General features: G+C 64.3%; 51 protein-coding genes, 1 tRNA gene and 1 pseudogene (2 of these 53 only partly in view). 30 read left to right on the top strand and 23 right to left on the bottom strand.

The window, feature by feature from the left end; all coding sequences use genetic code 11:
• On the top strand, positions 1-262 hold the end of the coding sequence (locus A3AS_RS0120885; RefSeq protein WP_018319513.1) for an MBL fold metallo-hydrolase. 419 nt of this gene lie to the left of the window's left edge; 262 of the gene's 681 nt are visible here — the last part of the coding sequence; its start codon lies beyond the left edge, outside the window; the stop codon is at positions 260-262.
• 3 nt (positions 263-265) lie between these two features.
• Here the strand turns inward: A3AS_RS0120885 and A3AS_RS0120880 are convergent, their stop codons facing one another.
• Positions 266-634, bottom strand: a complete 369-nt coding sequence (locus tag A3AS_RS0120880; protein ID WP_018319512.1) for a helix-turn-helix domain-containing protein — start codon at positions 632-634, stop codon at positions 266-268.
• 137 nt (positions 635-771) lie between these two features.
• Here A3AS_RS0120880 and A3AS_RS0120875 point away from each other — a divergent pair, with 137 nt between their 5' ends.
• The gene (locus A3AS_RS0120875; protein WP_157644339.1) at positions 772-1,074 is read left to right on the top strand and encodes a hypothetical protein; all 303 of its coding nucleotides are present in this window, start codon (positions 772-774) and stop codon (positions 1,072-1,074) included.
• 1 nt (position 1,075) lies between these two features.
• Here the strand turns inward: A3AS_RS0120875 and A3AS_RS0120870 are convergent, their stop codons facing one another.
• Together A3AS_RS0120870 and A3AS_RS0120865 are read right to left on the bottom strand one after the other, a co-directional pair.
• Positions 1,076-2,281 carry a PHB depolymerase family esterase gene (locus tag A3AS_RS0120870; RefSeq protein WP_026202196.1) on the bottom strand — a complete coding sequence of 402 codons (1,206 nt, stop codon included), beginning with the start codon at positions 2,279-2,281 and terminating at the stop codon, positions 1,076-1,078.
• 146 nt (positions 2,282-2,427) lie between these two features.
• Positions 2,428-3,834: an MFS transporter gene (locus tag A3AS_RS0120865; protein ID WP_018319509.1), complete on the bottom strand. Its 1,407-nt coding sequence runs from the start codon at positions 3,832-3,834 to the stop codon at positions 2,428-2,430.
• Between the two features lie 374 nt (positions 3,835-4,208).
• Between A3AS_RS0120865 and A3AS_RS0120860 the strand changes: the two genes are divergently transcribed.
• On the top strand, positions 4,209-5,444 hold the full coding sequence (locus tag A3AS_RS0120860; protein ID WP_018319508.1) for an LLM class flavin-dependent oxidoreductase: 1,236 nt from the start codon (positions 4,209-4,211) through the stop codon (positions 5,442-5,444).
• A gap of 149 nt (positions 5,445-5,593) precedes the next feature.
• Complete coding sequence (locus A3AS_RS0120855; RefSeq protein WP_026202195.1) at positions 5,594-6,970, top strand: cytochrome P450; 1,377 nt, start codon at positions 5,594-5,596, stop codon at positions 6,968-6,970.
• 269 nt (positions 6,971-7,239) lie between these two features.
• Here the strand turns inward: A3AS_RS0120855 and A3AS_RS0120850 are convergent, their stop codons facing one another.
• Positions 7,240-8,079 carry an SDR family NAD(P)-dependent oxidoreductase gene (locus tag A3AS_RS0120850; protein WP_018319506.1) on the bottom strand — a complete coding sequence of 280 codons (840 nt, stop codon included), beginning with the start codon at positions 8,077-8,079 and terminating at the stop codon, positions 7,240-7,242.
• Positions 8,080-8,258: 179 nt separating this feature from the next.
• Here A3AS_RS0120850 and A3AS_RS0120845 point away from each other — a divergent pair, with 179 nt between their 5' ends.
• The 13 genes from A3AS_RS0120845 (at position 8,259) to A3AS_RS0120785 (ending at position 26,138) form a co-directional block, all read left to right on the top strand.
• A complete protein-coding gene (locus tag A3AS_RS0120845) occupies positions 8,259-9,224 on the top strand; it encodes a sensor histidine kinase (RefSeq protein ID WP_018319505.1) in 966 nt (321 codons plus the stop codon).
• A 220-nt stretch (positions 9,225-9,444) separates the two neighbouring features.
• Positions 9,445-11,181 (top strand): bifunctional diguanylate cyclase/phosphodiesterase, encoded by a 1,737-nt coding sequence (locus A3AS_RS0120840; protein WP_026202194.1) that lies wholly within the window; start codon positions 9,445-9,447, stop codon positions 11,179-11,181.
• Between the two features lie 263 nt (positions 11,182-11,444).
• Complete coding sequence (locus tag A3AS_RS0120835; RefSeq protein ID WP_018319503.1) at positions 11,445-12,887, top strand: sigma-54-dependent Fis family transcriptional regulator; 1,443 nt, start codon at positions 11,445-11,447, stop codon at positions 12,885-12,887.
• A 198-nt stretch (positions 12,888-13,085) separates the two neighbouring features.
• Entirely contained in the window at positions 13,086-14,396 is a 1,311-nt protein-coding gene (locus A3AS_RS0120830) for an MFS transporter (RefSeq protein ID WP_018319502.1), read from the top strand.
• 122 nt (positions 14,397-14,518) lie between these two features.
• Positions 14,519-16,546: an acyl CoA:acetate/3-ketoacid CoA transferase gene (locus A3AS_RS0120825; RefSeq protein WP_018319501.1), complete on the top strand. Its 2,028-nt coding sequence runs from the start codon at positions 14,519-14,521 to the stop codon at positions 16,544-16,546.
• A gap of 106 nt (positions 16,547-16,652) precedes the next feature.
• The gene (locus A3AS_RS0120820) at positions 16,653-17,837 is read left to right on the top strand and encodes a substrate-binding domain-containing protein (RefSeq protein ID WP_026202193.1); all 1,185 of its coding nucleotides are present in this window, start codon (positions 16,653-16,655) and stop codon (positions 17,835-17,837) included.
• 166 nt (positions 17,838-18,003) lie between these two features.
• The gene (locus A3AS_RS0120815) at positions 18,004-18,780 is read left to right on the top strand and encodes an ABC transporter ATP-binding protein (RefSeq protein ID WP_018319499.1); all 777 of its coding nucleotides are present in this window, start codon (positions 18,004-18,006) and stop codon (positions 18,778-18,780) included.
• Entirely contained in the window at positions 18,777-19,499 is a 723-nt protein-coding gene (locus A3AS_RS0120810; protein WP_018319498.1) for an ABC transporter ATP-binding protein, read from the top strand. Before A3AS_RS0120815 ends, A3AS_RS0120810 begins: the two co-directional genes overlap by 4 nt.
• Positions 19,496-20,506: a branched-chain amino acid ABC transporter permease gene (locus tag A3AS_RS0120805; RefSeq protein WP_018319497.1), complete on the top strand. Its 1,011-nt coding sequence runs from the start codon at positions 19,496-19,498 to the stop codon at positions 20,504-20,506. Before A3AS_RS0120810 ends, A3AS_RS0120805 begins: the two co-directional genes overlap by 4 nt.
• Positions 20,503-21,588: a branched-chain amino acid ABC transporter permease gene (locus A3AS_RS0120800; RefSeq protein WP_026202192.1), complete on the top strand. Its 1,086-nt coding sequence runs from the start codon at positions 20,503-20,505 to the stop codon at positions 21,586-21,588. The genes A3AS_RS0120805 and A3AS_RS0120800 overlap by 4 nt, the downstream gene beginning before the upstream one ends.
• A 174-nt stretch (positions 21,589-21,762) precedes the next feature.
• On the top strand, positions 21,763-24,885 hold the full coding sequence (locus A3AS_RS0120795) for an EAL domain-containing protein (RefSeq protein WP_026202191.1): 3,123 nt from the start codon (positions 21,763-21,765) through the stop codon (positions 24,883-24,885).
• Positions 24,885-26,000 carry a diguanylate cyclase gene (locus A3AS_RS0120790; RefSeq protein ID WP_018319494.1) on the top strand — a complete coding sequence of 372 codons (1,116 nt, stop codon included), beginning with the start codon at positions 24,885-24,887 and terminating at the stop codon, positions 25,998-26,000. The genes A3AS_RS0120795 and A3AS_RS0120790 overlap by 1 nt, the downstream gene beginning before the upstream one ends.
• Before the next feature lie 61 nt (positions 26,001-26,061).
• Positions 26,062-26,138: transfer RNA gene (locus A3AS_RS0120785), tRNA-Arg, on the top strand.
• Here A3AS_RS0120785 and A3AS_RS45330 read toward each other — a convergent pair.
• The 4 genes from A3AS_RS45330 to A3AS_RS0120765 all read right to left on the bottom strand — a co-directional run bounded on the left by A3AS_RS45330 (position 26,109) and on the right by A3AS_RS0120765 (position 30,000).
• Positions 26,109-26,291, bottom strand: a complete 183-nt coding sequence (locus A3AS_RS45330; protein WP_026202189.1) for a hypothetical protein — start codon at positions 26,289-26,291, stop codon at positions 26,109-26,111. The genes A3AS_RS0120785 and A3AS_RS45330 overlap by 30 nt on opposite strands.
• On the bottom strand, positions 26,288-28,765 hold the full coding sequence (locus tag A3AS_RS0120775) for a hypothetical protein (protein WP_198293711.1): 2,478 nt from the start codon (positions 28,763-28,765) through the stop codon (positions 26,288-26,290). Before A3AS_RS0120775 ends, A3AS_RS45330 begins: the two co-directional genes overlap by 4 nt.
• 487 nt (positions 28,766-29,252) lie before the next feature.
• Positions 29,253-29,462 (bottom strand): hypothetical protein, encoded by a 210-nt coding sequence (locus tag A3AS_RS0120770; RefSeq protein ID WP_018319492.1) that lies wholly within the window; start codon positions 29,460-29,462, stop codon positions 29,253-29,255.
• 94 nt (positions 29,463-29,556) lie between these two features.
• A complete protein-coding gene (locus tag A3AS_RS0120765; protein ID WP_018319491.1) occupies positions 29,557-30,000 on the bottom strand; it encodes a TspO/MBR family protein in 444 nt (147 codons plus the stop codon).
• Positions 30,001-30,043: 43 nt separating this feature from the next.
• Between A3AS_RS0120765 and dinB the strand changes: the two genes are divergently transcribed.
• Together dinB and A3AS_RS0120755 are read left to right on the top strand one after the other, a co-directional pair.
• Entirely contained in the window at positions 30,044-31,144 is a 1,101-nt protein-coding gene (gene dinB / locus A3AS_RS0120760; RefSeq protein WP_018319490.1) for a DNA polymerase IV, read from the top strand.
• 104 nt (positions 31,145-31,248) lie between these two features.
• Positions 31,249-32,661, top strand: a complete 1,413-nt coding sequence (locus tag A3AS_RS0120755) for a sensor histidine kinase (RefSeq protein WP_026202188.1) — start codon at positions 31,249-31,251, stop codon at positions 32,659-32,661.
• A gap of 94 nt (positions 32,662-32,755) precedes the next feature.
• Here the strand turns inward: A3AS_RS0120755 and A3AS_RS0120750 are convergent, their stop codons facing one another.
• Positions 32,756-33,049, bottom strand: coding sequence for a hypothetical protein (locus A3AS_RS0120750; RefSeq protein ID WP_018319488.1), 294 nt, complete (start codon positions 33,047-33,049; stop codon positions 32,756-32,758).
• 200 nt (positions 33,050-33,249) lie between these two features.
• Positions 33,250-33,936: pseudogene (locus tag A3AS_RS0120745) on the bottom strand (DNA-3-methyladenine glycosylase I).
• Positions 33,937-34,138: 202 nt separating this feature from the next.
• On the opposite strand from A3AS_RS0120745, the gene A3AS_RS0120740 reads away from it, so the two are divergent.
• Entirely contained in the window at positions 34,139-34,966 is an 828-nt protein-coding gene (locus A3AS_RS0120740; protein ID WP_018319487.1) for a metallophosphoesterase, read from the top strand.
• On the opposite strand, the gene A3AS_RS0120735 is transcribed toward A3AS_RS0120740, so the two are convergent.
• The 5 genes from A3AS_RS0120735 to A3AS_RS0120715 form a co-directional block, all read right to left on the bottom strand.
• Positions 34,905-35,390 (bottom strand): Crp/Fnr family transcriptional regulator, encoded by a 486-nt coding sequence (locus A3AS_RS0120735; protein WP_018319486.1) that lies wholly within the window; start codon positions 35,388-35,390, stop codon positions 34,905-34,907. The two genes, A3AS_RS0120740 and A3AS_RS0120735, sit on opposite strands and share 62 nt — an antisense overlap.
• 78 nt (positions 35,391-35,468) lie before the next feature.
• Entirely contained in the window at positions 35,469-36,005 is a 537-nt protein-coding gene (locus tag A3AS_RS0120730; protein ID WP_018319485.1) for a GNAT family N-acetyltransferase, read from the bottom strand.
• A gap of 122 nt (positions 36,006-36,127) precedes the next feature.
• Positions 36,128-36,868: a di-trans,poly-cis-decaprenylcistransferase gene (locus A3AS_RS0120725; RefSeq protein ID WP_018319484.1), complete on the bottom strand. Its 741-nt coding sequence runs from the start codon at positions 36,866-36,868 to the stop codon at positions 36,128-36,130.
• Positions 36,869-36,898: 30 nt separating this feature from the next.
• A complete protein-coding gene (locus tag A3AS_RS0120720; RefSeq protein WP_026202187.1) occupies positions 36,899-37,273 on the bottom strand; it encodes a transcriptional regulator in 375 nt (124 codons plus the stop codon).
• On the bottom strand, positions 37,260-37,877 hold the full coding sequence (locus A3AS_RS0120715) for a hypothetical protein (protein WP_018319482.1): 618 nt from the start codon (positions 37,875-37,877) through the stop codon (positions 37,260-37,262). Before A3AS_RS0120715 ends, A3AS_RS0120720 begins: the two co-directional genes overlap by 14 nt.
• 194 nt (positions 37,878-38,071) lie before the next feature.
• On the opposite strand from A3AS_RS0120715, the gene A3AS_RS0120710 reads away from it, so the two are divergent.
• On the top strand, positions 38,072-39,319 hold the full coding sequence (locus tag A3AS_RS0120710; RefSeq protein ID WP_026202186.1) for a S1C family serine protease: 1,248 nt from the start codon (positions 38,072-38,074) through the stop codon (positions 39,317-39,319).
• Positions 39,320-39,331: 12 nt separating this feature from the next.
• Here the strand turns inward: A3AS_RS0120710 and A3AS_RS0120705 are convergent, their stop codons facing one another.
• Positions 39,332-39,610 carry a DUF3551 domain-containing protein gene (locus A3AS_RS0120705; RefSeq protein WP_018319480.1) on the bottom strand — a complete coding sequence of 93 codons (279 nt, stop codon included), beginning with the start codon at positions 39,608-39,610 and terminating at the stop codon, positions 39,332-39,334.
• Between the two features lie 149 nt (positions 39,611-39,759).
• Positions 39,760-40,734, bottom strand: coding sequence for a tripartite tricarboxylate transporter substrate binding protein (locus A3AS_RS0120700; RefSeq protein ID WP_018319479.1), 975 nt, complete (start codon positions 40,732-40,734; stop codon positions 39,760-39,762).
• A 125-nt stretch (positions 40,735-40,859) separates the two neighbouring features.
• Between A3AS_RS0120700 and A3AS_RS0120695 the strand changes: the two genes are divergently transcribed.
• Positions 40,860-41,270 carry a VOC family protein gene (locus tag A3AS_RS0120695; RefSeq protein ID WP_018319478.1) on the top strand — a complete coding sequence of 137 codons (411 nt, stop codon included), beginning with the start codon at positions 40,860-40,862 and terminating at the stop codon, positions 41,268-41,270.
• Positions 41,271-41,505: 235 nt separating this feature from the next.
• Entirely contained in the window at positions 41,506-43,086 is a 1,581-nt protein-coding gene (locus tag A3AS_RS0120690; RefSeq protein ID WP_026202185.1) for an AMP-binding protein, read from the top strand.
• Positions 43,087-43,220: 134 nt separating this feature from the next.
• On the opposite strand, the gene A3AS_RS0120685 is transcribed toward A3AS_RS0120690, so the two are convergent.
• The 3 genes from A3AS_RS0120685 to A3AS_RS0120675 form a co-directional block, all read right to left on the bottom strand.
• On the bottom strand, positions 43,221-44,315 hold the full coding sequence (locus tag A3AS_RS0120685; protein WP_018319476.1) for an HD-GYP domain-containing protein: 1,095 nt from the start codon (positions 44,313-44,315) through the stop codon (positions 43,221-43,223).
• 461 nt (positions 44,316-44,776) lie between these two features.
• Entirely contained in the window at positions 44,777-47,071 is a 2,295-nt protein-coding gene (locus A3AS_RS0120680; RefSeq protein WP_018319475.1) for a molybdopterin cofactor-binding domain-containing protein, read from the bottom strand.
• On the bottom strand, positions 47,068-47,559 hold the full coding sequence (locus tag A3AS_RS0120675; protein WP_018319474.1) for a (2Fe-2S)-binding protein: 492 nt from the start codon (positions 47,557-47,559) through the stop codon (positions 47,068-47,070). Before A3AS_RS0120675 ends, A3AS_RS0120680 begins: the two co-directional genes overlap by 4 nt.
• Before the next feature lie 365 nt (positions 47,560-47,924).
• On the opposite strand from A3AS_RS0120675, the gene A3AS_RS0120670 reads away from it, so the two are divergent.
• The 4 genes from A3AS_RS0120670 (at position 47,925) to A3AS_RS0120655 (ending at position 50,495) form a co-directional block, all read left to right on the top strand.
• A complete protein-coding gene (locus A3AS_RS0120670; protein ID WP_018319473.1) occupies positions 47,925-48,689 on the top strand; it encodes an alpha/beta fold hydrolase in 765 nt (254 codons plus the stop codon).
• 23 nt (positions 48,690-48,712) lie between these two features.
• Positions 48,713-49,051: a hypothetical protein gene (locus tag A3AS_RS0120665; RefSeq protein WP_018319472.1), complete on the top strand. Its 339-nt coding sequence runs from the start codon at positions 48,713-48,715 to the stop codon at positions 49,049-49,051.
• Between the two features lie 166 nt (positions 49,052-49,217).
• Positions 49,218-49,889, top strand: coding sequence for a dienelactone hydrolase family protein (locus A3AS_RS0120660; RefSeq protein WP_018319471.1), 672 nt, complete (start codon positions 49,218-49,220; stop codon positions 49,887-49,889).
• A gap of 123 nt (positions 49,890-50,012) precedes the next feature.
• A complete protein-coding gene (locus tag A3AS_RS0120655; RefSeq protein ID WP_018319470.1) occupies positions 50,013-50,495 on the top strand; it encodes a hypothetical protein in 483 nt (160 codons plus the stop codon).
• A gap of 1 nt (position 50,496) precedes the next feature.
• Here A3AS_RS0120655 and A3AS_RS0120650 read toward each other — a convergent pair whose 3' ends face one another.
• The 3 genes from A3AS_RS0120650 to A3AS_RS0120640 all read right to left on the bottom strand — a co-directional run bounded on the left by A3AS_RS0120650 (position 50,497) and on the right by A3AS_RS0120640 (position 52,652).
• A complete protein-coding gene (locus A3AS_RS0120650) occupies positions 50,497-51,240 on the bottom strand; it encodes a polysaccharide biosynthesis/export family protein (protein ID WP_018319469.1) in 744 nt (247 codons plus the stop codon).
• Positions 51,241-51,505: 265 nt separating this feature from the next.
• Positions 51,506-52,162: a peptide-methionine (S)-S-oxide reductase MsrA gene (gene msrA / locus A3AS_RS0120645; protein ID WP_018319468.1), complete on the bottom strand. Its 657-nt coding sequence runs from the start codon at positions 52,160-52,162 to the stop codon at positions 51,506-51,508.
• 172 nt (positions 52,163-52,334) lie between these two features.
• Positions 52,335-52,652 carry a hypothetical protein gene (locus A3AS_RS0120640; protein WP_018319467.1) on the bottom strand — a complete coding sequence of 106 codons (318 nt, stop codon included), beginning with the start codon at positions 52,650-52,652 and terminating at the stop codon, positions 52,335-52,337.
• A gap of 378 nt (positions 52,653-53,030) precedes the next feature.
• On the opposite strand from A3AS_RS0120640, the gene rpsT reads away from it, so the two are divergent.
• The 3 genes from rpsT to dnaN form a co-directional block, all read left to right on the top strand.
• Complete coding sequence (gene rpsT, locus A3AS_RS0120635) at positions 53,031-53,297, top strand: 30S ribosomal protein S20 (protein WP_018319466.1); 267 nt, start codon at positions 53,031-53,033, stop codon at positions 53,295-53,297.
• Positions 53,298-54,531: 1,234 nt separating this feature from the next.
• Positions 54,532-55,941: a chromosomal replication initiator protein DnaA gene (dnaA, locus tag A3AS_RS0120630; RefSeq protein WP_026202184.1), complete on the top strand. Its 1,410-nt coding sequence runs from the start codon at positions 54,532-54,534 to the stop codon at positions 55,939-55,941.
• A gap of 259 nt (positions 55,942-56,200) precedes the next feature.
• Positions 56,201-56,944 carry the 5' portion of a DNA polymerase III subunit beta gene (gene dnaN / locus A3AS_RS0120625; RefSeq protein ID WP_018319464.1) on the top strand. Its footprint extends 375 nt past the window's final position, so only the first 744 of its 1,119 coding nucleotides appear in the window; it begins with the start codon at positions 56,201-56,203; its stop codon lies off the right edge, out of view.

Raw genomic sequence — 56,944 nt, 5'->3', positions numbered from 1 at the left:
TTTCCACTGCCCCGGCCACTCGCCGGGCAGCGTGGTGTTCTTCAACAAGGAGCTGCGCTTCGCTCATGTCGGCGACGTCCTGTTCGCCGGCTCGGTCGGGCGCACCGATTTGCCCGGCGGCAGTCACGCCACGCTGATCAACTCGATTTTGACAAAACTGCTGCCGCTCGGCGACGACGTCGGCTTCATCTGCGGCCACGGCGCCGGCTCCAGCATCGGCCAGGAGCGGATGACCAATCCGTTCATTACCGGCGAGATGTGAGGTTCATTCCGCCGCGTCCACAAGCGTGGCGGTCTCAGTGAGGTGACGATCGCCCCATTCGCGGATCGCCGCGACGACCGGTACGAAGCTCTTGCCCTTGCGGGTCAGGCGATACTCGACCTTCGGCGGCACCTCGCCGAAATCCTTGCGGTCGATCAGGCCGCTCGCGGTCAGGGCCTTCAATTCACGGCTGAGCACGCGCGGGGTGATCTCGGCGCTGCCTTCCGTGCCGCGCAAAAGGCCGCTGCGGATCTCGCCATAGCGGCGCGGGCCGTCCTTGAGATCCCAGACGATGCGCAGCTTGTACTTGCCGCTGATCATCTTCTGAAAGGCCGCGACCGGACAGGTGCGCGCCGGGTTCGCCTTCGCCATGTCGTCTCCTCCACGCGTTAGCCACGCCTCAGGATAGGAGCGGCGTCGAAAAAGTCCATACTATCAATTTTGTCCATACTTGCAGGATCGCTTGCAAGCCGCAGATGATGACGCACACGACGAACAGGGAGCGTCACATGAAGCACTTCATGATCAAGTATGAATTCAGGAACGGTACGACGGAGGCCTGGCACCAGGAGGTCGGCCGCTTCATCAAGGCGATCGACGGCGATCCCGAGCTGAAAGGCCGGATCGGCTATCGCGTCTTGAAGAACCGCGACGACGGCAGCTATTTCCATCTCGCCAGCGTCGCTGACGATGCCGCGCAAAAAGCGCTGCAATCGCGCGACTTCTTCAAAGCCTATCAGGAGATGACGCGGAAGGTCGCCGGCGGCGAGGTGACGGTGACGCCGATCGAATGGATCGGTCAGACGGCCTGAACTACTTCATCAGCCCCGCGGCGGTCAGTGCGCGCGTGATGATCTGGCCGAGATCGAAGCCGCGAGCCTCCTCGCGCGTCGGCTCGGCCGGCTGTTCGGCGACCGCGGCGCGGATCGAGCGGGCGAGATGCGGCGCGGGCGTCAAGGCCGGCTGCGCGGCAGGCTTGCTTGTAGGCTTGCTTGTAGACTTGCTTGTAGGCTTGGCCTCCGCCTTTGCAGCATCTGCAATCCAGCCGGTGAGGCCGAAGAACTTTGCGATGTGATAGGACGAGGAAATACCGGCCTCGATCAGGAATGCGCCTTCCACGCCGTACCGCTGGTCGTTGTCGGCAAGCCCGAGCGGCGTGCCGTGCGCCATGTCGGTGATGGCGTAGGACTCGACCAGCGTCTCGCCATCCTTGCCCCACCACGCCTGGCGCGGATAGCCGTCGACATTGGTCTCCGCCATCGGCGCTTCCGGCAGATCATGCAGATCGAGCCACTGCTTGACGATCTCGTTGGCATTGCCGGGATTGACGGTGCGGTCAGCGCTGCCGTGCCACACCGAAACCTTCGGCCAGGGGCCGCGATAATCCGAGGCATTGCGCACGAGATCGCCGAGCTCGCGCGCGGGACGCACCGGGGAATGAAACATGCCGTCCAGCGCCTCGCGCAAATTCGAGGCGATGCCATAGGGCAGTCCGGCAATGACCGCGCCGGCCGCGAAGACTTCCGGATAGGTCGCGAGCATCACCGACGTCATGCCGCCGCCGGCCGACAGGCCGGTGATGAAGATGCGCCTGGGATCGATGCGATGCGCCTCGGCCATGTGCGCGATCATCTCGCGGATCGAATGCGCCTCGCCGCTGTCCCGCGCCGTATCTTCCGGATTGAACCAGTTGAAGCAGGTGTTGCCGTTGTTGATCCGCTGCTGCTCGGGCATCAGCAGCGCGAAGCCATAGTGCTTGGCGAGCGTCGACCAGCCCGCGCCGAGATCGTAACCGGCTGCCGTCTGCCCGCAGCCATGCAGCACGACGACCAGCGCGCGCGGCTTCTGCAACTGCGCCGGCACGAACGCGAACATGCGCAAGGCGCCCGGGTTGTCGCCAAAGCCGGTGACCTCTTCCAATGGACTGGACGCATCCGCGCTGCGGCCGAGCTCGGCAAAGCGCAGACCGTCCAGCCTCGGCAGACGTCTCAACAGATCAACATTTTTGGCTAACGACACGGCAACTTCCTGGTGGGCGACTTTCAACGCTCAGCCAAACCAGATAGTTGCTGCATTGCAAAATAAAAAGACCGTGCGCTGTCCATCCACGAAAATCACGGGAAATCCCGCCGAAATCCGCACGTATTAACCGCAATGCCTCAACTTCATGCAGATGCGCGACGCATCCACGACAGAAATGCGGCGCAGATCAGGATTAATGTCACAAACAGCACAAGCGAGACCAGAAATCCTGCGCGCGCTGATTGCAAGGCATCGACGGCGAAGAATACCGCGCCGATTGCGGCCACTCCGGCCGCATTTCCGATCTGCGCAGTCGTGCCGTAGATGCCGGAGGCCGAGCCTGCGGCGACGGGCTTGACGGTCGAGAGCACCGCGCCGGAGAGCGGCGCCATCACCAGTCCCTGGCCGTAGCCGAAAATGATCATGACGAACGCCAGCAGAAGCGGCGATGGCGCATCGATACAGGCTGCAACAAGCGCGAGCGCGGCGAGGCCTGCGATCTGCAGCGCGCAGCCTTCGATCAACACCTTGGTGCCGCGATGACGCGCCCGCGCGCCGCTGTGGCGCGAGGCCACGACGAAGGCCACCGCGAGCGGGATGAAGGCCATGCCGGCCGACAGCGGCGGGATCTTCAGGCCGCGCTGCATGAACAGCGTCATGACGAGGTAGAAGGAGAGATTGGCAAGGAAGAAAAAGAAGGCGGCGCCAAGCCCGCGCAGGAAAGCGGCATCCGCCAGCAGCGTGAGGTCGATCAACGGCATGCCGCCGGCACGCGCGACCGCGTGCTCGAGCTTCAGGAACGCTACGAGGACGGCGCCGCCGATCGCCATCACGGCCCACAGCCAGGGAGCCCAGCCGACATCGTGACCAAACAGCAGCGGGCCGATCAGGCAAAGCAGCCCCGCGAACAGGACCATGCTGCCCTTGATGTCGAGCCTCGTCCCTGATCGCCGCGGCACCGACGGCATGATGCGCCAGGCGGCAGCCACAATGACGAGGCCGCAGGGAACGTTGACGAAGAAGACCGAACGCCAGCCGGTGCCAGCGAGATCAATCGTGACCAGCAGACCGCCGAGCAGGAAGCCTGCGGCACCGGCCAGCCCCAGCACGATGCCGTAGATCGCGAAGGCGCGGCTGCGCGACTCGTCCGTGAACAGGAGATGCAGCGTCGCCAGCACCTGGGGCACCATCAGCGCCGCGGTCGCGCCCTGCGCAAGGCGAGCGATGATCAGCTCCACGCCGGACTGCGCGAGCCCGCACCACAGCGAGGTCGCCGTAAAGCCGAGCACGCCGGCCAGGAAGATAGTCTTGGTGCCGTGAACGTCGCCAAGCCGGCCCCCGGTGACGACAAGCGTGGCGTAGGCGATCAGGTAGATCGCGATCACGGATTCGATCTGCGCCGGCGTGGCCTGCAGATCGACCGCAATTGTCGGAATGGCGACGTTCACGATGAAGGCATCGACGCCGAACATGAACTGGGCGGCCACGACGATGGCCAGCACCCACCAGCGGCGGGACGAATCGATTTGTTGTGTGACGATCTGATGCATCGGCGCGTGACCCTGGATTACCGTGCCGATGATTTCAGGTCTGGCGCGGTGTCACGATTACCTCGGAGGTAGGATTCGAGTGCTTCGTTCGAGGCACGGCTGTTTCGCCTCTCCCCACTTGCGGGGAGAGGCGGAAATTCAAACGCAGTTTGAATTCCGGGTGAGGGGGAGCTGCCGCGAGTCACACTGCCACCGAATTTGGCGAAGTGGCCCCTCACCCCAACCCTCTCCCCGTAAGAACGGGGAGAGGGAGAAGACTCAACGCACGCATGCCTGCATTCCGCCGCGCGGGACACCGCGCGATTGCGTTCGCGCCTTCCGGCACGTAGCTTCACCGCCTCAACAAACAGAAAATCAAAGCCGGAGAGAACGCCATGGCGCGCCTGAAGTTCGGAGCCTTCCTTGCCCCGCATCACCCGATCGGGGAGCATCCGATGCTCCAGTTCCGGCGCGACCTCGACCTGGTCGAGCAGCTCGATGCGCTCGGCTATGACGAGTTCTGGTGCGGCGAGCATCATTCCTCGGGCTGGGAGATGATCGCCTCGCCCGAGATGTTCCTGGCTGCGGCCGGCGAGCGCACCAAGCGGATCAAGCTCGGCACCGGCGTGGTGTCGCTGCCCTATCACCACCCCTTCAACGTCGCCCAGCGCATGGTGCAGCTCGACCACATGACCGGCGGCCGCGCCATCTTCGGCTCCGGCCCCGGCGCGCTGGCCTCCGACGCACACACGCTCGGCATCGACCCGATGACGCAGCGCGACCGCCAGGACGAGGCCATCGGAATCATCCGCCGCCTCTTCAACGGCGAGCGCGTCACGGCGAAGAGCGACTGGTTCACGATGAACGACGCCGCGCTGCAGATCCTGCCGTTGCAGGAGGAGATGCCGTTCGTCGTAGCCTCGCAGATCTCTCCATCAGGCATGACTCTGGCCGGCAAATACGGCATCGGCATCATCTCGCTGGGCTCGATGACGACGCAGGGGCTGATGTCGCTGCAGCAGCAATGGCAGTTTGCGGAGGACGCCGCGAGGAAACACGGCACCAAGGTCGACCGTGCCGACTGGCGCGTGCTGCTGACCTTCCACATCGCCGAGACCCGCGAGCAGGCGCGCAAGGAAGCTGGCGCCGGGCTGATGCGCTGGCACAACGAATATAATGTCAGCACGCTGCAGCGGCCGGGCCTCACTGCGTTCTCCTCGCCCGACGAGGCCGTGGACAAGACCGCCTTCGTCGAGGGCGCGGCCTCCACCATCGGCACGCCCGACGATCTCGTCAAAACCATCAAGAACGTGATGCAGGTCTCCGGCGGCGTCGGCGCCATCATCGGTTTCGTGCACGACTGGGCCAATCCGGAAGCGACGCGCCGGAGCTGGGACATGGTGGCGCGCTACGTCGTGCCGGAGATCAACGGCTATATCGACGGCCTGCGCAGGTCGCAAAAATTCGTGATCGAGAACCGCGCCATTTTCGAGCGTGCGGGCCAGGCCGTGATGGCCAAGATCATGGAGAACGAGAAGGCCGCCGAGGCGCTGAAGATGACCGGCCCCGGCCGCGTCGCCATCCCCGCCGTCAACGCCCCGGATCTGCAGAAGGAGGCGGCGAAGCGATAGGGCACACTCCACTCGTCGTCCCGGTGGCGCGCGTGGCGCGAACCCGGGACGACGGCCGTGGGTGTGACGATTTTGTGCGCAAGACGACCGCAGCTCATCGCGGCCGGATCGTGCTATGTTCGCGGCGCCTGCCAACCGGAGCAATCGTCATGTCGATGCAGAATGTGGCCGCACCGGCGCCCGACTATACCGCGCCCAAGCGCAACGCCCTGACGCACATTCCCGGCGACGAGGGATGGCCGATCATCGGCAAGACCTTCCAGGTGCTGGCCGATCCCAAGGGCCACATCGAGGCGAACGGCGCCAAATACGGCCCGGTCTACCGCACCCATGTGTTCGGCGAGACCAACGTCGTGCTGCTCGGGCCCGAGGCCAACGAGCTCGTGATGTTTGACCAGCAAAAGCTGTTCTCCTCGACCCACGGCTGGAACAAGGTGCTCGGCCTGTTGTTTCCGCGCGGATTGATGCTGCTCGATTTCGACGAGCACCGGCTGCACCGCAAGGCGCTGTCGGTCGCGTTCAAGTCCGGACCGATGAAATCCTACCTGGCCGATCTCGACCGCGGCATCTCCGCGCGGGTCGCCCAGTGGAAAGCCAAGCCCGGCGAGATGCAGCTCTACCCCGCGATGAAGCAGCTCACGCTGGACCTCGCCGCAGCGTCCTTCCTCGGCGCCGATATCGGGCCGGAGGTCGACGAGATCAACCGCGCCTTCGTCGACATGGTCGCGGCTGCCGTCGCGCCGATCCGCCGTCCCCTTCCGGGCACCCAGATGGCCGCCGGCGTCAGGGGGCGCAAACGCATCGTCGCCTATTTCCGCGAGCAGATCCCGCTTCGGCGCGGCAATCACGGCGGCGATGATTTGTTCTCGCAGCTCTGCCGCGCCACCCATGAGGACGGCGCGCTGCTGTCCGAGCAGGACATCATCGACCACATGAGCTTCCTGATGATGGCGGCGCACGACACGCTGACCTCGTCGCTGACCTCCTTCATCGGCGAGCTCGCCGCCAATCCGGACTGGCAGGACAGGCTGCGCGCGGAAGTCCTCGCGCTCGGGCTCGCGCCGGGCGCGCCCAGCAGCTTCGACGATCTCGAAAAGATGCCGCTGTCCGAGATGGCGTTCAAGGAAGCGCTGCGGATCAAGCCGCCGGTGCCTTCGATGCCGCGCCGCGCCATGCGCGACTTCACCTTCAAGGGCTTTACGATTCCCGCCGGCACCGCGGTCGGCGTCAATCCGCTCTATACCCATCACATGAAGGACATCTGGCCGGAGCCGGATCGCTTCGATCCCTTGCGCTTCACCGAAGAGGCGCAACGGGGTCGCCACCGCTTCGCCTGGGTCCCGTTCGGCGGCGGCGCGCATATGTGCCTCGGGCTGCACTTCGCCTACATGCAGGCAAAATGCTTCGCGCGGCACTTCTTGCAGAACATCGAGGTGTCGCTGGAGCCCGGCTACAAGCCGGACTGGCAGATGTGGCCGATCCCGAAGCCGCGGGACGGGTTGCGGGTGAGAGTGCGGGCGGTTTAGCCTCACGTGTCCGGACGCGCGAAGCGCGAGCCGGGACCCAGAATGCTGCGATCGAGTAGGTGGAGAGATGGGCCCCGGCTCTGCAGCGCACCGCACCGGACGATGCTTCGCATCGCCGGGGGCGCTGCGCTGCGTCCGGAGCACGAGATCTCGTAGGGTGGGCAAAGGCGCAGAGCGCCGTGCCCACGATTTGCCGCTATGGAACGGGTTGGTGGGCACGGCGCGCGAAGAGCGCGCCTTTGCCCACCCTACGGCACCGTCTCCGTCGCTTACGCCCCCTGATCGAACGCCTTGCGCAAGGCCACATAGCCCTGCTGCTGCTGGCTCCAGTTGCGGCCGCCGGTCATGGCGCCATCGACGACGAGGTCGTGACCGTTGATGAAGCTGGATTCGTCGCTGGCCAGGAACACCGCGGCCTGGGCGATGTCATCGGGAAGGCCCGCGCGCGGGATCGGCTGCGCGGTCTTGTAGACCTCGCGCATCACCGCCGGCGTCTTCTCCGCAGCATCGGTCGAGAGCCCGAGCGCCTTGCCGAAGATGCCGGTCGCGATCGCGCCCGGCGAGATCGCGTTGACGCGCACGTTGGACTCGCCGAGCTCCATCGCCACGCATTTGGTGAGATGGATTACCGCCGCCTTGGCCGCGCTATAGACCATCGAGGATGAGAAGCCGGCGAGGCGGCCTGCGATGCTGCCATTGTTGATGATGCTGCCTGAGCCCTGCCTCTTCATGTGGGGCGCGGCGTGCTTCATGCCGAGCATGACGCTGCGCACCAGCGTCGCCATCGCCGCATCGAAGCGCTCGACCTCGAGGCCTTCGATGCCGCCGGTCTGCGCCGGGCCGCCGGCATTGTTGAACAGGCAGTCGATCCGGCCGAACTTGTCCACGGCGAGCGCGATCAGCGCCTGCATCTGTGCTTCGACCGTCACGTCGGTCTGGCGGAAGATGCAGTTGGCGCCGAGCTGCTTGGCCAGGGCTTCGCCCTCCGGTAGACGCCGCCCCGCGATCACAATTTTGGCACCTTCGGCAACGAAGACTTCCGCAGTGCGCAATCCGATCCCGCTCGTCGCCCCCGTAATCACCGCAACCTTGCCGTCCAGCCTGCCCATGGAATGTTCCTGTTTTCGAACGATTTGATGCCAAATGGCGAACATCGGCCGCTGCCATCGCAGCGGTGGCCACTATCTCTGCCTGTCTGCGGCAAGGCAAGCTATGCTTGCGCGGACGGGATGCGTAACATCCTGATGGGCCGCTCGATTTTCGAACGCATATCGCAACTGGGCTGCGCATGGGGAAGCTGATCGAGGAATTCCGCAGGGGTTGGCAGGGTGCGGCGCCGCCATCGCTTGGTCTGAGCATTGCCTTTGCGGTGGCCTGCCTGCTGATTGCGACGCTGACGCGCTGGGCCCTCGCCCATGTGCGGCCCGACGTCTACTTCACCCCCTACTTTCCGGCCGTGTTCTTTGCCGCCGCGTTCGGGGGCTTCCGGATCGGAATCGTGACCGCGCTGGTCGGCGGCATGCTCGGCGTCGTCGTGAATTTCGGCGATGCCTTTGCCGATCGGGCGCGGTTTGCCCTGCTGGCACTGTATTGGGCGGTCTGCGCGCTCACCATCTGGGGCGTCGAGCACTATCGCACGATGCTCGCGGAGCAGCGCCGGATCTCCAAGCGCCTGATCGAGGAAGAAGAGTATCGCAAACTGCTGGTCGACGAGCTCCAGCACCGGCTGAAGAACAAGCTGTCGACGGTGCACGCGGTGCTGCACCAGGTGCTGCACGACCACCCGCAGGTCTGGGCCCGGGTCGATCCGCGGTTGCGCTCGCTGGCCGCGACCGACGATCTGATCTCGCGGATCGACAAGGCCGGCTGTGACATCCGTGACCTCCTGATCTCGGAGCTCGGCCCCTACGGCCATGTCCGCTTCACCCTCAATGGCGATCGACTGTTCCTGCCGCCGAAGCTCGCGGTCACGCTGTCATTGATGTTTCACGAACTCGCCACCAATGCGGGCAAGTACGGCGCATTCTCCGCGCCGCGCGGTCTACTGCAGGTGTCATGGACCGTCAGCGACGACCGCCTGATCATCACCTGGGACGAGACCGAGGGTCCGAGTGTGGATGAGGTGTCCGAGCCCGGCTTCGGCACCAAGCTGCTGAAATCGGCACTATCGTCCTTCGATGGCAGGACCGAGATCTCTTACTTGAAGACCGGGCTGCATTGCATCATGCAGTGCCGCATCCCCCGAAGCGAATAGCATCGCGCGTCAAGCGAAAGCCGGCCCGCGTGCCGCCCGCAGTTTCGCACGCGCTGTTGACCCTCTGTTAATGACGATCGTCGGCGCGCGTCGCAACGCCGCAAGTTTCCTCCAAAACACCCCCGTATTTCTCCTGACCCCTTAACCAAACTTAAGAGGGAACCGCGCAAGATCGCGCTCATTGCAAAGGCGCGCTGAAACAACAAGATTCATGACTTCTATGAACGACAACCAATATTCCGGCGCGACTGAAGCCGAGCTCGGTTTTCTCAAGGAAATCGTTAGAATGCTGCCGGCCGGTCTGACCGTGCAGGATGCGCATGGCGAGCTTCTGCTGGTTAACGATGCCGCGGCCGCGCAGCTCGGCATGGACGGCAGCCGTCCCTCACCCGACCTTGCGCCGCGCCGCGAAGCCTGCCGCCAGGCGCTGAGCGCCGGGCAGGCTGTCGTCACCGAGGAGGCGCTTCATGGCGACGGCGCGCGCCAGGTGCTGCTCACGACCCATCGTCCCGTTCGCCTCGCCGGCCGCGAGCTGCTGATCTCGGCGTCCTCCGACATCACCGAGCAGAAGAATTTCGAGGACCAGCTGTTCCGCTCGGCCTATTTCGACGAGCTGACGGGATTGCCCTCGCGGCGCGTGATTGAACATCACGCCAACAATCTGCTTGCGGAGAATGGCGGCGGCGAGCGTTTCGCGCTGGCCTTCCTCGACGTCGACAATTTCAAGCACATCAACGACTATTACGGCCACGCCGTCGGCGATGCGCTGCTGGTCGAGCTGTCGAAGCGGCTCGGGCGCGACTTGCGCGATACCGACATGCTGTCGCGCATCTCCGGCGATGAATTCCTGCTGCTGCTCTCCCCGATCCAGAGCCAGGAGGAAGTCGCCGAATTCATGCAGTCGACGCTGGAGCGGCTGACGGCGCCGTTCTTCATCGACCATTCGGAACTCTTTGCCTCCACCTCGGTCGGCATCAGCCTCTATCCCGATCACGGACGCAGCTTCGAGACGCTGCGCCAGAATGCCGACATCGCGATGTACCGCATCAAGAACGACGGCAAGAGATCGGCAGCCTTCTTCGATTCCAGCATGGAGCGCGAGGCGCTGGCGCGGATGAAGATCGAGCAGTCGCTGCGGCTCGCTATCCTGGAAAAGCGTTTCTGCTGCGCCTTCCAATCCAAGGTCGACATCCGCACCCAGGCGGTGAAGGGCATCGAGGCCCTGGTCCGTTTGCGCGACGACGAAGGCGTGATCCAGGCGCCGGGATCCTTCATCAATCTTGCCAGCGAGCTCGGCCTGATCGACGAATTGACCCATCTCGTGCTCGCCGAAATCGTCAAATCGATCGACCTGATCAACGAGACGTTCGGCGCGGAAGCGACCATCAGCATCAACGTCGCGGCCAAGCAGGCCGGCAACCCAGAATTCATGCGCAGCTTCGCGCGGGCGCTCGACGACACCGGCTTTCCGCAGCGCTTCATGATCGAGGTGACCGAAGACGCCTTCGTCGCCAAGAATCATTTCCAGGACGAGATCCTGCCGATGTTCCGCAAGCTCGGCGTCGGCATCTCGATCGACGATTTCGGCACCGGATATTCCTCGCTCTCGGCGCTGGCCGACATCACCGCGGACGAGATCAAGATCGACCGCTCCTTCATCACCGACATCCATAAGCGCCCGCGCAGCCAGGGCATCCTGCGCGCGATCGAATCCTTGAGCGAAGCGCTCGGCATGACCGTGATCGCCGAAGGCCTCGAATCCTACGAGGAGCTCGCCTATCTCCAGGCCGCCACCAAGATCCGCTACGCGCAGGGCTATTACTTCTCCCGGCCGATCTTTTTGGAGGAGCTGAAGCTCGCAACGCCCGCGTCCAGCGAGTCACGCGCCAGCGTAGTGAGCCGCCCGGCGCAGCAGCACCGCCAGGGCTATTCGCGCGCGAGCGGGTATCGAAGGTAGGCCGCAAGCCGCCGCCGCACGCACGCTGTCGTCCCGGGGCGCGAAGCGAACCCGGGACCCATAACCACAGGGCGTGGTTTGGCGCGAAGATGGTCACTCCGAGTCCCAGTAATCACATCTCCCTGTGGTTATGGGTCCCGGATCTGCGCTTCGCTTGTCCGGGACGACAGCGGAGAACGGGGCTCGCCGCAAACGGCCATTTCTCCTCTTTGAAATTGCTACCCTTTTGCTAATACACAGACAGACTTCCCCCGGGATATGTCATGTCCGCCTCTTCCGCCTCGATCAGCGATCCCGCTTACCTTCGTGCGCGCGCGATGGAGACGCTGTTCGAGCGGCTGGAGAAGCTCTGCGAGGGCGCGATCGCGATCGACCGCGGCGGGCGCGTCGTCTACGTCAATGAAAAATATCTCGCGGCGCTCGGCCTCAAGCGGACCAGTGAGGCAATCGGCCGGCCGATCGAGGAGGTCATCCCGAACAGCCTGATGCGCAAGGTGGCCGAGACCGGCGAACCGATCCTGCTCGACATCATGGAGCTCGGCGGCGAGCAGCTCGTGGTCACGCGCATGCCGATCGAGGACGAGAACGGCACCGTGATCGGCGCGATCGGCTTCGTGCTCTATGACCGCCTCGAAAGCCTCAAACCCCTGCTTGCCCGCGTCGCCCAGCTCGAGAGCGATCTGCGGCTGGCGCGGCGGCAATTGTCCAACGCCCGCGCGGCGCGCTTCACCTTCGCCGACTACGTCGGCACCACGCCTGGTATCGCGCAGGCCAAGCAGCTTGCAAGCCGCGCCGCCCGGCAAAGCGTCACCGTGCTGCTCACCGGCGAGACCGGAACGGGCAAGGAGATGCTGGCGCAGGCGATTCACAATGCCTCCTCGCGTGCGGAGAAGCCGTTCGTCAGCGTCAATGTCGCCGCGATTCCCGACACGCTGATCGAGTCGGAGTTCTTCGGCACGGCGCCGGGCGCCTATACCGGCGCCGACCGCAGGGGACGCGAAGGAAAATTCCGGATCGCCGACGGCGGCACGCTGTTCCTCGACGAGATCGGCGAGATGCCGCTGCAATTGCAGGCCAAGCTGCTGCGCGTGCTGCAGGAGCGCGAGATCGAGCCGCTCGGCTCGGACAAGATCTCCAAGGTCGACGTGCGCGTGGTCGCGGCGACCAATGTGGATTTGCGCAAGCGCGTCAGCGACGGCGCGTTCCGGCCCGATCTCTATTACCGGCTGAACGTGCTCTCGATCGATTTGCCGCCGCTGCGGCAGTCCCTGGATGATCTCCCCGACATCTGCGCCCGGCTGCTCGAGGACATCAGCGCCTCCGGCGATTACGTCAAGGCGAAGATCACGCCGAGCGCGCTTTCCGCGCTGGCGCGCTATGACTGGCCGGGCAACGTCCGCGAGCTCCGCAATATCCTGGAGCGGGCGCTGATCCTGAGCGATTCCGGCCGGCTGACCGGCGAGGATGTCGCCCGCATTCTTCCCGTCGGCTCCGAGGTCAGGCCCACAGCATTCGAGCGCCCGGCCGGACCCGTGGTGCCCTATGCCGAAGCCGAGGCCGAGTTCGAGAAGCACACGCTCGAGCAGGCGCTCGCCGCCAGCAACGGCCAGATCTCCGAGGCCGCCAGGATGCTGCGGATCTCGCGCGCGACCTTCTACAAGAAGCTCGCCAAGTTCGGCCTCGCCGCAGGGCCGGCCTCCGTCTGAGTTTCGAGACAATGGACTGTCCGGAGTCTCGGATTCCGGACAAGGCACCGAGCGGCTCTGTCCGGGCGCCAATGCGGAAATTGCCGGAATTTAAGCCGGTTTGCGCGAGCCAACAGCATCTGGCGCGGACCTTGCTCTTCGCTTTGCACAATGACGCATGCTGCACATGCGCATTCGCAAATCAGGGAGGACGCAAGGATGAGTGAAGCGATCTCGGTCCATCAGCTTCAGGCGAAGCAGCCCTCGCATGTCACAGTCGCCACGGCGAGCCTGATCGGCACCGCCATCGAGTGGTACGACTTCTTCCTCTACGGCACCGCCGCGGCGCTGATCTTCAACAAGCTGTTCTTTCCGACCTTCGACCCCATGATGGGAACACTGCTGGCGTTCGCGACCTACGCGCTCGGCTTCGTCGCACGCCCGCTCGGCGGCGTCGTGTTCGGGCATTACGGCGACAAGATCGGCCGCAAGACCATGCTGTATCTGACGCTGCTGATCATGGGCGTGGCGACCGCGGCGATCGGATTCCTGCCGACCTACGAGACCGCGTGCATCTGGGCCGCGGTCCTGCTCGTCACCTGCCGCCTGATCCAGGGCTTTGGCCTTGGCGGCGAATGGGGCGGTGCGGTGCTGATGGCGGTCGAGCATGCGCCCGCGGACAAGAAGGGCTTTTACGGCAGCTGGCCGCAGCTCGGCGCACCGCTCGGCCTCGTGCTCGGCACGCTGGTCTTCTCGGTGGTATCGGCGATGCTGACCGACGCGCAGCTGCTGGCGTGGGGCTGGCGCATCCCCTTCCTGTTCTCGATCGCGCTGGTGCTGGTCGGCCTGTGGATCCGCTTCACCATCGCCGAATCCCCGGAGTTCCAGAAGGTCAAGGATACCAAGCAGGAAGTGAAAATGCCGATCCTGGAGGCGATCAGGATGTATCCCAAGAACATCCTGCTCGCGATGGGCGCGCGCTTCGCCGAAAACGGCTTCTTCTACATCTACGCGACCTTCGTGCTCGCCTATGCCACGCAATCGCTCGGCATGAACAAGCAGGACATGCTCAATGGCGTGCTGATCGGCGCGGCGATCGAAACCTTCACCATCCCGGCCTTCGGTGCGCTCTCCGACCGGCTCGGGCGGCGACCGATCTACATTTTCGGCGCGGTGTTCTCGGCGCTGATGTCGTTCCCGCTGTTCACGCTGCTGGCGACCAGGAACCCGCAATATGCCTGGATCGCGATCGTGCTCGGCCTCGCCATCGGTCATGCCGCGATGTACGGCCCGCAGGCGAGCTTCCTGTCGGAGCTGTTCGGTACCAAGGTGCGCTACAGCGGCGTCTCGCTCGGCTACAACCTCGCCTCGATCTTCGCCGGCGCGCTGTCGCCGCTGATCGCGACGGGACTGATGACGGCCTACGCGCCGGCGACCTGGCCGATCTCGCTCTACATGATCGCGCTGGCGCTGATCACCATCGTCTCGGTCTATTTCGCCACCGAAACACGCAAGGTCGCCCAGCCCTGAACGGGCTGAGTGCGGCCCCCGCGACGCCGGAGCGGCTGGTCGCCAGCCGCACCACGCGATACGAATAGAGGCAAACGAGAAGAGCCGACATGCGGTCCGCAACAGACATGGGAGGGAATGCCATGAGCCAGCATCCTGCCTTGCCCTATTTGCGCAATTCCGAGAAGGGCAAAGTCGTCACCGCGGCGGAAGCCGTCATGCTGATCCGTGACGGCGACACGGTCGCGACCGGCGGCTTCGTCGGCATCGGCTTTGCCGAGGAGATCGCGATCGCACTGGAAGAGCTCTATCTCTCCCACGAGGGCGATGCCCCCTATACGCAGGGCAAGCCGCGCAATCTGACGCTGGTCTACGCGGCGGGCCAGGGCGACGGCAAGAATCGCGGCCTCAACCATTTCGCGCATGAAGGCCTGGTCCGCCGCGTGATCGGCGGACATTGGGGCCTTGCGCCGAAATTGCAGCAGCTTGCGATCGCGAGCCAGATCGAGGCCTATAATCTGCCGCAGGGCGTGATCACGCATCTGTTTCGCGACATCGCGGCGCACCGGCCCGGCCACATCACCCGCGTCGGCATGGGCACCTTCGTCGATCCGCGGCAGGGCGGCGGCAAACTGAATGCGCGCACCACCGAAGAGCTTGTGGAACTGATCAAGATCGGCGGCGAGGAATGCCTGCTCTACAAGACGTTCCCGATCAACGTCGGGATCATCCGCGCCACCACGGGCGATCCCGACGGCAACCTCACCATGGAGAAGGAGGCGCTGACGCTGGAAGCGCTCGCCATCGCGATGGCGGCGCATAATTCCGGCGGCATCGTCATTGCCCAGGTCGAACGCGTTGCCGAGGCCGGCAGCCTCAATCCACGCCAGGTCAAGATTCCCGGCATCCTCGTCGACTGCGTCGTGGTGGCGAGGCCCGAGAATCACTGGCAGACCTTCGGCACGCAATACAATCCGGCCTTCTCCAGCGAGATCCGCGTCCGCGCCGCGTCGCTGCCGGTGATGCCGGTCAGCGAGCGCAAGATCATCGCCCGTCGCGCCGCCCTGGAGCTGAAGGCCAACAGCGTCGTCAATCTCGGCATCGGCATGCCCGAGGGGATCGCCTCCGTCGCCAATGAGGAGCGGATTATCGACCTCATCACGCTGACGGCCGAACCGGGCGTGATCGGCGGCATCCCCGCGAGTGGCATCGATTTCGGCGCGGCGATCAACACCCAGGCGGTGATCGACCAGCCTTATCAGTTCGACTTCTACGACGGCGGCGGCTTGGACGCCGCCTTCCTCGGGCTCGCCCAGGTCGATCGTGCCGGCAACCTCAATGTCAGCAAGTTCGGGCCGAAGCTTGCCGGTGCCGGCGGCTTCATCAACATCAGCCAGAACGCCAAGGAGGTCATCTTCGTCGGCACCTTTGGGGCGGGCAAGCAGCGCATCGCGGTGAAGGACGGCAAGCTCGTCATTCTCGACGAGGCCAAGTCGCGCAAGTTCGTCGACCGCGTCGAGCACGTCACCTTCAGCGGCCCGTTCGCCGCCGCGCGCAAGCAGCGCACGCTGTATGTCACCGAGCGCTGCGTGTTCGAGCTCAGGCCCGGCGGGCTCGAGCTCACCGAAGTCGCGCCCGGCATCGACATCGAGCGCGACATTTTGCGCCTGATGGACTTCAAGCCGCTGATCCCGCGCGACCCGGCGCTGATGGACGATCGCATCTTCCGCGAGGGTCTGATGGATTTGCGCGAGCGCCTGCTCACCATCCCGCTCGACCAGCGCTTCACGCTGGACGAGCAGCAGAACCTGTTCTTCGTCAATCTCGAGCGCTATCCGCTACGCAGCAAGGCCGAGATCGACACCATCGCTGGTATCGTCGAAGCCAGGCTCGCTCCGCTTGGCCGCCGGGTCTACGCCATCGTCAATTATGACAATTTTTCCATCCTGCCGGAGTTGATGGACGATTATTCGGCGATGGTGCGCAGCCTCGTCGATCGCTTCTATTCCGGCGTGTCGCGCTACACCACGTCGGGCTTCCTGCGCATCAAGCTCGGCGAAGCCCTGGAGAAGCGCGGCGTCGCGCCGCACATTTTCGAAAGCGCTGATGAGGCGCAGTCGGATCGGCGTCAGGCCGAGGGAGCCGGCGATGCGCGGCCAGCCCAAAAATGATGCATGCTCGAAAGGCCGACGCGCTCGGCCGGAAGGTTCAATTGCAATGTTCGTAGTGTTATGCAAATCGCTGTTGCCGAGAAACGTTAAATCAGGAGGGACCATCGTGCGTCGATCACTCATCATAACAACAACCATTCTCGGACTCGCTGCGGGCACCTCCGTGCAGGCCGACGATCTCAAGGTCGCGCTGATCTACGGCAAGACCGGTCCGCTCGAGGCCTACGCCAAGCAGACCGAGACCGGCCTGAAGATGGGCTTCGAATACGCCACCAAGGGCACGATGACCCTCGATGGCCGCAAGATCGTCATCATCACCAAGGACGACCAGGGCAAGCCGGATCTCTCGAAGGCCGCGCTCGCCGAAGCCTATCAGGACGACAAGGCCGACATCGCGATCGGCACGACCTCGTCGGCTGCGGCGCTCGCCATTCTCCCGGTCGCCGAGGAGAACAAGAAGATCCTGATCGTCGAGCCCGCCGTCGCGGACCAGATTACCGGCGAGAAGTGGAATCGCTACATCTTCCGCACCGCGCGCAACTCCTCGCAGGACGCGATCTCCAATGCGGTCGCGATCGGCAAGCAGGGCGTCACCGTCGCAACGCTGGCACAGGACTATGCGTTCGGCCGCGATGGCGTCGCCGCCTTCAAGGAGGCACTCGCCAAGACCGGCGCGACCCTCGCTGCCGAAGAATATGCCCCGACCTCGACCACCGACTTCACCGCAGTCGGCCAGCGCCTGTTCGACGCACTGAAGGACAAGCCGGGCCGCAAGGTCATCTGGGTGATCTGGGCCGGCGCCGGCAATCCGCTGGCCAAGCTGCAGGACATGGACCCGAAGCGCTACGGCATCGAGCTCTCCACCGGCGGCAACATCCTCCCGGCCCTCGCCGCCTATAAGGGCCTGCCCGGCATGGAAGGCGCGACCTATTATTTCTACGAGATCCCGAAGAACCCTGTGAACGACTGGCTCGTTGCCGAGCACCAGAAGCGCTTCAACGCGCCGCCGGACTTCTTCACCGCGGGCGGCTTTGCCGCCGCGATGTCCGTCGTCGCCGCCGTCACCAAGGCGAAGTCGACCGACAGCGAGAAGCTGATCACGGCGATGGAAGGCCTGGAGTTCGACACGCCGAAGGGCAAGATGGTGTTCCGGAAGGAAGACCATCAGGCGCTGCAGAGCATGTACGCCTTCAAGGTCAAGGTCGATCCGAACGTCGCCTGGGCCGTGCTCGAGCCGGTGCGCGAGCTGAAGATCGAGGACATGGACGTTCCGGTCAAGAACAAGCGCTGACGTTTCTTACTTCACCTCCCCCGCTTGCGGGGGAGGCCGGGAGAGGGCTCTCTCCCCTTGGGGGTTCTCGCGTGCGGAAATACCCTCTCCCCACCCCTCCCCCGCAAGCGGGGGAGGGAGCCCACTGTGATCGCGGATACTTCCTCATCTCATCATTTGCCAATCAATGACGCTCACCCTCGAAACTCGCGATCTCACCATCCGCTTCGGCGGCCATGTGGCGGTCAACAGCGTGACCTGCACGTTCCGTCCGGGCGAGCTCACCGCGATCGTCGGGCCGAACGGCGCCGGCAAGACCACCTATTTCAATCTGATCTCGGGCCAGCTACGCGCCTCGAACGGCAGCATCCTGTTCGACGGCACCGACATCACCCAGCACTCCGCGCCGATGCGGACCCGCGCCGGCCTCGGGCGCGCCTTCCAGCTCACCAACCTCTTTCCAAACCTCACCGTGGAAGAGAACGTCCGCCTCGCAGTGCAGGCGGCGAACGGCACCCATTACGACATGCTGCGGCCCTGGATGGTGCGCCGCGACCTGATCGCCCGCGCCGACGCCATCCTCGACCAGGTCGCGCTCGGCAGCCGCCGCGGCGTCGCCGCGACCGCGCTGTCGCATGGTGACCAGCGCAAGCTCGAGGTCGCCCTGATGATCGCGCTGGAGCCAAAAGTCTTCATGTTCGACGAGCCGACCGCCGGCATGAGCATCGACGAGGTCCCGGTCGTCCTCAACCTGATCGCGCAGCTCAAGCAGGACAGGAGCAAGATCATCCTGCTGGTCGAGCACAAGATGGACGTGGTGCGCTCGCTCGCCGACCGCATCATCGTGCTGCATAACGGCCAGCTCGTCGCCGACGGCCCGCCTGCCGAAGTGATCGCCTCGCCGATCGTGCAGGAAGCCTATCTCGGTGTCGCGCCCAAGACAGCTGCAGGGAGCGCGGCATGACCGATCTTTTAAGGCTCTCCGGCGTCCACACCCATATCGGCCGCTACCACATCCTCCAGGGCATCGACCTCGCCGTCCCGCAGGGGCAGACCACGATGCTGCTCGGCCGCAACGGCGCCGGCAAGACCACGACGCTGCGCACCATCATGGGGCTGTGGCAAGCTTCATCGGGCGAGATCAGCCTCTCCGGCGATCGTATCGAGAGCCGTGCCACGCCCGACATCGCAAGGCTCGGTGTCGGATACGTTCCGGAGAGCATGGCGGTGTTCTCCGATCTCACCGTGAAGGAAAACCTGGTGCTGGCGGCGCGCGACGGGCCGCTGGACGACAAGCAGCTCGACTGGATTTTTGGTTTCTTCCCGGCCCTGCGCCGGTTCTGGCTGTCGCGGGCGGGGAGCCTCTCGGGCGGGCAGAAACAGATGCTCTCGATCGCGCGCGCCATCATCGAGCCGCGCAAGCTCTTGCTGATCGACGAGCCGACCAAGGGGCTGGCGCCGGCGATCGTGATGGCGCTGATCGAGTGCCTGAAGGAGATCAAGCGCAAGGGCGCAACCATCCTCCTGGTCGAGCAGAATTTCTTTGCCGCCAGCGAGCTCGGCGACAACGTGCTCGTGATGGACAACGGCACCATCGTCCATCGCGGCGAGATGGCGGCGCTCGCCGCCGACGTGCCGCTGCAGGAGCGGCTGCTCGGCTTGAGCCTGGAGGCGCATCAGTGACTGACCTTGCCGCAACCGATCCGCTGCCGAAGCCGAAGCGCGACATCGCGCCGATCCTGCTGCCGGTCGCGCTCGCACTCGTGACCATCCCGCTGATCGGCTCGCCCAGCACCTGGCTGACGCTGACCGCCGCGAGCCTTGCCATGGGCATGATGATCTTCATCATGGCCTCGGGCCTGACGCTGGTGTTCGGCCTGATGGACGTGCTCAATTTCGGCCACGGCGCCTTCATCGCCGTCGGTGCCTATGTCGCGACCCTGGTGCTGGCGCCGTTCGCAGCCTCCATTCAGGCGGATTCGCTCTGGATGAACCTCGCCGTGCTGGCGCCGGCCGCCCTGCTCTCGATGGCGGTGTCGGGCGCCCTCGGCCTCGTGGTCGAGCGCGTGCTGATCCTGCCGGTCTACGGCCAGCATCTGAAGCAGATCCTGATGACGACCGGCGGCCTGATCGTGGCCGAGCAGACGCTCTATGCCCTGTGGGGACCACAGATCATCCCGATGCCGCTGCCGGCCTCGCTGCGCGGCTCCTTCATCCTCGGCGACGTCGCGATCGCCAAATACCGCGTGCTGGCGATGCTGATCGGCCTTGCCGTCTTCATCGCGATCCAGCTCGTGCTCAACCGCACCAAGCTCGGGCTCCTGATCCGCGCCGGCGTGGAGAACCGCGAGATGGTGGAAGCGCTCGGCTATCGCATCCGCCGGCTGTTTCTTGGCGTGTTCATGACGGGATCGGCGCTGGCCGGCCTCGGCGGCGTGATGTGGGCGCTCTATCGCGAGCAGGTCCATGCCTCCATGAGCGACGACCTCACCGTCTTGATCTTCATCGTGGTCATCATCGGCGGCTTGGGGTCGATCGGCGGCTGCTTCATCGGTGCGATCCTCGTGGCCATGGTTGCCAATTACGGCGGCTTCCTGGTGCCGAAACTTGCCCTCGTCTCCAACATCCTGCTGATGGTCGCCATTCTGATGTGGCGGCCGCGCGGCCTTTATGCGGTGACCAGCCGATGATGATCCTGTCAGGCGATCCGCCGCGTAGCCGGATTCTCACCGTCGTTCTGGTCGTCATCATCCTGGCGCTGGCGGCGACGCCGTTCCTGTTTCCGGGTGCCAAGGCATTGAACGTCGCCGCCAAGATCTGCGTCTTCGCCGCGCTGGTCGCCTCGTACGACCTCCTGCTCGGCTATACCGGCTCGGTGTCGTTCGCCCACACCATGTTCTACGGCATCGGCAGCTACGCGATCGCCATCGCGCTGTACGGGATGGGCCCGAATTGGGCGGCGGTCGCCACCGGCATCGTCGTCGGCCTACCGCTCGCGGCCCTGCTCGCGCTCGCCATAGGGCTGTTTTCGCTGCGGGTCGCCGCGATCTTCTTTGCCATGATCACGCTCGCGGTCGCCTCCGCCTTCCAGGTGCTGGCTTCGCAGCTGTCCTGGCTGACCGGCGGCGAGGACGGGCGCAGCTTCCAGCTGCCGCAGTTGCTCCGCCCCGGCACGGTGCTGATCCCAAAGAGCCTGGTCGGCTTCGAGGTCAACGGTCGGATCCTGACCTACTACCTGGTGTTCGCCATCTCGGCCCTGATGATCCTCGCACTGCTGCGCGTCGTGAACTCGCCGTTCGGGCGCGTGCTGCAGGCAATCCGCGAGAATCGCTTTCGCGCCGAGGCACTCGGCTTCCGCACGGTGTTCCACCTGACCTATGCCAACTGCATCGCCGCGCTGGTCGCCGCCAGTGCCGGCATCCTGAATGCGCTGTGGCTGCGCTATGCCGGTCCCGACACCTCGCTCAGCTTCTCGATCATGCTGGACATCCTGCTGATGGTCGTGATCGGCGGCATGGGCACGATCTACGGCGCGATCATCGGCGCCACCATCTTCATCCTCGCCCAGAACTATTTGCAGTCGCTGATGGGCGTCGCCTCCACGGCGGCGTCGGAGGCCGGCTTGCCGCTGCTGCCGGGGCTGCTGCATCCCGACCGCTGGCTGCTGTGGCTCGGCCTGCTGTTCATCGCCAGCGTCTACTTCTTCCCGACCGGCGTGGTCGGGCGGCTGCGTAATCCCGCTGGCGGCAAGAGCGCCGGCAGTTCGCATTAAGGCGCGATTAATGATGCAGTGCGGCGATTGCTGCACCCGCCGCACAACCACGACGCGACTCCCGCTCTGCTGCATACGGGCGCGATTGCGCAACTGGATTAATGCTTAGGTAAGTGGCTTTCCTAAGGTTTAGGCCATTTGTGCGGTGTATTCGTGTTCCTCCAGGGAGGGGGAATGCGCCAGGTCTTTTCCACGGTGGCAGCCGGAATGTCTCTAGCCGCAAGGAACGGCTGGGAGGCCTTGGCGCGACGTGGTCCTGTCCTGTGGCTGATCCTGTGCGGCGTGTTGCTGGTCGCGGGCATCTTCGGTGTGACGGCCGTGGCCGTCGGTGAATTTCGCGAGCGCACCCTGGCCAACCGCGAGCGCGAGCTGGAAAACACGGTCCAGCTGATCGCCCGGCATTTTGATCAGCAATTCGAGGACTCCGACGTCGTCGCCGCCGATCTGATCGGTCAGATGAGCCTGACGGAGATCACCTCGCCGACGATGTTCCGCGAGCGCATGTCCGGAGCTGCGGCGAACCAGATGCTGCGCAGCAAGATCAGCTCCGTGTCTTACCTCGGCGATATCGCGATCTACGATGCCGACGGCGAGCTGATCAACTGGTCGCGGGCCCAGCCCCTGCCCAAGATCAACGTTTCGTCGCGGGCCTACTTTCAGACATTCAAGACCAATCCGCAGTCCGAACCGGTGCTGCTGGAATCAGTCCGCAGCTTCATCATCAACAAATGGACCACGATCGTGGCGCGCCGCTTGAACGGCGCGGACGGCACCTTCCTCGGCGCGATGGTCCGCCGGATCGATCCGGACAGCTACCAGCATTATTTCGCATCGGTCGCGCTTGCCGAGGGCACGGCCATCTCGCTGTTCGATCGCGAAGGCAAGATGCTGGCGCGTTATCCGCATCATGAGGAGCTGATCGGACGGAGTTTCAAGGATGCACCGCTGATGCGGAAGGTGCTGACCAAGGGCGGTCAGCAGACGCTCCGCGTCAAGAGCCCGCTCGACGGCGAGGAGCGGCTCGGCTCAGCGGCGTCGCTGACGCATTTTCCGCTGGTCATCGTCGCCACCAACACGACAGTCGCGGCCCTGGCGGACTGGCGGCAGCAGACCGGCTTCATGGTCACGACCGCCGCGCTTTCGGCTGCCGTGATCGCGCTGATCCTCTATCTGATCATCCGCCTGATCAACCGGCAGAACCGCGAAGCGCAGGAACGGCTGGAAGCGGAGCGGCTGCGGCTCGACACCGCCTTGAACAACATGACGCAGGGGCTGATCCTCTACGACGCGAGCGGCACCATCGTCACCTGCAACCGACGCTACGCCGACATGTTCGGCCTTTCCCACGACGTCATCAAACCCGGCTGTCACATCCGCGAGGCGATGTATCATCGTCAGGAGCGCGGCGCGTTTGACGGCGACGTCGAGGAATTTTGCGCTGACGTCATGAGAGTCGTCGCCGAAGGCACGGTCTCCACGCGAATTCATCAACTGGCCAATGGCCGCGCCTTCCAGGTCATCAACACCCCGCTCGCCCAGGGCGGCTGGGTCGCGACGATCGAAGACATCACCGATCGCCGCCATCTGGAACAGGAGCGCGATCGCAACCACACTTTCCTGCGCGAGATCATCGACCATATTCCTTCGCGGATCACCGTGAAGGATGCCCGGACGCGGCGCTACCTCCTGGCCAACCAGGTGGCCGAGCAACAGCTCGGCGAAACGCCGGAGACGATCGTCGGCAAGAGCGCGTTCGACCTTTACCCGACGGAAGACGCCGAGATCATCACCCGGGACGACGACAAGCTGCTGCAATCGCCGAATGGCCTGTTCCTGGATGAGCACATCTGGAATACCCCGGCTACCGGCCGGCGCTATATCACCTCGACCCGGATCGGCATCCGCGACAAGTCCGGCGAGCCGCGCTACATCATCAATGTCGTCGAGGACGTCACCGAGCGGCGGCGCGCCCACGAGAAGATCGCGCATATGGCGCATTACGATGCGCTGACCGACCTGCCGAACCGCACGCTGTTCCGCGAGCAGATCGAACGCGAGCTGGCGAAGGTCGCCGAGGGCTGCCAGTTCGCCCTGCTCTACATCGACGTCGACGAGTTCAAGGGCATCAACGATTCGCTCGGCCACCACGTCGGCGACGAGCTGTTGAAGGCGATCGCAGGCCGCCTCCGCGGCTGCCTCAAGCAGGACGATTTGATCGCGCGGCTCGGCGGCGACGAGTTCGCCGTGATCCAGGCCGGCATCCAGTCCCCTGCCGACGTGCTGGCCTTCGTGACGCGGATCTACGAGGCGATCCGACAGCCCTATCACTGTCTCGGCCATCAGCTCTCCACCGACGCGAGCATCGGAATCGCGCTGGCGCCGCAGGACGGCACCGATCTCGACCAGCTCATCAAGAACGCCGATCTCGCGATGTACGGCGCCAAGGCCGAGGGGCGCCGCACCCACCGCTTCTTCGAGCCGGAGATGGATGCCTGCGCCAAGGCGCGCCTGAGCATGGAGCAGGATCTGCGGCAGGCCCTGGTGAACGGTGGCTTCGAGATTCACTATCAGCCGCTGGTCGACCTGCGCACCAACGACGTGGCGGGCTGCGAGGCATTGCTGCGCTGGCGCCATCCCGAACGCGGCATGGTCTCGCCGGCCGAGTTCATTCCCGTCGCCGAGGACACCGGCCTGATCAACGAGCTCGGCGACTGGGTGCTGCGCATGGCCTGCAACGAGGCCGCGACCTGGCCGACGCATATCCGCGTCGCGGTCAACGTGTCGCCGGTGCAGCTCAAATGCGACACGCTGGCGCTGCGGATCGCGGGCGCACTCGCCGCCTCCGGGCTGGACCCGCGCCGGCTCGAGCTCGAGATCACCGAGGCCGTGCTGATCCGCGACGACGAAGCAGCGCTCTCGATCCTGCACCAGCTCCGCTCGATCGGCGTACGCATCGCGCTCGACGATTTCGGCACCGGCTACTCCTCGCTCAGCTATCTCAAGCGCTTCCCGTTCGACAAGATCAAGATCGATCGCTGCTTCGTCGCCGACATCGCGGAGACGAGCGGTGCACCGGTGATCGTGCAGGCGGTGGTGAACATTGCGGCCGCCAGCAGCATGACCACGGTCGCCGAGGGCGTCGAGACCGAGGCGCAGCGCGAGATGCTGCGCGCGCTCGGCTGCACGCAGATGCAAGGCTATCTGTTCAGCCCGCCGAAGCCGGCCAGCGAGGTGCGGAAACTGTTCGGCTCGGGCAATGGCTTGCCCGGAGCCTTGCCGGTGGCGGCGGTGGCCTGATGGCGAAATCTGTGAAGTCGCCGAGCAAGACGCCGGTCAAGCCTTCGCGCAAGTCTTCGCGCAAGCCTTCGGCGAAGATTTCGGCCAAGACGGTCGACGTCGCGGATTCCTATGCCGTGCGGCTGATGCAGCATCTGGTGGTGCCGACCTTCGTGATCGATCCCAAGCGCCGCGTCGTGATCTGGAACAGGGCCTGCGAGCGGTTGACCGGCCTCGCCGCATCCGAGGTGATCGGCACCAACAAGCACTGGCAGGCCTTCTACGAGACGAGGCGCCCCTGCCTTGCCGATCTCGTCGCGCTCGACCGGCCCGAGCGGCTTCCGGAGTTCTATTCGGAATACGCCGCGCGCGGCCATAACGGGCTCGGCTTTTCCGCGGAAAACTGGTGCACGATGCCGAAGCTCGGCAGCCAGCTCTATCTCGCCATCGACGCCGGCCCGATCCACGACGAAGCCGGCCATCTGATCGCCGTGGTGGAGACGCTGCGCGACCTCACCGACCAGAAGCGCGCCGAGATGGCGCTGAAGGAGCTCGCCACCAAGGACGGGTTGACCGGCCTGTCGAACCGCCGCTCGTTCGACCAGATGCTGATGACCGAATGGGCCCGCGCCCAGCGCACGCAAAAGCCGCTTGCGCTGCTGTTCGTCGACGTCGATCATTTCAAGCTGTTCAACGACCACCACGGCCACCAGATCGGCGACGAATGCCTGCGCGCGGTCGCTTCGGTGGTCAGCCGGCATGCCGTGCGCCCGCTCGATCTCGCCAGCCGCTATGGCGGCGAGGAGTTCGCGCTGATCCTGCCGGACATGGATTGCGATACCGCCTGCGTCATCGCCGATGAGATCCGCTGCGCGGTCATCGCCTTGCGGATCGCCCATGGCGCCATCGGCGCCGGCGACCACGTCACCCTCAGCGTCGGGGTCGCCAGCCACATTCCCGGCGGCGCCGATGGCGGGCCCGACCGGCTGCTGGGCGCGGCCGACGAGGCGCTCTATGTGGCCAAACGCCTCGGCCGCAACCGCGTCATCTGCGCCGAAAGGGTGCTTGCCGAATTCGCAAGCCTCGGCCGGGAAGCCGCAGCGGTTCCGGCCCCTTTCCGGCGCAAAACCGCTTAAAGCGCAATGTGGCGAGAACCGGTTGCCCGCCCCGCGCCAATCGGCTAAATGAGCGAGCACTGCACCCGTAGCTCAGCTGGATAGAGCGTTGCCCTCCGAAGGCAAAGGTCACACGTTCGAATCGTGTCGGGTGCGCCACGTCGGTACAAAACTGGTGATGTTAAGGACGCGCGCGGGCGTTTTCGCGGGCGCTGCGCCCTCGCCGGCGAGATGATTGGTCGTACCGTTCCCCGACACCCCGACATTGATCGCGCCGGACTTCGCCTTTGCGAGCGCGATCAGCTCCTTCACGTCCTCGCGGCGGCCTGCGGCGACGGAATGGGCGAACCGATCGGAGAGGCAACGTCGTCCGGTACCAGTCCTGGTCCCTGGATCAGCTCGACCACAGGCGGAACGGGATGACTTTCCTTACGCCTGAGGGCGAGCAGGGCGGCAGAGACAACGTAGAGGGCGACGCCCAACGCATATGTCGAGGCGATGCCGAACAGGATGGAAAGGGTCACGCCCAGCACCGAGGCTAGCATCGAGGTAATGCCGTTGGCGCTCCAAAGGAACGGAAGTATTTCCGAGTGGCGGCGCCAGATGCTTAAGCCGAGCGGGAACATCATGCCCATGCAGAACGCCGGCGGCGCTAACAAGGAGACGGAGATCAGTATCCGGATGTCGGTCGCTTCCGACCGTGCCCAGATGCTCACCAGCGGTGTAAGGAAGCCCGCCACGGTGAGCGTGACGAGGAGAGCAGCCACCCGGCCGAGCACTATGCCGCGATGAGGGGTTAGCGCACCAACCGTCGCACTTCCGATACCGCTGAAGATGAGAATGGTGAAGAGAACGACGCTCAATCCGTAAACGGGATGTCCGAGAAAGACCATTAATCGCTGCATCTGCGACACTTCGATCAGCATAAATCCGAGGCCGATCGCGCTGAAATAGACCACCGGCGGCGTCAGTCTCGATAGCGGCATCTGTCGTGCCAGACGCACAAACGGAACGACGATATAATATGCGCAAGCGCCGAGCGCGACACCGAGCACCAGCAAGATCATGCTGGTAGCCACATTGTTGTTCGTGACGGTGGACGACGGTTTGGTGATGAAATTCGTAAAGCGCTGCGTGAAGAAGAAGAACGGACTATCGTCGGTCGAAGCGGTGATATTCTCCGGCAATGACGCCAAGAAAGCAGGGCCTGCGTTGCCGGAGAGCAATTTAGAAGTGATGGCGTCGAAAGCGACGTCGGGTGCCAGGATAATCTTGAAGCCCTGTGCAGCAAGTCTTACCCGCGCGCTTTGCCATTCGGCGTCCGTGAGGGCGTCGGGGCGGGTGATGACGGTCACGATAGGACCAGCGTTGACGGCGATCACATGCCGCGCGAGTTCGCCCACGGGTACACCGTGCCGCTGTAGTGCGTCGGCGGCGATCGCCACAAGCCGGTAAAATTCTCCGCTATGATCCGTGGGATCGTACCAACGCGAGATCGACAGCAGCCCGCCGGGCTTCAAGGCACGGTAGAAGTCGCCCCAGGCCTCCACAGTATAGAGGCGATTTTCCGTCAGCGTCAGCCCGCCGGCGGCCGTGGCGGCCCAGGTGTCGATCAGCGAAATCTGGACGAGATCATACCGATCGGAAGAATGATTGATGTAGCTGCGTGCTTCGGCGTTCACCAGCTTCACACCCGGCTGACGATCAAGATGGCCGGAGAATTCGGCGAATTTGTCGGTCAGGACCTCGAAAATGGCGGGGTTGATCTCGATTCCGCGGATGCGCTTCGCGCCAAACAAAAGTGCAGAAAGGATGTCGCGCCCGCCGCCGACGCCGATGACAGCCACGTCTGTTGGCGGCTGAACTAGGTAGGCCGCATTGATAACGTCGTCTTTCAGATAGGACAGCTTGTCGAGATCGCCGTCGTGCCGGGTGATGACGGTAGCCGCGTCGGAGTCGATATCCAGATAGTTCTGGTCGATCTTTACCTTGGGATCGCGGGCAAAGCCCCAGCCGAACGGAGCTGTCTCTCCGAGCGGCCTCACTCGTACACGGGAATATGTGTTCCAGCGCTCGAACAGTGTCCCGGTCTCCTCCCGCCCCTTGGCCCAGAACACTCCAAGGTGACTTTTGCCAGCAACATCAAGACCAGTGTGCAGGGCGGCCGTAGTCGCCAGCGTCAGCGCGACCACACCGCTCAGTCGCCGGCTGCCGACATCGCCGCCGCTGCGGACCACCATCCAGCCCGCACCTGCGGCAAAGGCACCGAGCCACAACGTGGCGCTGACGGGATCGACGACGAGCAAAGCGAAGATGATGCCGAGGCATCCGAACGCGGCCCCGGTCAGATCCGCGGCATAGAGCCAGCCACCGGCATACGGAAGACGCGTGAGCAGCAGCGTGATGCAGATGCCGCTTTCGCTGAAGGGGATCACGAATGCCAGGGCCGCAAGCGCGAGAGCGCCCTGCGCGAGGACTGCAGGAATCACGAGAGGCACGCAGAGGAAGGCGACCATCGCGCCAACACCCGAGACTGCGAACCACGAGGCGTGGCGTGCGAACTCGGGGCCCACTGCCTCGGGCCCGTAACGCTCGGCGTTGTTGTAGACCTCCATCGCGCCGCGCGTCAGTCCGAGCATCGCAAGCGAAATGGCCGCGAACGCGAAGTGGTAGTATAGCATCACGCTAAAAAAGCGCGTGATCAGGATCTGGAAAGAAAGAGTAGCGCAGGCCAAGACAAAAATTGCAAAATAGTATCGGCCTGGAATCCTGAGACTTGCCGGCACGGCATTCACCCTTAGTTGGTCATCGGCGAAAAATTAGATCCGTTCTGGCCAACACTGGACAGCGTTTCCTAACATCTGGTTGCCTGTTTGGGCGCCTTACAACTTTTAGGAGAATGTCTTCTTAACTTAACGGTCTCTAAAGGCTTGGCGAAAATCGTGCCGAGTTAACGGACTGTGCCGTGCGGCTTTTCAAACTAAGCGACCGTAACTCGGAAACAGGTCCGTGCCCTAAACATTCTTGACGAGCGGGGACGATAGCGATGCCTCTTCTTGGCCCACCGCGCTGCTCCCGAGATTGATCGAAATGGCCGCAACCGCGAAATCGGGAGACAACAGCCTATGAGGCGTAGCGCAAGATCGCAGTCCGTCGCTGGTCATCGGGCGTGATCGCGTCGCCGGCCGCCGCGTCATAGTGCTACGGCGAAGCAATAGTGCCCATCTTCATCGGCCGTGGCGCGCCAGTCCTACGGCCGTTTCAGGCCAACGCTCACGTCAGCATCGCGACAATCGTCTGGAGCTGGTCCGAGGCGGACGAGACCAGTCCGTCATATGAGGTCTGGCCGTGTGCGGCGGCATTCAGGATACATTCGGCCACGGCCGCTTTCAGGCCGAACACCGATTGATGGGCCGGTACGCTTGCCATCACGGTCTCCAGCGCTTGACGCATCGTGTGAATGAGCTCGGAGCTGTATTGCATTGGCTGTCCTCCGTGCGCTCATATTAGGTCGCGCGACCATGCTTGCCACTCACAAGCCTGAGATTGTGCTTTGAACTGGTTGAGATTGAATGTCTCAATTCAAACGCCAGATAGCCGCATTGAGCACGCCGGCAAACGCGACCCAGGCTGCGTAAGGCACGAACAATGCGGCGGCCAGCCTGTCTCGTGATGCCTCGAGACTGATATAGGTCACGATCGCGACGAACAGGCCGATGAGAATGACGAGCGCAGCGCCGATCTGGTGCATCGTGAACATGACCGGAGACCAGGCGAAGTTGAGCGCCAGTTGCGCAGCCCAGGCCATCATCGCTTTGCCCCCGGGTTCACGGCGAAAGGTCCGCCGGCCCGCGATGGCGATCATGATGTAGAGCAGGGTCCAGGCCACCGGGAACGCCCAGTTCGGTGGCACGAACGCCGGTTTGGCGAGGCCGGCATACCAGTCTCCGGGGAGATTGGTTGCGCCGATCAGCCAGCCGGTGCCGACCACGCCCACCACGAACAACAACAGCTGCAGCATCCATCACCTCGCGCATTTCATCGCGCAATTGTATCATCCTTCCATGAGCGAATCCGACACGGTGACCGGCGAAGCCTCGCCCGTCCGCAAGATCATCCATATCGACATGGATGCCTTCTATGCGTCGGTGGAGCAGCGCGACAATCCGGAGCTGCGCGGCAAGCCGGTCGCGGTCGGAGGCTCCGCGGAACGCGGCGTCGTCGCGGCCGCTAGTTATGAAGCGCGCCAGTTCGGCGTTCGCTCCGCGATGCCGTCGGTCACTGCGAAGCGGCAGTGCCCCGATCTGATCTTCGTCAAGCCGCGTTTCGAGGTCTACAAGGCGATCTCCAGGCAGATCCGCGACATCTTTGCCGAGCACACGCCCATCATCGAACCCTTGTCGCTCGACGAGGCCTATCTCGATGTGACAGAGAACCTGCAAGGAATCCCGCTGGCGCGCGACATCGCGCTGAAGATCCGCGGGAAGATCAAGGCCGAGACTGACCTCAACGCGTCGGCGGGCATCTCCTACAACAAGTTTCTGGCCAAGCTCGCCTCCGATCATCGCAAGCCCAACGGCCAGTTCGTGATCTCGCCGGAGATGGGACCGGTTTTCGTCGAGACGCTGCCGGTCGGCAGGTTCCACGGCATCGGCCCGGCGACGGCTGCGAAGATGAACGCGCTCGGCCTGTTCACCGGTCTCGACATTCGCAACCAGACGCTGGAGTTCATGAATGCGAATTTCGGCAAGTCAGGTGCGTACTATTACTGGATCTCACGCGGCGTCGACGATCGGCCGGTCCGGGCCAACCGGATCCGCAAGTCCATCGGCGCGGAGACCACGTTCTCGACCGACCTTGCCGAATATGACGCGCTCGCCGCGGAGCTAAGACCTCTCGTCGACAAGGTCTGGCGGCATTGCGAGGCGACCGGCAATCGCGGCCGCACCGTCACGCTGAAGATCAAGTTTGCCGACTTCGAGATCATCACACGCAGCAGGTCTGTCGCAGCGGCCGTCGCGGGGCGGGACGATCTGGAGCGGTTGGCGTGCGGCCTGCTCGAAGTCGAGATGCCACTGCCCAAGCGCGTCAGGCTGCTGGGTGTCTCGCTGTCCGCGCTCCAGATCGGGGACGAGGCGGAGCCGCAGCTGACCTTGGGCATTTGAACGGGGCCGGCAGGCCCTCGGCGAACGCGACATCTTTATCCGCGACGCGGCTCAAAACCTGTCGTAGAGACACCAAAACACGATTTTTCGCGATTGATGCTGGAATGCTTGCTCTATTGATACGCCTCGGTTTGCGCTTTGAAGACCGCATCGAGGAGCGCCGGTTTGTCGACCAATACGTCCGAGGCAGTCTCGGGTGGACGCAGATCGCGATGCTGCTCGGCGCCGCCACCTATGCCGGCTACACCCTCTGGGATTGGGTGCTCTATCCCGAAGTCGTTCCAACCACGCTGGCCATCCGTGGCGGCACCGCCCTGTTCGTGCTGCTCCCGCTGACCGCGTTACTGTCACGGCGCTTGATGAAGCCATGGGCGGAGACGATTTTCCTCGTCTACTGCGTCATTCCCGGCTGCATCCTTCCGAGCATCTATCTCGTCCTGCCGTCGGGCTTCACCTTTGCCGCCCCCGGCATGATGATGATCATTCTGTTCGTCTCGACCATGCTGCCATTGCGGATCGGCTCGCTGGCGATTTTCTGCCTGTTGTCGTGGTTGGCGCTGCTGGTCGCCGAGACGTTCGCACCGACGATGCCGATCGGCCTGCGCTTCATCAATCATTCCCTCGTCGGCAACGCCTACGCATTGTCGCTCTACGCCGTGGCCGCGCGCGAATACCGGGCGCGAAAGCAATTCCGAACGTCGGAGGCGCTGCAGCGGGAAAAGGAACGCTCGGAGAAATCGCTGCGCGACCTGCGCGCGACCCAGGAACATCTGGTGCAGGCAGAAAAACTCGCCTCGCTCGGTCGATTGGTGGCCGGTGTGGCGCACGAGGTCAGCACCCCGCTTGGCCTCGCCCTGACGACCTCGACCACCATGCAGACCGATCTGCAGACAATGGCCGACGCATTGGGCGGAGCGTCGGTCCGGCGATCCGATCTGACCAAGGGAATTGACAGGCTCAAGCAGGGGCTCGACCTGACCTTCGACAATCTGCATCGCGCATCCGAGATGGTGCACAGCTTCAGGCAGGTCGCAGTTCACCAGGCCGATGAAGACCGGCGCACGTTCGAGCTTAAGGATTGGCTGGCTGAGCTGATGTCCAAGCTTGGGCCGCTGCTGTCGCACCATGCTCTGGCGGTCGAAGTCCAATGCCCGGCGGGCATCACGCTCAACAGCTACCCCGGAGCGCTCGCCCAGGTGATCAGCAATCTCGCCCTCAATACCGCAGGGCATGCGTACCCGGACAAGAGAGGCGGCAGATTCGTAATCACCGTCAGCCAGCCCGACGCGAAACGGGTCCGGCTGGTCTGCGCCGACGACGGAGTTGGGATACCCGAGGAATTACAGGCGCAGATCTTCGATCCGTTCGTCACGACCGGTCGTGAGAGTGGACATGCCGGCCTCGGGCTGCACATCGCATTCAATTTGGTGGCCTCGTCGCTGAACGGGCGCCTGCGACTTGAGAGCAGGGCGGGGCCAGGGACTCAGATCGCGATCGAGATTCCGATCGAAGCATGATGCTGCGTGGAGCCGCCTCACAAGGCGGCACGCGGCCGATGGTGACGGGATTTTCAGGCCCCGTCACCGATGGAATTCGATCCGCTCGGGGCAATCAATGCCTCACGTGCTCGAACACCACGATCACGCCGGTCGGCTCGGGCTCGTGCGCCATCAGGCGCGTCAGGTCGGAATCGCCCCAATCGGCGAGGCTGACGACTTCGCCGCTCTGGCGGTCGGCACCGAGCGATGGTGTGGGCTCGAGGACCTTGAGGCCCATTTCGTCGACGAAGAAGGTATGCTCGCCGAACATGCTGTTGAGTTGCGGCATGGCCGGGTGTTCGTCGGGCAGCACCTGAGCGCCGAGTTGGTTGACGGTCTGCTTCACCTGTTCGGATGTGAGCTTCATGAGCTGCTCCGTTTCTGTGTCCGGTTTCGTTGGCCAGGGCGGGAGCACGCGTTCCCTGCGCCTTTGTCCGCCTGGCTCGACTCCGAACAGGTGCTGCGCTCAAATGTTCCCGAGAAATGTATTTCGTGATCGGGCGCTGCATCTGCCGCGCTCGCGGCACGAGATCGCCACAGGATGCACACGATTTATCGGAGGACCTGCTACGCGCTGCGGCTTTCACCGACCGAGAGCGCGCAGATGCGTGACAGATATGTGTAGGGCAGGCCGGTCTCCTCGGCCCAGGCATTGAACTGCGCCTGCACCTTGGCGAGATCCCGCTTCGACTTGACCTCTTCGGCAATGTCGAGACCGGCATCGCGCAGGCAAGCCACCACGTCTGCGGAGGTCACAAAACCGTCCCACCCGACGAAGCGCAGCAGCATCTACCCGGTATTGCCGCCGAGCCGGCTGCCGCGCTTGGTCATGAGATCGAGCAGGCCGATCTCGTCGGACGACGGCCACTTCGCCAGAAACTTGCCGAAGCTGCCGTGCTCCTTCGCGATCTCCTGCACGAAGGCAGCGTTGTCGCGCACCGACATGATCTTGGCACCATTGCGCACGATGCGCGCATCGCGCAGCAGGCCTTCCCAATAATCCTCGGGCTGGAAGCTGAGCTCGGCCGGCTGGAAACGCAGGAAAGCGTCTTCAAATCCGTCCCATTTCGTCTCGATCACGCTCCAGGCAAAGCCGGCGCAGAACACACGCTTCGTCATCTCCGCCAGGATGCGATCGTCGCCGAGCTTCGCCAGACGCTTCAGGTCGGGCTTCGCCGGCATCAGCTTTTCCAGGGCCTTGGGTCCGCCCTTGCGTTTCTCGGCGCGGGCGCGAATGGTCTTGAAGGGGGGCATCTGACACGGGCAATTGAGGGCACGCCACGACATCAGAATTCGGCGATCCGGTCCAGCCCTGCGGCGCCGGGTCTCGGCGACGCGCCGGCCGGCGCATGCCTTCGCCTGTTGCCTGGCCGGAAGGACCGGCCGAGCTGGCCTGCTTCTTGCTTCGTGATTTTTGGAATTTCCAGACATTTCAACCTGCTCCGAACGGATTTCGATGCGCTGCCTGGTCGTCGCCGACCTGCACTATTCGCTCCCCCAGTTCGACTGGCTGGTCAGCGCGGCGCCGCAATTCGACCTCGTGATCTTCGCCGGCGATGCGCTCGACATCGGCTCAACGGTGGATTTTCGCGCGCAGATCGTGGTCGTGAAGAGGTACCTCGCGCTGCTTGCCGCGAAGACGCGCGTGATCCTCTGCTCGGGCAATCACGACCTCGACGAGCGCAGTGCAGAAGGCGAGAAGATCTCGCGCTGGATCTCGGACGTACGGGAGCTGGGCATTGCCTGTGACGGCGACAGCTTCACCATCGGCGACACGCTGTTGACGGTTTGCCCGTGGTGGGACGGACCACAAATTAAGCAGCTCATCGCCACGCAGCTCGGCGACGCCGCTTCCGGCCGGCTGCGACGCTGGATCTGGGCACATCACGCGCCACCGGCCGATTCACCGACCAGCTGGGGCGGCAAGCGGTTCTTCGGCGATGTCGAGCTGGCGCAATGGATCACGCAGTACCAGCCTTCGATGGTGATCTCGGGACATGTGCATCAGTCGCCCTTCATCAAGGACGGCTCGTGGTTCGACCGGCTGGGCGAGACCTGGGTGTTCAACGCCGGACTGCAGCCGGGCCGGCCACCGACCTGCATCGTGCTGGACCTCGACGCAGACCAGGCGTTCTGGCTCGCGGCTGGCGAAGCCCAATGGATCGACCTCAGCGCGCCGCTGAAGCGGCCCGCTGCCCCTATCGAGGCGCCGCCCGACTGGCTCACATTCTTGGATCGGATTGCCGATCCGACCCTGGCGAGACCTCAAGCGGCGGCAAGTTGATCATGCTCTGGAGCACTTCGCCAACCATGGCCAGATGCGTGCCGTGACCGGCATATTGCCGCTTGAGATCGGCGAGATAGGTGTTGGCGACGTTGAGCCGCTGTGCCAGCATCCGCGCGATCAACAGCGCGACGCCCGGCTCCTGCCTGAGAACCGATGCTGCATCCTCGAATTCGTAGATGACCGCGTCGGTGCAGGCCCGCACCGTCGCGGTATGCGGCTGCTCGAGCAGCACGGACATTTCACCCAGCACCGCGCCTGGCTCGGCGACGGTGGCGACCACCATCTCGCCCTTAAGCACCTCGAGCCTGCCCTTCATCAGCACGTAGAGATGGCCGCTGGTGCCACCCTCGGTGACGATCAACGTGCCGGCCGCCACCTGCCGTTCCGTTCCGCCGCGGCAATAGTCCAAGACTGCGCGCATCGCTGAAAGCTCCGATCACGGGAGACAGTAGAGCACGATCGGCATCGCCTGCTTGCTCAAATTTTCGGCAAGACCCCGCTAGCGCGACAGGCGCTTGGCGAGATGAACCGACTGCCAGTCTCCGAGCCCGGTATCGTTGAATCCCGCTTTCCTGGCGAGGCCGCGCATCTCAGCATTCGCCCGCGCGGTCTCGGCAGCGATCATCTCATGCCCGAGATCAATCGCGCGCGTTTCCATCGCCGTCATCATCTGAAGGCCGAGCCCCATGCGCTGGAAGGCATCGGCAACCGAGATCGCAAATTCGCCGTGCCGGGCCGTCGCATCGTACGCGTATAGCGCTTCGCCGATGATCCTGCCCCGTCCCTCCTCCCTGAGCTCGGCGAGCAAGGTGAAGTTGTCGAGACCGCCGCTCTTGGCGATGCATTCGGCCGCGACCACGCCGAGGTCGGAACGCGCACCACTGAAGCGCTTGTTGCGTGATGTCGTGGAAAGGCCGGTGAAATAGACCGACAGATTCTCCACGTCGGATGCGCTCGCGGTCCTGATGCAGACCATGCCGTTTGCGTCGGCCAGTTCGACCGGCTCGACGACGGCTCCCGGAAACAGCTGTGACATGCGTGATGCTTTCGGCAGGTTGCTGGGACTTGCAGACCTAGCCGAGGCCGCTCACCGTCCGCTTGGACGGAGCTGCCAATCATGCGGATGAAAACGAACAGCTCGTTTTCATGTGCCGCGGGTCACACACGGGAGAGCGAAGGCACCTCCTCGGGCACGATCGCCTGAAGGCCGCCGAAGCGGCGCTCGCGGCCGTGGAAGGAGGCCAGGGCGGCGGCGAGATCGCTGGCGTCGAATTCAGGCCACATCCGCTCGGTGAAGTGCAGCTCGGCATAGGCGCCTTCCCAGAGCAGGAAGTCCGACAGCCGCTTCTCGCCCGAGGTGCGGATGATGAGATCGACGTCGCGCAGGCCGGCTTCGCCGGTGACGAGCTGTGAGAAGGCTTCGCGGGTGAGGCTCGTCAGCGCGGCCGCCTTCGCCGCGGCATTGAGGATGGCATCACGCGCGGAATAGTCGACGGCGATACGCAGGTGCAGCGTTGAGCCTTCAACTGTCGCGTCTTCGGCTCGTGTGATCGCATTGGCGATACCGTCAGGCAAGCGGTCGCGGCGGCCGATCACGGTGAGGCGCACGCCGTTCTTGACCAGGCTCTGCACCTCGTTGGCGAGATAGAAGCGCAGCAGGGTCATCAGCGCCGCGACCTCGGGCTTCGGTCTCCGCCAATTGTCGGTCGAGAAGGCGTAGAGCGTCAGCGTGCCGATGCCCTGTTTTGGCGCGGCCTCGACGATGCGGCGGATGGTTTCGACGCCGGCCTCGTGGCCGCGCACGCGCGACAGGCCCCGCCGCGTCGCCCATCGTCCGTTGCCGTCCATGATGATGCCAACATGAAGCTTTTCGTTGCGGGACGCAAGGTCACTTTGCATTGCAAAGTCTCCGGTCAAAAAGGGGGAGGATCAGGTCGAGACGATACCGAGGCGGCCGAGCGGCGGCGCCTCGCGGCCGGCGGCTTTCGCAGCGTCGCGCACCAGGCGTTCGAGCACGGCGAGATAGTCGAGGAAACGGCGGCGCCCGGCCTTGGTGAGGCGGCAGGTGGTGTGCGGGCGGTTGCCCTCGTAGCCCTTGGTCACCTCGACGAGGCCGGCCTCCTGCAGCACGCCGAGATGCCGGCTGAGATTGCCGTCGGTGAGGCCGCACAGCTGCTTGAGGTCGGCGAATGCCAACCCCTTGGGATGCGCCATCAACGAGGTCAGAAGCCCGAGCCTCGCCTTCTCGTGGATCACGCGGTCGAGCCCTTCATAGGAGAAAGGCGCGCTGTCAGCCTTCAACATCATGGTCTCCAGATGCGACATAGAGAATGCCCGCCATCACCGACTGCCCGATCTCGTAGGGCAGGCCCATGGTCCATGGCGACAGCGTGTGCGTCTGGCTCGCGAGCACCACCACGGCGAAGCCGGACACGAAATACCAGGCGCCGGCGAGCGCGACGGTGCGCGGCAGCGAGCGGACAGAAGCGAAGATGCCGAGCGATACCAGGATCTGCCACAGGCCCGGGAGCAGCCACAGCGTCTCGCCCGCGAACTTCCACATCACCACCGCGAGCAGCACACCGGCAACGCCCGCCGGCAGAAACTGCTCGACCGCCTGGTGGATCATGGCGTCGGCCAGACCCGAATGATGGCGGCGCGAACGCGCGCGCATCTCGATCCCGATGATCAGGCCGGACAGCGCGGCGGCAACGAACCAACCGAAGAAGAAGCCGAGCGGCTCGCTGTTGGGATCGCCCAGCAGCCAGAATTGCAGGATCGCGGTGAGCAGCGCGACAGCGCCGGTCGCGGCCATCGTCGCGGGGCCATAGCCGCGGAATGCCGTGCCGGCCGCAATCTGGCTGCGGATCGCCACGATGTCGGCCAGTGCCTTGTCGAGATCGCGCAACGCCAGAACCTCGCTCCGCCCGTGTTTCCGGGATTGCTCGTCCCGTTACTTTGTAATGCAAAGTATATGGCATTGCAAAGCAAACGCAAGCCTGAAAGTCGCCGCGAGAGGATTTCGGCGGCACAGACAACTGCCGGTTGCGCACGCCCGGCTCCCGTAGATAAGATGCGGTCCAGAAGCGTCCGGGGGCTGGTATGTGGCTTAAGTCATTTATTCTCGCATCTCTATTGCAAATAGGTATCGCCGGAGCCGCGAATGCGGCGGGACCGTTCGGCAGCGTCAATGTCGGCAACTGGATCGGCGGCGCCTTCAGCAACGACCAGACCGGTGCCTTCTCCCATTGCGCCGCGACGACGCCTTACCTCAACGGCGTTATCCTGGTTGTCGGCTACAACGCTGTCGGCACCTGGTCGCTGGCCTTTGCGAGCCCGAGCTACCGCTTCAAGCAAGGTGAGAACGCCGCGATCGACGTCATCTTCGACGGACAGGAACAGGCGAGACTGTTCGCCACGGCCAATCAGCCGAACATGCTCACGGCGGTCATGCCCGCCAACGTGGTGCGTACGTTTCAGAAGGCAAGCCTGATGGTCGCAACCAGCGGCCGCACCGTGCTGAATTTCGACCTGACATCGACCGGGCCGGTGATCGCGGCATTGGCCAATTGCGTGAGCAAGGTGAAAGCCGACGGGCTCGACAAGGCCGGGGACTTCACCAAGGTTGCGGCGAAGCCCGCAGTGGCCGGCGACAAGCAAGGTGCGCCTCCCGCCAAGCCGGGACGAACCGGAACCTTCACCGGCACTGGTTTTGTAGTCAGTCCCAACGGGCATGTCGTCACCAACAGTCACGTGATCGATAGCTGCACCGGAGACATCAAGGGCAATCTTGCCAGCGAGGCCGCGATGGTTCTGCGCGTCGTCTCCAGCGACGCGACAAACGATCTCGCGCTGCTGCAGGCGCCGGCGACAGCAGTGTTCAAGGATTTTACGAAGATCCGGGACCGCTCGATGCACTCCGGCGATTCAGTGGTGGCCATCGGCTTCCCGCTGCACGGCTATCTCTCCTCCGACCTGACCGTGACGACGGGAATCGTCAGCTCACTCAGCGGCTTCCGCAATCACACCGGACGTTTGCAGATCAGCGCGGCTGTTCAAGCGGGCAACAGTGGGGGCCCCTTGTTCGACTTGTCCGGCCAGGTCGCCGGCATCGTCGTTGCCAAGCTCAACGCGCTCAGGATGATCAAGGAGACCGGGCAACTGACGGAGAATATCAACTTTGCCATCAAGACCGGCGCGTTGCGCGACTTCCTCGACAACTCCGTGGTGCCCTACCAGACCGCAGAGCCCAAGGGCGAACTGAAGACAGCCGACATCGCCGCCAACGCCCGCGCCTACACGATGCTGATCTCGTGTACCGGCACGGAGCAGGCGGACGCGAAGCGGTAAACCGCTCCGCCCTCAGTACGGAGCGACGGGCCGCACGCGCCGCGGCGGCCGCGGTTGCGCCGGCAGCACCTGGCCGTAGGCGAAGCGCGGATTGCGATCGCAGTACAAGAGCCGGCCGGACACGCTGGCCTGGCATTGTTCGTAGGTAGCGTAGGCGCATTCGCCGGGATAATCATAGTCACCGCCCTGGGCGCACCATGGATAGTCGCGCGCAGCCGCGGGCGTGACGGTGGCGAAACCCGCGAGGACCGCCGCGCTGAACGTCAGCAGCATCAATTGCTTCTTGCGCATGATCCAACTCCTCTCTAGCTGGCCCGAGATACGGCGCCATCTATTATCAGGTTTCGCAACGCGGTTTTATTCCAGATCAACGAAACAAGGCACGCAAGAAAAAAGCCCTGCCAAACGGCAGGGCTCCTATCCTCACGATCACAAGGCCGCTACTCGACCTTCAGGCCGGCGAACTCGACGACCTTCTTCCACTTCTCGGTCTCGGCCTTGATCTCCTCGCCAAACGCCTCGGGAGTCTGCACCCGCGGCTCGCCGCCGAGCTCGACCAGACGCTTGGCCATGTCGGGCTCCTTGATCACCGCGTTGACCTCGGCGTTGAGCTTGGCGATGATCTCCTTCGGCGTGTTCTTCGGCGCGCCCATGCCGAACAGTGCGCTGGCCTCATAGCCCTTGACGGTGTCGGCGATCGGCTGCACGTCAGGCAGCTGCGCCGAGCGTTCCGTGGTGGTGACCCCGATGGCGCGAAGCGAGCCGGAGCGGATGTGCTGGATGATCGAAGGCATGTTGTCGAAGATCACCTGCACCTGGCCGGCGAGCATGTCGGTGATCGCGGGCGCGGCGCCGCGATAAGGCACGTGCTGCATCTTGCAGCCGGTCATGGCCATGAACATCTCGCCGGACAGATGCACCGAGGTGCCGTTGCCGGACGAGGCCATGTTGACCTTGCCCGGATTGGCCTTCACGTATTCGATGAACTCGGCGACGTTCTTGGCCGGCACGTCCTTGTTGACGGTCATCACGTTCGGCACGCGTTGGAACGAGGCGACCGGCGCCATGTCGCGCACGAAGTTGAACTTCAGATTGGTGTAGAGCGAGGCGTTGATGTAGTTGGCCGGATTGACCAGCTGCAGCGTGTAGCCGTCGGGCTCGGCATTGATGACCGATTCGGTGGCGATGTTGTTGCCGGCACCCGGCTTGTTCTCGATCACGAATTGCTGGCCGAGCTTTTCCGACAGGCGCTGGCCGATCAGCCGCGCCAGGATGTCGGTGGCCCCGCCCGGCGGATAGCCGACCACCCATTTCACCGGGCGGGCCGGATAATCGGCGGCAAAGGCCTTCGACAGCGGGGTGGCTGCAAGCGGACTGGCGGCGAGCAGGCCCAGCGCGGTACGGCGAGTGATCATCTCAAGGGTTCTCCCAACGTGTTGTTCTTGAAGCCAGATTGCTTGAACCCGGCGTCGGTGGGGTTGTAACAAAGCTTGCGGAGCGCGGAAAGTGCACGGGGCGCATCACGACGAAAGGATAAGACATGCCTGTTAAAGTCGAGGCCCTCGATCATCTCGTGATCAACGTCGCCGATGTCGCGGCCAGCGCGGAGTGGTACCGCAGAATTCTCGGCATGGAAGTCAAGGTGTTCGATCCCGGCGGCGGGAAAGCGCCGCGGACTTCGCTTCACTTTGGTAACCAGAAGATCAACGTCCGGCCGCGCGACGCCGACAAGGTGGAGTGGTTTACCGCCGACCAGGCGACCGCCGGCAGCGAGGACCTCTGCTTCCTCACCTCCGCCGCGCCCGACGAGGTGGTGGCGCATTTGCAGGCACACGGCATCGCGATCGAGGAAGGCCCGGTTCCCAAGCAGGGTGCGCGCGGCACGCTGCGCTCGGTCTATTGCCGGGATCCCGACGGCAGCCTGATCGAGATCTCCTCATACGGGGATTGAGGCCGGTAGGGCCATCGCCGCCTGCCCCATCGTCATTGCGAGCGAAGCGAAGCAACCCAGACTGTCTCCGCAGACGCAGTCTGGATTGCTTCGTCGCAAGGGCTCCTCGCAATGACGAGGAGAGAGGGCAGCCTCACACGCCCCCCCGATTTGCGCCCGGCGCCGTCCGATGGCAGGAAGACGCAATCATCAGAAGACAGCCGCCATCAAGATGCAGGCTGCACGGGGAGGATCCATGCCACTTCAACAGACCGCAGCCGGGACCGTCGGCCCATTCGACGGGCTCGACGTGCCCTGGCTCTTGAGGATGCGCGCCGAGGTCCGGCGTGACCATCCGTTCCTGATCTGGGCGCCGTTCGATGCGCCGGCGCAGCGCTGGAGCTATGGCGAATTTCACGAGCGGGTCGGCGCGCTCGCGGCAGGGCTGGCACGGCGCGGCGTCAAGCCGGGCGAATATGTGCTCATTCATCTGGACAATTGCATCGAGGCGCTGGTGGCCTGGTTTGCCTGTGTCGAGTTAGGAGCCATTGCGGTCACCACCAACACCCGCTCGGCGCCGGCCGAGATCGCGTATTTTGCCGATCATTGCGGCGCGGTCGCCGCGATCACGCAGCCAGCCTATGCGGAGATCGTCGCGCAGAACTGCCGCAACATAAGCTGGATGGCAGTGACCTCGCATGATGCCGGCGCAGCGCCCGCGCACGGCGTATCGCGCGGCGACAGTTTTGAATCCCTGTTCGCCGACAGTGCCGACCGCCCCAGGCGCGTGGCCGATCCGCTGGCGCCGTGCAGCGTGCAGTACACCTCGGGCACGACCTCGCGCCCCAAGGCCGTGCTGTGGACCCATGCCAACGCGCTGTGGGGCGCCAAGATCAACGCCGCGCACGAGGACCTGCACGCCAGCGACGTGCACCAGACCTATCTGCCGCTGTTCCACACCAATGCCCTCGCCTACTCCATGCTGGCGACGCTGTGGGTCGGCGCCACCTGCGTGATCCAGCCGCGCTTCTCCGCGAGCCGGTTCTGGGGTGTCGCGCGCGAGCACGGCGCGACCTGGACCTCGACGATTCCGTTCTGCATGAAGGCGCTGCTCGAGCAGGAGATCCCGAGAGATCACAAATTCCGCCTGTGGGGCACCGCGATCAACGAGCCGCCGGCCTTTGCCGCCTTCGGGATCAAGATGATCGGCTGGTGGGGCATGACCGAGACCATCACCCACGGCATCGTCGGCGAGGTCGACCAGCCCAACATACCGATGTCGATCGGCCGCGCGGCGCCGGAATATGAAATCCGCATCACCGACGATGAGGGACGGCCGACCGAGGTCGGCGACACCGGCAATCTCGCGATCAAGGGCATCCCCGGCCTGTCGCTGTTCGCCGAATATCTGCACAACGAGAAAGCGACGCGCGAGAGCTTTGACGCGCACGGCTTCTTCCTCACCGGCGACCGCGTCGAGCGACTTGCGAACGGCACCATCAAGTTCGGCGACCGCGCCAAGGACATGCTGAAGGTCGGCGGCGAGAACGTCGCGGCCTCCGAGATCGAGCAGGTGATTGCGCTGGTGCCGGGCGTGCGCGAGGCCGCCGTGGTGGCGAAGCCGCATCCCATGCTGGACGAGGTGCCGGTCGTCTTCATCATCCCGCAAGGCGGCGTCGCCGGTGCTGCGCCAGATCTGCACGAGCGCGTCATGGAAGCCTGCCGCAAGGGCCTTGCCGACTTCAAGGTGCCGCGCGAGATCAGGCTCGTCGACGACATGCCGCGCTCGACGCTGGAGAAGGTGGCGAAGGCGGAGCTGCGGAAGATGGTGGGGTAGCGCACGGCCACACGGCGCGCTGCCGTAGGGTGGGCAAAGCGAAGCGTGCCCACCATTCAAAGTGTGATCGGAGAGAGCTCGTGGGCACGGCGCTTTGCGCCTTTGCCCACCCTACGGCAGCGGAGAACGTCGCGTTAGAACGACCCCAGCGCCACAGGCCTGAACGCCTGCAGCAGCTGCTGGTCGAGCTTGCCGCCCATGCCTTCCATCATCCCGAACGCACGGGAATGCGTGAAGGGCATGCGGTAGGCGCGTTTCTCGACCAGCGCGGCGTAGATGTCGACGATCGTCGTCAAACGGACGATGTCGCTGATCTGGTTCGACGACAGGCCGTTCGGATAGCCTGAGCCGTCGAGGAATTCGTGGTGATGCAGCACGACGTCGAGCATCTCCGGCGGGAAGCCGCCTTGCGCTGCGAGCGCGTCATAGCCGCGGCGCGGATGCTGGCGGACCTCGGCCATCTCCTCGTCGGAGAGCTTGCCGGGCTTGTCGAGCAGCGCGGAGGGAACGAAGGCCTTGCCGACATCGTGCAGCAGCGCAGCGCGGGTCAGCCGGCGCTGGTCGTCCTCGCGCATACCTAGGTGCTGCGCGAACGAGACGGCGAAGCCGGTGACGAACAGGCAGTGCCGGTAGCTGCCGACATGGTGACAGCCCACCGTGGTGAGCCATTCACGCAGCGAGGAGTGCTTGATCGCCTTCAGGATCTTGCTCTCGGCGGCGATCACGTCGTCGAAGGTCAGGGGCACGCCGAGCGGCAGCTTCTCGAACATCTTCGCCAGCACCGCGTGCGCCGCCTCGACGCCGCGGTTGAGCGTCTTGCCGCGGTCGGTCGCGTCATAGGCGGCGGTGTCCGGGAAGGCAGCGCGGATGCGCTGAAGGATGGCGTCCGCCTGGAGTGGCCGCGAGATGGTGTCGGTGGCGCCCAGCGCCCAGGCCTGCATGGTGCCGTGATGCAGCGCATCGGCGAGCACGAACAGCCGCGGCATCGAACGATAGGCATCGCCGCGCAGCTTGTTGCGCACCCGCTGCACGCTCTCGGGCGAACGCAGGTTGATATCGACCACGAGGCCGGACAGATCGCGTGAGGGCTGCTCGGGAATGCCCTGCGTCGTCACCGTCGAGACATCGCCGACCGCCTTCAGGATGCTGGCGAGCTCGGTGCTCTCGTCGCTCCGATCGGAGGCGAGCAGAAGCCGGCGTTTGGCGGCGGTTTTGGCTGAGGCGTTCATGACTTCCCCAAAGCACGGGATTGGATTTGGCGTCAGCCTAAGCCGGATCAGGTTCTCTGGCCCTTAAGAGGCGTGCTCAATGGAACCTTCTGGAATTGGGTGCAATTTTACGGATTTCGGTTCCGGAAGGGGAACGGCAAAAATCGCGAAAACAACCCCATGCACAGTAGAAGGGGCATTGAAAGATAAGGGGAATTTTGAGTGCGCTCCCCCGCTATCATCGCCCGGCTTGCCGCCTTCGCTGAAGCCTTCGGCGCGCCGAGCACTCGTGTGAGCCTCGGCGGAGCCGCGACCGGGCGACCCAGTACGCCGAGGCGCTGCGGCCGGAACCGAGAAACCGCGACGTACGGGATGCCCGGCCTTCGCGGGCATGACATCGAGATTGGGGAGACAGCCACCAAAACAAATCCGCCGGAGGTTGCGCTCCGGCGGATCATCTCATTCTGCAATCGCGCTCGGCCTTACGCCTTCATGCTCGCCTTCACGGCCTCCGCCGTGATCGGCAGTGCCCGCACGCGGGCGCCTGAGGCGTTGAAGATGGCGTTGCCGATGGCGGGGGCGACCACGGTGACCGCGGGCTCGCCGACGCCGGTGGCCTTCTCGCCATTGGCGATCACGGTAACCGCGACCTCGGGCATCTGGCTCATGCGCAAGGGCGTGTAGCTATCGAAATTGGTCTGCTCGATGCCACCGTCCTTCAGCGTCGCCTTCTCGTACATCGCCAGCGACAGGCCCCACAGCGCCGCGCCCTCGACCTGGGCGCGGATGTTGTCGGGATGCACCTGCGTGCCGACGTCGGTTGCGACCGTGAGCTTCTTCACGGTGACCGCGCCCGACGGCGCCACCGCGACATGGGCGACGCACGCCGTCCAGCTTGCGGTCGCGCGCTCCTGCGACGAGACGCAGGCGACCCCCATGCCCTCGCCTTTCGGCAATGGCCTGGTGCCGTAGCCCGACAGTCCCATCGCGGCGAGCAGTGTGTTGCGCAGCCGTTGCGCGCCGCCGTCGTTCTTGCCGGCGCCGTCGAGCAGCGAGATGCGGAACTGCGCGGGATCCTTGCCCGTGGCAGCCGCGATCTCGTCGATCATGCTTTCGACCGCCCAGAAGGTCCAGCCCGGCGCCACCGAGCGGAGCTGGCCGGACGGCGTGGCATTGTGCGCCAGCTCGTTCTTGATCGCGCGCACATAATGGTTGGGCACGGTATAGAAGAAGTCGGCCCCGTTCACCGTGAAGCTGTCGAGCGGACCCTTCTTGTCGACCGAGGGCGTCAGGAAATCGGGGATTCCCCAGCGCGCGGTCGGCCAGGCCGAGACCACGTCGTGGCTGAGCGCGACGAGCTTGCCGTCGCCGTCCACGCCGGCCTTGACCTTTTGGTAGGTGAGCGGACGCGAGAAATCCATCGTCATGTCGTTCTCGCGCGAGTAGATCACCTTGACCGGCTTGCCGACAGCCTTCGCCGCCTGCACCGCGGGAATCATCATGTCGGCATCGAGCCGGCGGCCAAAGCCGCCGCCGAGCCAATGCTGATGCATCACGACGAACTTCGGATCGATCCCGGCCGCACCCGCAGCGATCGCGCCGGAGCGCGTCGCGAACTGGTTGCCGGAATAGATGTGCAGGATGTCGCCCTTGAACTCCGCGGTGGCGTTCATCGGCTCCAGCGGCGCGTGGATGTTGATGCTGGTGGTGTACTCGGCTTCCACCACCTTGGCCGCCGAACTGAAGGTCGCGTTCGGATCGCCGTCCTTGACGAAGAACTGGCCGGAATCCTCCAGGCCCTGAAGCCGCTTGGCCTCGTCCAGCAGCGACTGGCTCGACAGTTTTGCGTTCGGACCGCCGTCATAGGCGATCTTCAGCGCATCCGCCGCCTTGCGCGCGTTGGCGTAGGTGCTGGCGACCGCGACGACCCAGCCGGAGGTGGTTCCGGTCTTGTCGTCGAGGATGACGGCCTTCATGAAGCCGGGCACCTTCTTGGCGTCGCTGTCGTCGACCGACTTCACGGTGGCGCCGAAGCGTACCGGCGGGGTCACCACCTTGCCGTAGGCCATGCCCGGCAACATCACGTCGATGCCGTACTTGGCCGTGCCGTTGGTCTTGGCGGGGATGTCGAGCTGCGGCACCGACACGCCGATCATGGTGTATTGGTCCGGCGTCTTCAGCTTGATCGCCTTCAATTCGTCCGGCGTGAAGGTTTTCGTCGCCTTGCCGCTCTTGACGATCTCGGCAAAGGTCATCTGCTTCTTCGACTTCGGATGCGAGATCACGGAGTCGCGGACCACGAGCTGGTCCTTGAAGTAGGGCGGCAGTCCCATGGCGGCGGCGGCGGCCTCCGTCAACGCGATGCGGCCGGCCGCACCCGCCCGGCTCATCGCCTCGAAGTTCATCATGGTCGACCAGCTGCCGCCGGTGATCTGCGCGCCGAGCACGGGATCGTTGAACTTCGGATCGTTGGAGGCGAGCTGCACGCGCATGTCGCTCCATTTCGCGCCCAACTCCTCGCAGACGATCTGGGCCATGGTGGAGGCGATGTGCTGGCCCATGTCGGCCTTGCCGCAGGTCACGGTGACGAGACCATCCGGCGCGATCGCGTACCAGACGCTCGGCTCGAAATTCGCGGGAGCCGCGGCCGAGGCGGAATCGATGCCGGGCACGCCGGCATAGCCGAGCACGAGGCCGCTTGCGGCGGTGCCGACGAGGAAGGAGCGGCGGCTGAGATCGGTCGTCGCGGGGGTGACGTTCTTGACGTGCCGATTCATGTGGGCCTCCGTTCGGTGGAGGTGGCGGATGCGGTGCGCATCTCGGATGCGGCGCGCATGATCGCCTTCTGGATCCGCGAATAGGTCATGCAGCGGCAGAGATTGCCGTCCATATGCGCGACGACCTCTTCCTTGGTCGGATTGGGGTTCTTCGACAGCAGCGAGGCCGCCTGCATGATCTGCCCGGACTGGCAGTAGCCGCATTGCGGCACCTGCTCGGCAACCCACGCCTTCTGCAAGGGATGATCGCCCTTGGCGGAGAGGCCTTCGATGGTGGTGATCTTCTTGCCGGCGACATCACTGAGCATGGTCTGGCACGAGCGCACGGCTTCGCCGTTGACGTGCACGGTGCAGGCCCCGCACAACCCGGCACCGCAGCCGAACTTGGTGCCGGTCATCTGCAATTGCTCGCGGATTGCCCAGAGGAGCGGCGTGTCGTTCGCCGCATCCACGGACAGACTCCGCCCGTTGATGGTGAGAGTTGGCATAGGCGTCTTCCCCTGCCGGTGCATGAAGCCGCTTACGGCGGCAACTTGAATGGCGGACGCCCACCGGGCTGGCGTCAGCCTTGGCCGCGAGCATGATCGGGTTCGGGTGCCGTGGCAAATGCAATTTGGAACGAGTCGAGAAAACCGCTTCTACACTTGCTCGTTGTGCGCCGCGCCAACGACGCCGACGCAGCGACTGGACACAATAGCGCGTGCGTCAGACATGCGTGCCATCGCGTTCAGGCAGTTTCTTCCAGGTAACTTGGCGACGTAGAATGCAGCCAACCGCGAACCTCATCCTCCCCCTCCAGGGGAGGATGAAACACTGAGATCACGGCTAGAACAAAAAGAAAGAGGCGGAAGCAATGCCAAAGATCAATCGGGACGGTGTCAACATCTATTACGAGGTCCACGGCAACGGTCCGCCATTGCTGCTCACCCACGGCTATTCCTCGACGTCGGCGATGTGGCATGGACAGGTCGATGCGCTCGCGAAGGATCACACGCTGATCCTGTGGGACATGCGCGGCCACGGCCAGTCCGATTATCCCGATGATCCCAACGCCTACAGCGAAACTCTGACCGTCGGCGACATGGCGGCGATCCTCGACGCGGTCGGCGCTGAGCGTGCCATCATCGGCGGCCTCTCGCTCGGCGGCTACATGTCGCTCGCGTTCTATCGCACCTTTCCGCAAGCCGCCCGTGCGCTGCTGATCATCGATACCGGGCCCGGCTTCAAGAAGGACGAGGCGCGCGAGGCCTGGAACGCGCGGGCGCTCGGCACCGCCGACAAGCTCGGTCGCGAAGGTCTCGACATGCTGAAATCGGCGACGCGCGAGCGCGCCACCGCCAGCCATCGCAACGCCAGGGGGTTGGCGCTCGCCGCACGCGGCATGCTGACCCAGCGGGATGCGCGCGTGATCGAGCTGCTGCCCGACATCAAGGTGCCCTGCCTGATCGTGGTCGGCGCCGACGACACGCCGTTCCTGGCCGCGTCCGATTACATGGCCGCAAAAATCCCGGGCGCACAAAAGGTCGTGATCCCCGCGGCCGGCCACGCCGTCAACATCGATCAGCCCAAGGCTTTTGTTGACGCGGTCGTGCCTTTCCTGAAGAACTTGCCGGCCTAGGCTAGGCAATGAGGACGTCGACCATGATGCGAGCGATCTTCGCGGCGGGCGCAATGGCGGCGCTGTTGTCGGCAGCGCAGGCCGAACCGTTCGGCACAGTGCCGCCGCGCCAGCCCTTCGTCACGACCTTGTCGAACAATACGCCGCTCGCCTTCGGCACGGATGCCGAGCAGACCGCGCGCGCTCTTGGGCAGCCGCTGCAATATGTGCGCGGGCGTCCCGGCAACGAGATCTATCTTGCGCTTCGCAACATCGGCGGCAGCGGCTTGATCCCCTATCGCCACCGCCTGTTCCTGCAATTCCGTCATGGACGGCTGGCAGGGTGGAAGGAGGATTACGGCGAGAACTGGATGTGGGAATAGGTACCGCCCCTCATCCTGAGGAGCTTGCGCAGCAAGCGTCTCGAAGGATGAAAGGCCCCCCGCCGCTGCATCCCGGCCTTGCATCCTTCGAGACGCGCGCGAAGAGCGCGCTCCTCAGGATGAGGGAAGAGAGTGAATTCCGTGACAACCAAGAAGGACAACCCGCGTGGGACAAGACATCAAGCTGACGGCCTCCGACAATTTCCAGTTTGGCGCCTATCGCGCCGATCCCGGTGGCACGCCGAAGGGCGCGGTGGTGGTGATCCAGGAGATCTTTGGAGTCAATCACCACATCCGCTCGGTCTGCGACCGCCTCGCCGGGGAAGGCTATGTCGCGATCGCGCCCTCGATCTTCGACCGGACCGCGCCGGGCTTCCAGTCGGGCTATTCGCCCGATGAGGTCGCCGAAGCGCGCAAGTTCGTCGCCAGCCCCGATTGGGCCGCGATGCTGCGCGACACCCAGGCCGCGATCGATGCGGTGAAGAGCGTGGGCCCGGTGGGCATCATCGGCTTTTGCTTGGGCGGCAGCATCGCCTTTGTCGCGGCGACGCGGCTGTCGGGACTGAAGGCTGCGATCGGCTATTACGGCGGCGCGGTCGTGCGCTTCGCCGACGAGACGCCGAAGGTGCCGACGCAACTGCATTTCGGCGAGAAGGATGCGGGCATCCCCTTGACCGACGTCGAGACCATCAAGTCGAAGCGGCCGAACGTGGAGGTGTTCGTCTATCCGGGCGCCCAGCACGGCTTCCATTGCGACGAGCGCGCGAGCTACGACAAGGCCAGCGCCGACATCGCCTGGCCGCGCAGCATGGACTTTTTCGCGAAGCATTTGAAATAGGGACGAACTCTCTCCACAAGGAGAGACAACCACGCGGCGTCCCCTCGCGGAAATCGGGTGGCCGCATCCTGCCGCCCGGCGATAGAGCTGGCCAATCGAGCCAGCTCACGCCGGGAGATCGCCATGCAGCAAGCCATCACGCACCTCGTCATCCGCAATCCGTTCGGAACCATGGATGTCCCCTCACCCGATGATTCCGAGGTGATGGATTATGCCGCGACGGCCAGGCTGGCTGGCGACGCCGCGGACGGCAATGCGGCGGCCTGGACAGCGATCGCGGCGCCATCCGATCCGCTCGAAGGCAGCTGGGCGAGCCGCTGGAATGGCGGCGCCGATCCGACCATCGCCGGCGACGCCGCGGAGAAGTGGAAACAAGGGCGCGCGGAAGTGCGCATCACGGGCAGCCGGATCTATCTGCGCTTCGACTGGGACAATGGCCGCCGGCATGGTCTGATCGACGCCGCGCGCGAGGGCGCGGATCGGCTGGTCGGAAAATATATCAACCTGACCACGCCGGCGATCACACGGCCATGGGTCGGGCGCGTGGTCGACGCTAACAGGATCGACGGGTGCTTTCCGGAGGGGCGGCTGGATTTCAGGCGGTGAGCTAGAACCAGCGCTCGCCGACGAACACGGTGTCGCCGGGATTCAAGGGGGTGCCGAGCGGCACCACGGCGCGCATGGAGCCGCCGTTCTCGGTGTGCGTGATGGTGACCACGTCGCGTTTGGCGCGGGGCGAGAAGCCGCCGGCGATCGCGACCGCGCTCTCGACCGTCATGTTCGGCACGTACGGATATTGGCCGGGCGCGGTGACTTCGCCGAGAATGAAGAACGGGCGATAGGCCTCGATCTCGACCGCGACCGAGGGCTCGCGGATGTAACCATTGCGCAAGCGCGCGGCGATCTCGCCGGCAAGGCCCGCCGTGGTGCGGCCGCGGGCCGGCACCGCGCCGATCAGCGGCATGGTGATGGAGCCGCCCGCATCGATGGCGTAGCTGTTGGTGAGACCTTCCTGGCCGTAGACCACGACGCGGAGCTTGTCGCCGGCGTCGAGATGGTAGGAGGCGTCGTAGCGCACCGGCGCCATCGGCGCGGCGTAACCGACCGGCATGGGTGCGGGCGAAGAGGCAAAGGAATTGCGCAGCGCGCCGATGGCGCCGCCGCCGTCGGCGACGACAACCGGTTGCGGCGCATTGTAGGGCTGGCCATAGGCCATGGAATCGAGATCGGCGCGGGGCTGCATCACCGCGACGGGGCCGGCGGTCTGCATGCAGCCGCCAAGGGTCAGCGCGGCGGACGCTGCCAGGGACGCTGCCAAGATCGACCATCGAAACGCGCGTGCAACCGGCACCGGACCAATCCCTCGAAACGAGACGGCTTAAGTGATGCACCGGTTATGGTTAATAAAGCGTTGAGCGGGGCGGCTGTGACCGTCGCACCCTCCCCTGGAGGGGGAGGGTCGATCGCGCAAAGCGCGAGCGGGGTGGGGTGATCTCTCCACTCGGGCGCTGCTGGATGTGGCGAGACTGTCACCCCACCCCNCNACGCATTCCGCTGCGCTGCATGCGTAGCGACCCTCCCCTCCAGGGGAGGGTAAGCAAGATACGCCGTGCCGCTTACGCGCTCACACCGACGCCGATCGGGCAGGACACGCCGGTGCCCCCTAAGCCGCAATAGCCGGCGGGATTCTTCGCCAGATATTGCTGATGATAGTCCTCGGCGAAATAGAATTCGCCTGATGGCGCGATCTCGGTGGTGATGGCACCGAGGCCCTTGGCGGCGAGCGCCTTCTGATAGAGCGCCTTCGACTCATCGGCCGCCTTCTTCTGCGCATCGGAAGTGGTATAGATCGCGCTACGATATTGCGTGCCGACATCGTTGCCCTGACGCATGCCCTGCGTCGGGTTGTGGCTCTCCCAGAACGTCTTCAACAGCGTCTCGTAGGAAATCCTGTTCGGATCGAACACGACCAGCACCACTTCGGTGTGACCGGTGCGTCCCGAGCAGGTCTCTTCATAGGTCGGGTTCGGCGTGTGGCCGCCGGCATAGCCGACGGCGGTGGTGTAGATGCCATCGCCGAGCTGCCAGAACTTGCGCTCGGCGCCCCAGAAACAGCCGAGCCCGAACACGGCCTGCTCGAGGCCGGCGGGATAAGGCGGCTTGAGCTTGCTGCCGTTGACGAAATGGAAGGTCGCGGTCGGAATGGCTTGCGCACGGCCGGGCAGCGCCTCGGCTGCGCTCGGCAACGCGGTGGTCTTGCGCATGAACAGCATGATTGGATCTCCGCAGACGAGCCGTCCGTCGCCCGAGCCAGATGTTCAGGCGGCGTGCTCGCGATCAGGTGGGAATATAGGGATCTACGCTGGCGTGGGCAGCCTTGTTACGTCGCGCGGCTGGCGAGCGCTCAATCCCGGCGGGAATTGAGGATCAATCCCGGGGGGAAGATCAATCCCGGGAATAGCCGATCAGCGGTTTCCGCGGCCGGAACAGGATCATCAGCAGGATGCCGAGAATGCCGAGGACGGCGAACACCGGCTGATCCAGCAGCAGGCGGATCACCGAGGTCCAGAGCCAGGGCGCCTTGGCCTCGACCCAGGTGCGGAATGCCGCTTGGCTGGCCTGATTGATGTCGTTCCAGAACTGGCCGAACCGGGTGAATCTGAGGGTCTGGTCGGCCACCCAGCGGGCGCCGTCATAGACCATGAAGATGAACCCGCCAGCGAGCAGCAACAGCCCAATCAGTCGGAAAAAACCGCGGATCATGCCTCACCTTATATGGTCGTCCGATCGGAGGAGCCGACAAAACGCCGCCAGCCAATAGCCGGGAGACGGCAGAAATTCAACCTCTTCAGGGCGTTACGACGCCCCTGGACGGCCCCGGAGGCCGCTTTTCCAGCCTGGAAAGCGTTGACGGTGCCGAAGACCCTCTCTATAAGGGCGCCAACTGGCGGCGGGCGCAATCCTGCCGCCGCTGTTCTTTGAGCAGTTGCAGGCTCCTTGAGCTTAGAGCTCTTTGCGGCCTCATGTTCCGGGGACAGCCCAGCAACCGAACACCCTAAATCCGAGCGTCGATTCCGCGGTCAAGCAAGCCGGCGCTACCCGACCAAGACGCGACCGGTACCCGCAAAGGATATTGAGACCATGGCCAATACCACTTCCGCCAAGAAAGCGACGCGCAAGATCGCCCGCCGCACCGCCGTCAACAAGTCGCGCCGCACCCAGATGCGCGGTGCCGTGCGTAACGTCGAAGAAGCCATCGCGACCGGCGACCGCGCCGCTGCCGTGAAGGCGCTGGCGAATGCCGAGCCCGCCTTGATGCGCGCCGCCCAGCGCAACATCATTCACAAGAACAACGCCAGCCGCAAAGTCTCGCGCCTCACCGCGCAGATCGCCAAGCTCGCCAAGTAACGAGCCAGGTAACGGCGAACCAATCGGTCGGCCGATCCGATCGAACATCGCATGCGTCAAACAGCCCGGCATCGCGCCGGGCTTTTTTGTTGCCCGTCATATTCACGCAACCGGTCACGCCACAGTCGATCTTCGATCGGAAGGTTTGCACCGCCTGCGCTATTCTTCGTTCCGTAGTTCTACCTGCCGATATCTTGCAACAGTGGAAACTTCACCGCGTTGCAAAAACCCCTGTGCTGCGGGGCTAAGATGAATTCGCGCGCGCAAGAGTTCTGCACACCGTAGATTCACCGGAACGCGCACGGCTTGGAGTTACCCTGTGAAACGAGACTCAAAAAGCGATGTCTCGCTAATCACTTATCGACATAGCGACCGCAAGCATTTGAAAAATTCGCCGACACGTCCGGCGCGTGACGAATTTGTAAAAATTTTTTTAGCAGTGACGGAGAATTGTCACATGATGCCCGGCATTCTCGATTCTGTGCACGAATCCAAAAACTTGCTTCCGAGCCTGTGAACAACTCCCGCGCGGCGTTAACCGAGGTCAAGTTTTTTGACGCCTCAAGTGTGAATCAATTTCGTTGCGAGTCTTTCCGCATAGTGTATTCCTTAAGTCGTCAGCGGCGCCCACGATCTTCAGACCAGCGCGGTTTAGGAAACGGGGCGAGCGTGCAAATCGGCGGCGGTGTGCACGTAGGCGACGCTTCAAAAAGCGAATGTCGGATCAAAAACCCATAGCAATATGGGAATGGTATCTCTTTGTCTGAATGTCTCCAAGCGGGATCTTGCGTATCCCTCGCGAGGCGCACGGACATCGCAAAGTTACCCCGACACGAGCGAAGGCGAAGCCGAGCGGACGAGCAGTGCAGACGGGCAGGTCATCAGCGATTTTCGTCGCGGGTGTCTTCAGAAGCAGGACCTTGTCGTGAGCGATCACGGCAGGACGGGGAGGTATCATGTCCTACGGATTCAACGCGGTATTGACTCAAGTTCCATCGTTCAACGATGCCGTCTCCGATCCGTCCTGCGTTCAGCCTCCCACATGCGAGAGCGCGTCGAGTACGCGCTGACCTCGCGAACTCTCCATCTCCGACATCGCTGATCTGACCTGCGGCGTTTGCGCCGAACGGTCGAGCTATGCCTGACGATGGACTCGCTTGAGGTCGCGCCATGACAGGAAACCCTGCTTGGCGCTCACCACGCAACCTTATCTCTCAAGAGAAGTTTTCTGACGATGACAATGGAACAGGATCGCTGGTCACGCGTGAAGGGTCGGCTGCGCTCGAGCGTTGGCGAAGACGTTTACACGAGCTGGTTTGCGCGCATGGATCTGGAAGGCGTGCAGGAGGAGAGCGTGCGGCTCTCGGTGCCGACCCGGTTCCTGAAGAGCTGGATTCAGGCTCATTATGCCGAGCGCGTGCTGTCGTGCTGGCAGGCCGAGATGCCGGAAGTGCATCGCATCGACCTCACGGTGCGTTCGGCCGTGCGCCCGGTGATACAGCCGAAGGAAGCCCCCGCGCCGGTCGAGACGCGACGCACGCCCACGCCGGAGCTGCGCTCGACCGCGACCGCGCCGGTGTCGGCCAATCATGATGCGCTCGGCGGCTCGCCGCTCGATCCGCGCCTGACCTTCGCGAGCTTCGTCGTCGGCCGTTCCAACACGCTGGCGCATGCGGCCGCGCGCCAGGTCGCCGAAGGTCGCCGCGGCGACCCCGTGATGTTCAACCCGCTCTACATCCATGCCGGCGTCGGCCTCGGCAAGACGCACCTGCTCCAGGCGGTGACCTGGGCCGGCAATTCCGGCAACGAGCGCAAGGTGCTGTATCTCACCGCAGAGAAATTCATGTACGGCTTCGTCGCCGCGTTGAAGACGCAGACGGCGCTGGCCTTCAAGGAAGCGCTGCGCGGCATCGACGTGCTGGTGATCGACGATCTGCAGTTCCTGCAGGGCAAGTCGACCCAGGCCGAGTTCTGCCACACGCTGAACGCGCTGATCGACGCCGGCCGCCAGGTCGTGATCGCGGCCGACCGGCCGCCGTCCGATCTTGAAAGCCTCGACGACCGCGTCCGCTCGCGGCTCGCCGGCGGCCTCGTGGTCGAGATGGGCTCGCTCGGCGAAGAGCTGCGCCACGGCATCCTCAAGTCGCGCGTCGCCGCGGCCCGCGCCCATCATGCGACCTTCGAGGTGCCGGAGGAGGTGCTGCATTATCTGGCGCGCACCATCACCCATAATGGCCGCGACCTCGAAGGCGCGATCAACCGCCTGCTGGCGCACTCGAAGCTCAACAACCGGCCGGTGACGCTGGAGATGGCCGAGCACGAGGTGCGCGACCTGGTCCGGCCGCAGGAGCCGAAGCGGATCAAGATCGAGGACATCCAGCGCGTGGTGGCGCGGCAGTATAATGTCAGCCGCTCCGACCTGCTCTCCTCCCGCCGCACCGCCAATGTGGTGCGCCCGCGCCAGGTGGCGATGTATCTCGCCAAGACGCTGACCCTGCGCTCGCTCCCCGAGATCGGCCGCCGCTTCGGCGGGCGCGACCACACCACGGTGCTGCACGCCGTGCGCAAGATCGAGTCCCTGGTCTCCAAGGACACCGCACTGTCAGAGGAAGTGGAGTCGCTGAAGCGCCAGCTTCAGGAATAAACGCCTAAGGCGCTCCTGCCATTCTCCCGCCGCCCCGGCCATGCCTGGGCGGCGGCTTTCGTTTGGGCGGTAAATCGTGGGAATCGTGCGGAACTGGCCCCCGATCCCTTGAATCCGGGGGCCATCCGAGCCACCTTGCGCGACCCTGGCGGCTTTGGTCATATCGGTTGGATGGCCCTGACCTGCCGGGGTCATCGGTGCCGCGGCGGGGCTTTTCGACCGCCCGGCTTCTTCATTTGGGGATCGGGCGAGTAGTGCAATGAAGGTTACGGTCGAACGCGCGCAACTCCTGAAGTCACTGGGCCACGTCCACCGCGTGGTCGAGCGCCGCAACACGATTCCGATCCTCGGCAACGTGCTGGTCCGGGCCGAGAACGCCAAATTGTCGCTGAAAGCGACCGACCTCGACCTCGAGGTGACGGAGACGCTGCCGGCGGAAACCGCGACCGCGGGCTCCACCACCGTGCCGGCGCACATGTTCTACGACATCGTGCGCAAGCTGCCGGACGGCTCGCAGATCGTGCTGGAGGCCGACGGCGACCGCGCCGTGCTGGCGATCCGCGCCGGCCGCTCGCGCTTCACGCTGCAGACCCTGCCGGAGAATGATTTCCCGGATCTGGCCGCCGGCGACATGTCGCACTCGTTCTCGCTCGCCGCCAAGGACGTCAAGCGGCTGATCGACCGCACCCAGTTCGCGATCTCCACCGAGGAGACCCGTTATTATCTCAACGGCATCTACCTGCACGCCGCCGGCACGCCCAAGGCCGCGACCTTACGCGGCGTCGCCACCGACGGTCACCGCCTCGCCCAGCTCGATTTGGTGCAGCCCAAGGGCGCCGAGGGCATGCCCGGCGTGATCGTGCCGCGCAAGACCGTCGGTGAGGTGCAGCGCCTGATCGAGGACACCGACGCCGAGATGACGATCGAGCTGTCGCAGGCAAAAATCCGCTTTACGATCGGCAATGTCGTGCTGACCTCGAAACTGATCGACGGCACCTTCCCC

This window comes from Bradyrhizobium sp. WSM2793, from assembly GCF_000379585.1.
Classification (GTDB): Bacteria; Pseudomonadota; Alphaproteobacteria; order Rhizobiales; family Xanthobacteraceae; genus Bradyrhizobium.
The sequence above is the reverse complement of the archived record's forward strand: the minus strand, read 5'-3'. Positions and strand labels throughout refer to the sequence as shown.

Excerpts from the sequence above, each read along its gene's own strand:
- A3AS_RS0120880 (WP_018319512.1), bottom strand. The coding sequence starts at position 634 with ATGGCGAAGGCGAACCCGGCGCGCACCTGTCCGGTCGCGGCCTTTCAG.
- A3AS_RS0120875 (WP_157644339.1), top strand. The coding sequence starts at position 772 with ATGAAGCACTTCATGATCAAGTATGAATTCAGGAACGGTACGACGGAG.
- A3AS_RS0120865 (WP_018319509.1), bottom strand. The coding sequence starts at position 3,834 with ATGCATCAGATCGTCACACAACAAATCGATTCGTCCCGCCGCTGGTGG.
- A3AS_RS0120860 (WP_018319508.1), top strand. The coding sequence starts at position 4,209 with ATGGCGCGCCTGAAGTTCGGAGCCTTCCTTGCCCCGCATCACCCGATC.
- A3AS_RS0120855 (WP_026202195.1), top strand. The coding sequence starts at position 5,594 with ATGTCGATGCAGAATGTGGCCGCACCGGCGCCCGACTATACCGCGCCC.
- A3AS_RS0120850 (WP_018319506.1), bottom strand. The coding sequence starts at position 8,079 with ATGGGCAGGCTGGACGGCAAGGTTGCGGTGATTACGGGGGCGACGAGC.
- A3AS_RS0120845 (WP_018319505.1), top strand. The coding sequence starts at position 8,259 with ATGGGGAAGCTGATCGAGGAATTCCGCAGGGGTTGGCAGGGTGCGGCG.
- A3AS_RS0120840 (WP_026202194.1), top strand. The coding sequence starts at position 9,445 with ATGAACGACAACCAATATTCCGGCGCGACTGAAGCCGAGCTCGGTTTT.
- A3AS_RS0120835 (WP_018319503.1), top strand. The coding sequence starts at position 11,445 with ATGTCCGCCTCTTCCGCCTCGATCAGCGATCCCGCTTACCTTCGTGCG.
- A3AS_RS0120830 (WP_018319502.1), top strand. The coding sequence starts at position 13,086 with ATGAGTGAAGCGATCTCGGTCCATCAGCTTCAGGCGAAGCAGCCCTCG.
- A3AS_RS0120825 (WP_018319501.1), top strand. The coding sequence starts at position 14,519 with ATGAGCCAGCATCCTGCCTTGCCCTATTTGCGCAATTCCGAGAAGGGC.
- A3AS_RS0120815 (WP_018319499.1), top strand. The coding sequence starts at position 18,004 with ATGACGCTCACCCTCGAAACTCGCGATCTCACCATCCGCTTCGGCGGC.
- A3AS_RS0120810 (WP_018319498.1), top strand. The coding sequence starts at position 18,777 with ATGACCGATCTTTTAAGGCTCTCCGGCGTCCACACCCATATCGGCCGC.
- A3AS_RS0120800 (WP_026202192.1), top strand. The coding sequence starts at position 20,503 with ATGATGATCCTGTCAGGCGATCCGCCGCGTAGCCGGATTCTCACCGTC.
- A3AS_RS0120795 (WP_026202191.1), top strand. The coding sequence starts at position 21,763 with ATGCGCCAGGTCTTTTCCACGGTGGCAGCCGGAATGTCTCTAGCCGCA.
- A3AS_RS0120790 (WP_018319494.1), top strand. The coding sequence starts at position 24,885 with ATGGCGAAATCTGTGAAGTCGCCGAGCAAGACGCCGGTCAAGCCTTCG.
- A3AS_RS0120770 (WP_018319492.1), bottom strand. The coding sequence starts at position 29,462 with ATGCAATACAGCTCCGAGCTCATTCACACGATGCGTCAAGCGCTGGAG.
- A3AS_RS0120765 (WP_018319491.1), bottom strand. The coding sequence starts at position 30,000 with ATGCTGCAGCTGTTGTTGTTCGTGGTGGGCGTGGTCGGCACCGGCTGG.
- dinB (WP_018319490.1), top strand. The coding sequence starts at position 30,044 with ATGAGCGAATCCGACACGGTGACCGGCGAAGCCTCGCCCGTCCGCAAG.
- A3AS_RS0120755 (WP_026202188.1), top strand. The coding sequence starts at position 31,249 with ATGCTTGCTCTATTGATACGCCTCGGTTTGCGCTTTGAAGACCGCATC.
- A3AS_RS0120750 (WP_018319488.1), bottom strand. The coding sequence starts at position 33,049 with ATGAAGCTCACATCCGAACAGGTGAAGCAGACCGTCAACCAACTCGGC.
- A3AS_RS0120740 (WP_018319487.1), top strand. The coding sequence starts at position 34,139 with ATGCGCTGCCTGGTCGTCGCCGACCTGCACTATTCGCTCCCCCAGTTC.
- A3AS_RS0120735 (WP_018319486.1), bottom strand. The coding sequence starts at position 35,390 with ATGCGCGCAGTCTTGGACTATTGCCGCGGCGGAACGGAACGGCAGGTG.
- A3AS_RS0120730 (WP_018319485.1), bottom strand. The coding sequence starts at position 36,005 with ATGTCACAGCTGTTTCCGGGAGCCGTCGTCGAGCCGGTCGAACTGGCC.
- A3AS_RS0120725 (WP_018319484.1), bottom strand. The coding sequence starts at position 36,868 with ATGCAAAGTGACCTTGCGTCCCGCAACGAAAAGCTTCATGTTGGCATC.
- A3AS_RS0120720 (WP_026202187.1), bottom strand. The coding sequence starts at position 37,273 with ATGTTGAAGGCTGACAGCGCGCCTTTCTCCTATGAAGGGCTCGACCGC.
- A3AS_RS0120710 (WP_026202186.1), top strand. The coding sequence starts at position 38,072 with ATGTGGCTTAAGTCATTTATTCTCGCATCTCTATTGCAAATAGGTATC.
- A3AS_RS0120705 (WP_018319480.1), bottom strand. The coding sequence starts at position 39,610 with ATGCGCAAGAAGCAATTGATGCTGCTGACGTTCAGCGCGGCGGTCCTC.
- A3AS_RS0120700 (WP_018319479.1), bottom strand. The coding sequence starts at position 40,734 with ATGATCACTCGCCGTACCGCGCTGGGCCTGCTCGCCGCCAGTCCGCTT.
- A3AS_RS0120695 (WP_018319478.1), top strand. The coding sequence starts at position 40,860 with ATGCCTGTTAAAGTCGAGGCCCTCGATCATCTCGTGATCAACGTCGCC.
- A3AS_RS0120690 (WP_026202185.1), top strand. The coding sequence starts at position 41,506 with ATGCCACTTCAACAGACCGCAGCCGGGACCGTCGGCCCATTCGACGGG.
- A3AS_RS0120685 (WP_018319476.1), bottom strand. The coding sequence starts at position 44,315 with ATGAACGCCTCAGCCAAAACCGCCGCCAAACGCCGGCTTCTGCTCGCC.
- A3AS_RS0120680 (WP_018319475.1), bottom strand. The coding sequence starts at position 47,071 with ATGAATCGGCACGTCAAGAACGTCACCCCCGCGACGACCGATCTCAGC.
- A3AS_RS0120675 (WP_018319474.1), bottom strand. The coding sequence starts at position 47,559 with ATGCCAACTCTCACCATCAACGGGCGGAGTCTGTCCGTGGATGCGGCG.
- A3AS_RS0120670 (WP_018319473.1), top strand. The coding sequence starts at position 47,925 with ATGCCAAAGATCAATCGGGACGGTGTCAACATCTATTACGAGGTCCAC.
- A3AS_RS0120665 (WP_018319472.1), top strand. The coding sequence starts at position 48,713 with ATGATGCGAGCGATCTTCGCGGCGGGCGCAATGGCGGCGCTGTTGTCG.
- A3AS_RS0120655 (WP_018319470.1), top strand. The coding sequence starts at position 50,013 with ATGCAGCAAGCCATCACGCACCTCGTCATCCGCAATCCGTTCGGAACC.
- msrA (WP_018319468.1), bottom strand. The coding sequence starts at position 52,162 with ATGCTGTTCATGCGCAAGACCACCGCGTTGCCGAGCGCAGCCGAGGCG.
- A3AS_RS0120640 (WP_018319467.1), bottom strand. The coding sequence starts at position 52,652 with ATGATCCGCGGTTTTTTCCGACTGATTGGGCTGTTGCTGCTCGCTGGC.
- rpsT (WP_018319466.1), top strand. The coding sequence starts at position 53,031 with ATGGCCAATACCACTTCCGCCAAGAAAGCGACGCGCAAGATCGCCCGC.
- dnaA (WP_026202184.1), top strand. The coding sequence starts at position 54,532 with ATGACAATGGAACAGGATCGCTGGTCACGCGTGAAGGGTCGGCTGCGC.